The sequence below is a fragment of the Clostridium sp. AF29-8BH genome, from assembly GCF_003478145.1.
In the GTDB taxonomy this organism is placed as follows: domain Bacteria; phylum Bacillota; class Clostridia; order Lachnospirales; family Lachnospiraceae; genus Otoolea; species Otoolea fessa.
In genome coordinates this window covers 1-57,671 of the sequence record NZ_QUEL01000020.1, presented here as the reverse complement: position 1 = coordinate 57,671, position 57,671 = coordinate 1, and the positions used below count along the sequence as shown (strand labels likewise).

General features: G+C 49.9%; 44 protein-coding genes and 2 pseudogenes. 9 read left to right on the top strand and 37 right to left on the bottom strand.

What is annotated here, in order from left to right:
* Window positions 1-19 precede the first annotated feature (19 nt).
* The 8 genes from tuf to DWZ16_RS11795 form a co-directional block, all read right to left on the bottom strand.
* Window positions 20-1,213 (bottom strand): elongation factor Tu, encoded by a 1,194-nt coding sequence (tuf, locus tag DWZ16_RS11830; protein ID WP_107000672.1) that lies wholly within the window; start codon window positions 1,211-1,213, stop codon window positions 20-22.
* A gap of 155 nt (window positions 1,214-1,368) precedes the next feature.
* Window positions 1,369-3,489 (bottom strand): elongation factor G, encoded by a 2,121-nt coding sequence (gene fusA, locus DWZ16_RS11825; RefSeq protein WP_118471396.1) that lies wholly within the window; start codon window positions 3,487-3,489, stop codon window positions 1,369-1,371.
* 15 nt (window positions 3,490-3,504) lie between these two features.
* Complete coding sequence (gene rpsG / locus DWZ16_RS11820; RefSeq protein WP_022358473.1) at window positions 3,505-3,975, bottom strand: 30S ribosomal protein S7; 471 nt, start codon at window positions 3,973-3,975, stop codon at window positions 3,505-3,507.
* Between the two features lie 305 nt (window positions 3,976-4,280).
* Window positions 4,281-4,700 (bottom strand): 30S ribosomal protein S12, encoded by a 420-nt coding sequence (gene rpsL, locus DWZ16_RS11815; protein ID WP_022358472.1) that lies wholly within the window; start codon window positions 4,698-4,700, stop codon window positions 4,281-4,283.
* A 392-nt stretch (window positions 4,701-5,092) separates the two neighbouring features.
* Complete coding sequence (locus DWZ16_RS11810; protein WP_022358471.1) at window positions 5,093-5,509, bottom strand: DUF5684 domain-containing protein; 417 nt, start codon at window positions 5,507-5,509, stop codon at window positions 5,093-5,095.
* 21 nt (window positions 5,510-5,530) lie between these two features.
* A complete protein-coding gene (locus DWZ16_RS11805; protein ID WP_107000675.1) occupies window positions 5,531-6,628 on the bottom strand; it encodes an N-acetylmuramoyl-L-alanine amidase in 1,098 nt (365 codons plus the stop codon).
* Window positions 6,629-6,988: 360 nt separating this feature from the next.
* Window positions 6,989-10,639 carry a DNA-directed RNA polymerase subunit beta' gene (gene rpoC / locus DWZ16_RS11800; RefSeq protein WP_118522912.1) on the bottom strand — a complete coding sequence of 1,217 codons (3,651 nt, stop codon included), beginning with the start codon at window positions 10,637-10,639 and terminating at the stop codon, window positions 6,989-6,991.
* A 22-nt stretch (window positions 10,640-10,661) separates the two neighbouring features.
* On the bottom strand, window positions 10,662-14,525 hold the full coding sequence (locus tag DWZ16_RS11795) for a DNA-directed RNA polymerase subunit beta (protein ID WP_022360093.1): 3,864 nt from the start codon (window positions 14,523-14,525) through the stop codon (window positions 10,662-10,664).
* 573 nt (window positions 14,526-15,098) lie between these two features.
* On the opposite strand from DWZ16_RS11795, the gene DWZ16_RS11790 reads away from it, so the two are divergent.
* Window positions 15,099-15,584 (top strand): hypothetical protein, encoded by a 486-nt coding sequence (locus DWZ16_RS11790; protein ID WP_022360091.1) that lies wholly within the window; start codon window positions 15,099-15,101, stop codon window positions 15,582-15,584.
* Window positions 15,585-15,677: 93 nt separating this feature from the next.
* On the opposite strand, the gene DWZ16_RS11785 is transcribed toward DWZ16_RS11790, so the two are convergent.
* The 3 genes from DWZ16_RS11785 to DWZ16_RS11775 all read right to left on the bottom strand — a co-directional run bounded on the left by DWZ16_RS11785 (window position 15,678) and on the right by DWZ16_RS11775 (window position 18,193).
* Window positions 15,678-16,127, bottom strand: a complete 450-nt coding sequence (locus DWZ16_RS11785; RefSeq protein WP_022360090.1) for a DUF1934 domain-containing protein — start codon at window positions 16,125-16,127, stop codon at window positions 15,678-15,680.
* 3 nt (window positions 16,128-16,130) lie between these two features.
* Window positions 16,131-16,994: a glutamate racemase gene (gene murI, locus DWZ16_RS11780; protein WP_118469160.1), complete on the bottom strand. Its 864-nt coding sequence runs from the start codon at window positions 16,992-16,994 to the stop codon at window positions 16,131-16,133.
* Window positions 16,995-17,131: 137 nt separating this feature from the next.
* Window positions 17,132-18,193, bottom strand: coding sequence for a D-alanine--D-alanine ligase family protein (locus DWZ16_RS11775; protein ID WP_022360088.1), 1,062 nt, complete (start codon window positions 18,191-18,193; stop codon window positions 17,132-17,134).
* 138 nt (window positions 18,194-18,331) lie between these two features.
* Between DWZ16_RS11775 and DWZ16_RS11770 the strand changes: the two genes are divergently transcribed.
* Window positions 18,332-19,027, top strand: a complete 696-nt coding sequence (locus DWZ16_RS11770; protein WP_118522911.1) for a hypothetical protein — start codon at window positions 18,332-18,334, stop codon at window positions 19,025-19,027.
* On the opposite strand, the gene DWZ16_RS11765 is transcribed toward DWZ16_RS11770, so the two are convergent.
* The 6 genes and pseudogenes from DWZ16_RS11765 to DWZ16_RS11740 form a co-directional block, all read right to left on the bottom strand.
* A complete protein-coding gene (locus DWZ16_RS11765) occupies window positions 18,972-19,598 on the bottom strand; it encodes an HD domain-containing protein (RefSeq protein WP_107000681.1) in 627 nt (208 codons plus the stop codon). The genes DWZ16_RS11770 and DWZ16_RS11765 overlap by 56 nt on opposite strands.
* Window positions 19,599-19,695: 97 nt before the next feature.
* Complete coding sequence (locus DWZ16_RS11760) at window positions 19,696-20,916, bottom strand: aldo/keto reductase (protein WP_118522910.1); 1,221 nt, start codon at window positions 20,914-20,916, stop codon at window positions 19,696-19,698.
* Complete coding sequence (locus tag DWZ16_RS11755; protein ID WP_118522914.1) at window positions 20,913-21,593, bottom strand: GntR family transcriptional regulator; 681 nt, start codon at window positions 21,591-21,593, stop codon at window positions 20,913-20,915. The genes DWZ16_RS11760 and DWZ16_RS11755 overlap by 4 nt, the downstream gene beginning before the upstream one ends.
* Window positions 21,594-21,614: 21 nt before the next feature.
* Window positions 21,615-22,487 (bottom strand): annotated as a pseudogene (gene ispE, locus DWZ16_RS11750) (4-(cytidine 5'-diphospho)-2-C-methyl-D-erythritol kinase); the annotation flags it as partial.
* A 55-nt stretch (window positions 22,488-22,542) separates the two neighbouring features.
* Complete coding sequence (locus DWZ16_RS11745) at window positions 22,543-23,244, bottom strand: GNAT family N-acetyltransferase (RefSeq protein ID WP_118522909.1); 702 nt, start codon at window positions 23,242-23,244, stop codon at window positions 22,543-22,545.
* Between the two features lie 3 nt (window positions 23,245-23,247).
* Window positions 23,248-23,774: pseudogene (locus tag DWZ16_RS11740) on the bottom strand (peptidylprolyl isomerase).
* Window positions 23,775-24,138: 364 nt separating this feature from the next.
* Here DWZ16_RS11740 and DWZ16_RS11735 point away from each other — a divergent pair.
* Window positions 24,139-24,579, top strand: a complete 441-nt coding sequence (locus DWZ16_RS11735) for a hypothetical protein (protein ID WP_107000687.1) — start codon at window positions 24,139-24,141, stop codon at window positions 24,577-24,579.
* A gap of 367 nt (window positions 24,580-24,946) precedes the next feature.
* Here the strand turns inward: DWZ16_RS11735 and DWZ16_RS16955 are convergent, their stop codons facing one another.
* Window positions 24,947-25,747 carry an alanine:cation symporter family protein gene (locus DWZ16_RS16955; protein ID WP_412694341.1) on the bottom strand — a complete coding sequence of 267 codons (801 nt, stop codon included), beginning with the start codon at window positions 25,745-25,747 and terminating at the stop codon, window positions 24,947-24,949.
* Between the two features lie 43 nt (window positions 25,748-25,790).
* The gene (locus tag DWZ16_RS16950) at window positions 25,791-26,303 is read right to left on the bottom strand and encodes an alanine:cation symporter family protein (protein ID WP_412694340.1); all 513 of its coding nucleotides are present in this window, start codon (window positions 26,301-26,303) and stop codon (window positions 25,791-25,793) included.
* Window positions 26,304-26,582: 279 nt separating this feature from the next.
* On the opposite strand from DWZ16_RS16950, the gene DWZ16_RS11725 reads away from it, so the two are divergent.
* On the top strand, window positions 26,583-27,560 hold the full coding sequence (locus DWZ16_RS11725; RefSeq protein ID WP_117796288.1) for a zinc dependent phospholipase C family protein: 978 nt from the start codon (window positions 26,583-26,585) through the stop codon (window positions 27,558-27,560).
* A gap of 136 nt (window positions 27,561-27,696) precedes the next feature.
* Here the strand turns inward: DWZ16_RS11725 and DWZ16_RS11720 are convergent, their stop codons facing one another.
* From DWZ16_RS11720 to DWZ16_RS11675, 10 genes are all read right to left on the bottom strand, one after another.
* Entirely contained in the window at window positions 27,697-28,290 is a 594-nt protein-coding gene (locus DWZ16_RS11720; protein ID WP_181357194.1) for a hypothetical protein, read from the bottom strand.
* A gap of 188 nt (window positions 28,291-28,478) precedes the next feature.
* Entirely contained in the window at window positions 28,479-30,224 is a 1,746-nt protein-coding gene (locus tag DWZ16_RS11715; RefSeq protein WP_118522908.1) for a D-alanyl-D-alanine carboxypeptidase family protein, read from the bottom strand.
* Between the two features lie 14 nt (window positions 30,225-30,238).
* Window positions 30,239-31,195, bottom strand: coding sequence for a glycosyltransferase family 2 protein (locus DWZ16_RS11710; RefSeq protein ID WP_117796321.1), 957 nt, complete (start codon window positions 31,193-31,195; stop codon window positions 30,239-30,241).
* Window positions 31,196-31,305: 110 nt separating this feature from the next.
* Window positions 31,306-32,199, bottom strand: coding sequence for a LicD family protein (locus DWZ16_RS11705; protein ID WP_118522907.1), 894 nt, complete (start codon window positions 32,197-32,199; stop codon window positions 31,306-31,308).
* A 121-nt stretch (window positions 32,200-32,320) separates the two neighbouring features.
* Window positions 32,321-33,676 (bottom strand): lipopolysaccharide biosynthesis protein RfbH, encoded by a 1,356-nt coding sequence (gene rfbH, locus DWZ16_RS11700; protein WP_118522913.1) that lies wholly within the window; start codon window positions 33,674-33,676, stop codon window positions 32,321-32,323.
* Between the two features lie 94 nt (window positions 33,677-33,770).
* Window positions 33,771-34,835: a CDP-glucose 4,6-dehydratase gene (gene rfbG, locus DWZ16_RS11695; RefSeq protein ID WP_118471414.1), complete on the bottom strand. Its 1,065-nt coding sequence runs from the start codon at window positions 34,833-34,835 to the stop codon at window positions 33,771-33,773.
* 314 nt (window positions 34,836-35,149) lie between these two features.
* Window positions 35,150-36,643 carry a YDG domain-containing protein gene (locus DWZ16_RS11690; RefSeq protein ID WP_118522906.1) on the bottom strand — a complete coding sequence of 498 codons (1,494 nt, stop codon included), beginning with the start codon at window positions 36,641-36,643 and terminating at the stop codon, window positions 35,150-35,152.
* Entirely contained in the window at window positions 36,640-40,710 is a 4,071-nt protein-coding gene (locus DWZ16_RS11685; protein ID WP_118522905.1) for a hypothetical protein, read from the bottom strand. The genes DWZ16_RS11690 and DWZ16_RS11685 overlap by 4 nt, the downstream gene beginning before the upstream one ends.
* 5 nt (window positions 40,711-40,715) lie before the next feature.
* Window positions 40,716-41,834, bottom strand: coding sequence for a hypothetical protein (locus tag DWZ16_RS11680; protein WP_118522904.1), 1,119 nt, complete (start codon window positions 41,832-41,834; stop codon window positions 40,716-40,718).
* A 39-nt stretch (window positions 41,835-41,873) separates the two neighbouring features.
* A complete protein-coding gene (locus tag DWZ16_RS11675; RefSeq protein ID WP_118522903.1) occupies window positions 41,874-42,284 on the bottom strand; it encodes a hypothetical protein in 411 nt (136 codons plus the stop codon).
* Between the two features lie 205 nt (window positions 42,285-42,489).
* Between DWZ16_RS11675 and DWZ16_RS11670 the strand changes: the two genes are divergently transcribed.
* The 4 genes from DWZ16_RS11670 (at window position 42,490) to DWZ16_RS11655 (ending at window position 45,925) form a co-directional block, all read left to right on the top strand.
* Window positions 42,490-43,239 carry a LytR/AlgR family response regulator transcription factor gene (locus tag DWZ16_RS11670; protein WP_118522902.1) on the top strand — a complete coding sequence of 250 codons (750 nt, stop codon included), beginning with the start codon at window positions 42,490-42,492 and terminating at the stop codon, window positions 43,237-43,239.
* Window positions 43,236-44,576, top strand: coding sequence for a sensor histidine kinase (locus DWZ16_RS11665; RefSeq protein ID WP_118522901.1), 1,341 nt, complete (start codon window positions 43,236-43,238; stop codon window positions 44,574-44,576). Before DWZ16_RS11670 ends, DWZ16_RS11665 begins: the two co-directional genes overlap by 4 nt.
* Window positions 44,577-44,777: 201 nt before the next feature.
* Complete coding sequence (locus tag DWZ16_RS11660; RefSeq protein WP_118522900.1) at window positions 44,778-45,173, top strand: transcriptional repressor; 396 nt, start codon at window positions 44,778-44,780, stop codon at window positions 45,171-45,173.
* A 209-nt stretch (window positions 45,174-45,382) separates the two neighbouring features.
* Entirely contained in the window at window positions 45,383-45,925 is a 543-nt protein-coding gene (locus DWZ16_RS11655) for an NADH peroxidase (protein ID WP_107000650.1), read from the top strand.
* 131 nt (window positions 45,926-46,056) lie between these two features.
* Here DWZ16_RS11655 and DWZ16_RS11650 read toward each other — a convergent pair whose 3' ends face one another.
* From DWZ16_RS11650 to DWZ16_RS11625, 6 genes are all read right to left on the bottom strand, one after another.
* A complete protein-coding gene (locus tag DWZ16_RS11650) occupies window positions 46,057-46,641 on the bottom strand; it encodes a GNAT family N-acetyltransferase (protein WP_118522899.1) in 585 nt (194 codons plus the stop codon).
* Between the two features lie 114 nt (window positions 46,642-46,755).
* The gene (locus DWZ16_RS11645; protein ID WP_118522898.1) at window positions 46,756-47,745 is read right to left on the bottom strand and encodes a guanosine polyphosphate pyrophosphohydrolase; all 990 of its coding nucleotides are present in this window, start codon (window positions 47,743-47,745) and stop codon (window positions 46,756-46,758) included.
* Between the two features lie 94 nt (window positions 47,746-47,839).
* Window positions 47,840-49,024 carry an LL-diaminopimelate aminotransferase gene (locus tag DWZ16_RS11640; protein WP_107000653.1) on the bottom strand — a complete coding sequence of 395 codons (1,185 nt, stop codon included), beginning with the start codon at window positions 49,022-49,024 and terminating at the stop codon, window positions 47,840-47,842.
* Between the two features lie 19 nt (window positions 49,025-49,043).
* Window positions 49,044-50,663, bottom strand: a complete 1,620-nt coding sequence (locus tag DWZ16_RS11635; protein ID WP_107000654.1) for a CTP synthase — start codon at window positions 50,661-50,663, stop codon at window positions 49,044-49,046.
* Window positions 50,664-50,810: 147 nt separating this feature from the next.
* Window positions 50,811-54,107, bottom strand: coding sequence for a carbamoyl-phosphate synthase large subunit (gene carB, locus DWZ16_RS11630; RefSeq protein WP_118491737.1), 3,297 nt, complete (start codon window positions 54,105-54,107; stop codon window positions 50,811-50,813).
* Window positions 54,098-55,210, bottom strand: a complete 1,113-nt coding sequence (locus DWZ16_RS11625; protein WP_118522897.1) for a carbamoyl phosphate synthase small subunit — start codon at window positions 55,208-55,210, stop codon at window positions 54,098-54,100. Before DWZ16_RS11625 ends, carB begins: the two co-directional genes overlap by 10 nt.
* 405 nt (window positions 55,211-55,615) lie before the next feature.
* Here DWZ16_RS11625 and DWZ16_RS11620 point away from each other — a divergent pair, with 405 nt between their 5' ends.
* A complete protein-coding gene (locus DWZ16_RS11620) occupies window positions 55,616-56,095 on the top strand; it encodes an S-ribosylhomocysteine lyase (protein WP_118522896.1) in 480 nt (159 codons plus the stop codon).
* Between the two features lie 93 nt (window positions 56,096-56,188).
* On the opposite strand, the gene hisD is transcribed toward DWZ16_RS11620, so the two are convergent.
* Window positions 56,189-57,310: a histidinol dehydrogenase gene (hisD, locus tag DWZ16_RS11615; RefSeq protein ID WP_412694339.1), complete on the bottom strand. Its 1,122-nt coding sequence runs from the start codon at window positions 57,308-57,310 to the stop codon at window positions 56,189-56,191.
* Window positions 57,226-57,450, bottom strand: coding sequence for a histidinol dehydrogenase (locus DWZ16_RS16945; RefSeq protein ID WP_412693799.1), 225 nt, complete (start codon window positions 57,448-57,450; stop codon window positions 57,226-57,228). Before DWZ16_RS16945 ends, hisD begins: the two co-directional genes overlap by 85 nt.
* Window positions 57,451-57,671: the final 221 nt, after the last annotated feature.

Here is a 57,671-nt window from a genome sequence, read left to right as displayed (position 1 = left end):
CCTTTGTTTAATTCATTGATTACTCAATGATAGTAGCAACTCTACCAGATCCTACTGTACGGCCGCCCTCACGGATAGCGAAACGAAGACCCTGCTCCATAGCTACCGGATGAATCAGCTCTACAGTCATCTCTACGTTGTCGCCCGGCATACACATCTCGGTACCAGCCGGTAACTCACAAACGCCTGTTACGTCAGTGGTTCTGAAGTAGAACTGCGGACGATAGTTGTTGAAGAACGGAGTATGACGACCACCCTCGTCTTTTGTCAGAACGTAAACCTGAGCAGTAAATTTCTTATGGCATTTTACAGAGCCCGGTTTAACCAGACACTGACCACGCTGGATGTCAGTTCTCTGAACACCACGAAGCAGAGCACCGATGTTATCACCAGCCTCAGCCTGATCAAGCAGCTTACGGAACATCTCGATACCAGTTACAACAGTCTTACGAGTCTCCTCGTGAATACCAACGATCTCAACCTCATCGTTCAGTTTCAGAGTACCACGCTCAACACGGCCGGTAGCAACAGTACCACGACCTGTGATGGTGAATACGTCCTCGATCGGCATCAGGAACGGCTTATCTGTAGCACGTACCGGATCCGGAATGTAGGAATCTACAGCGTCCATGAGCTCCATGATCTTGTCGCCCCACTCGCCGTTCGGATCCTCAAGAGCCTTCAGAGCAGAACCCTGGATGATCGGTGTGTCATCGCCCGGGAACTCGTACTCGTTCAGCAGGTCTCTGATCTCCATCTCAACCAGCTCAAGCAGTTCCGGATCGTCTACCATATCGCACTTGTTCATGAATACTACGATGTACGGTACGCCTACCTGACGGGAAAGCAGGATGTGCTCTCTTGTCTGAGCCATAACACCATCGGTAGCAGCTACAACCAGAATAGCGCCATCCATCTGAGCAGCACCAGTGATCATGTTCTTAACGTAGTCAGCATGTCCTGGGCAGTCAACGTGTGCGTAATGTCTCTTCTCTGTCTGATACTCAACGTGTGCAGTAGAGATAGTAATACCACGCTCTCTCTCTTCCGGAGCTTTATCGATATCCTCGAAGTTCTCAGCTGTGTTACCAGCTACTCTTGCAGCCAGAACTTTTGTGATAGCTGCTGTCAGGGTTGTTTTACCATGGTCTACGTGTCCGATAGTACCAATGTTACAATGCGGTTTAGTTCTTTCAAACTTTGCTTTTGCCATTTTAAGACGTCCTCCTTAATTTACACCCAATACGGGTATCTCAATTTATGTTAGGCTGACTCTAATTATATTCGATTAGAGCCGTTTTTTCAAGCCTAATATTGCTTTTCCGGGCAGCTATCTGCCCGGAAAAGGCAATATAGTTACATTTTTAATTATTTCTCAGCTTTTCCAGCAAGAACTTTCTCCTGAACGCTCTTCGGAACCTGCTCATATTTCTCAAAGAACATGGAGTAGTTACCACGTCCCTGAGTTCTGGAACGAAGGTCGGTAGAATAACCGAACATCTCTGCCAGCGGAACATAAGCCTTAACCAGCTTGCCGCCGCCGATGTCTTCCATACCCTCGATACGACCACGACGAGAGTTGATATCACCGATGATATCACCCATATACTCTTCCGGCATGGTTACCTCAACCTTCATGATCGGCTCAAGCAGTACCGGGTTACCTTTACGCATAGCATCCTTGAATGCCATGGAACCTGCGATATGGAAAGCCATCTCAGAAGAGTCGACCTCATGGTAGGAACCATCGTATACGTCAGCGTGAACGCCGAGTACCGGGAATCCGCCGAGGATACCTGCCTTAGCAGCCTCTTCGATACCTTCGCCTACAGCCGGGATGTACTCTTTCGGGATAGCACCGCCGACAACGCTGGACTCAAACTTGAAGGTCTCTTCGCCGTTCGGATCCATCGGAGTGAAGTGTACCTTACAGTGACCGTACTGACCACGACCACCAGACTGTTTTGCATACTTGCTGTCTACATCTACAGCCTTTGTGAAGGTCTCTTTGTAAGCTACCTGCGGAGCACCTACGTTAGCTTCAACGTGGAACTCACGAAGCAGACGGTCTACGATAATCTCCAGATGGAGCTCGCCCATACCAGCGATGATTGTCTGACCAGTCTCTTTGTTTGTATAAGCACGGAAGGTCGGATCCTCCTCTGCCAGTTTTGCAAGAGCCTCGCCCATCTTGTCCTGACCAGCTTTGGTCTTCGGCTCGATAGCGATGTCGATAACCGGCTCCGGGAACTCCATGGACTCCAGGATTACCGGATGCTGCTCATCACAGATAGTATCACCTGTGGTGGAGAACTTGAATCCGATCGCTGCTGCGATATCACCGGAGTAAACCTTTTCCAGCTCGTGACGCTTGTTGGCATGCATCTGAAGGATACGTCCAACACGCTCTTTTTTGTCCTTTGTTGCATTCAGTACGTATGAACCGGAGTTCATAACACCTGAGTACACACGGAAGTAAGCCAGCTTACCTACGAACGGGTCGGTCATGATCTTGAATACAAGAGCAGAGAACGGCTCTTCGTCGGAAGAATGTCTTACAGTCTCGTTGCCATCCAGGTCAACACCCTTGATCGGCGGGATGTCAAGCGGAGACGGCATGAACTCAATGATAGCATCCAGGAGCTTCTGAATACCCTTATTTCTGTATGCGGTACCACAGCATACCGGGATAGCCTGACACTCACAGGTTGCTTTTCTTAATACTTTCTTTAATTCATCTACAGACGGCTCTTCACCCTCAAGGTATGCCATCATCAGATCATCATCCAGCTCGCAGATCTTCTCTACCAGCTCGGTGTGGTAAAGCTCAGCGTCATCCTTCATATCCTCCGGGATATCAAGGATGCTGATGTCCTCACCCTTATCATCATTGTAGATGTATGCTTTCATCTCGAACAGGTCGATAATTCCCTTGAAATCATCTTCCTTGCCGATCGGAAGCTGTAAACAGATAGCATTCTTACCAAGTCTGGTCTTGATCTGCTCTACACAGCCATAGAAGTTTGCACCCAGGATATCCATCTTGTTGATGAATGCCATACGCGGTACATTGTAGGTATCAGCCTGACGCCATACGTTCTCAGACTGCGGCTCTACACCACCCTTAGCACAGAATACACCTACAGCGCCGTCCAGTACACGCAGGGAACGCTCAACCTCAACCGTGAAGTCAACGTGTCCTGGGGTATCGATGATGTTGATACGATGCTCCAGAGCGCCTGGTTTCGGTTTGCAGTTTTCCTGCAAAGTCCAGTGACAGGTTGTCGCTGCAGAAGTGATGGTAATACCTCTCTCCTGCTCCTGAGCCATCCAGTCCATGGTAGCAGTACCTTCATGAGTATCACCGATCTTATAGTTAACACCAGTATAATACAGAATACGCTCAGTAGTGGTAGTCTTACCAGCATCGATATGAGCCATAATACCAATATTTCTGGTTCTCTCTAACGGATATTCTCTTCCAGCCAAAGCTTTTTCCTCCTATTAGAATCTGTAATGAGCAAATGCCTTGTTAGCCTCTGCCATCTTATGCATATCTTCTTTCTTCTTCACAGATGCACCAGTGTTGTTAGCTGCATCCAGAATCTCTTTTGCCAGTCTCTCTTCCTGAGTCTTCTCGCCTCTCTTACGGGAGTACAGAGTGATCCAGCGAAGTGCAAGAGCCTGTCTTCTTTCCGGCTTAACCTCGATCGGTACCTGATAGGTAGCACCACCGATACGTTTTGCCTTAACTTCCAGAACCGGCATGATGTTGTTCATTGCCTCTTCGAAAACCTCTACAGCTTCCTTACCGGATTCTGCAGCGACACGATCAAACGCGCCGTATACGATCTTCTGAGCAACGCCCTTTTTGCCGTCCAGCATGATGTTGTTGATTAATTTAGTAACAACCTTGTTGTTGTACAGCGGATCCGCTAATACGTCTCTTTTCTGAGTATGTCCTTTACGTGGCACGTTACTTCCCTCCTTAATATCTGCTCCGGCGGGGAGCCGCGGGAGCCATTCATTAGATCTTAGGTACTCGCATTGAACACTTAGCGAGGTTCCTCACGAGCTTAGTGTGAAAGCGCACCTGCGAAACGAGCGCGTCTTTCAGCGCGACATTGAGCATGGTGCTTCCTCTCTTCCTACTCGGCAGGTTCTCTCTAAGTTCAACCTGCGTCTCGTGCGCGGTTCTATGATTCCCTGCAACCTACAGGATCAATATCAAAGTCCGGCACATTCATTCTAAATCTAATAGAACTTCTACCTAATTAAAATTATTTCTTGTCTTTCGGTCTCTTAGCGCCGTATTTGGAACGCGCCTGTTTTCTGTTGGCTACGCCTGCAGTATCAAGAGTACCTCTGATGATGTGGTATCTGGTACCTGGTAAGTCTTTTACACGACCACCACGAATCAGAACAACGCTGTGCTCCTGTAAGTTGTGTCCCTCACCCGGGATGTAGCTTGTTACTTCGATACCGTTGGAAAGACGAACTCTGGCGATTTTTCTAAGAGCAGAGTTAGGCTTTTTAGGTGTTGCAGTCTTAACGGCTGTACACACGCCTCTCTTCTGCGGTGCAGAAACGTTGATAGCTTTCTTCTGTAAAGAGTTGTATCCCTTCTGCAGAGCCGGAGCTGTTGATTTCTTTTCAGATGTCTGTCTTCCCTTTCTTACTAACTGGTTAAATGTAGGCATCCTTTTCACCTCCTGTGATATTGTCTGTGGTTGCTTTTTTAAGCTTGTATTTCCGCGCAGAAATTCCTTGAATTTTGCACGCTTACTTATTATAGCTAGTTTGAGTTGCACTGTCAAGGTATAAAATGCAAATTTTTCCCGTAAAATAAAGGGTTTGTTACTGTTCACGCATACGTGCCCAGTAACGGAATTTGCCGTGGCTTCGCATTTAAATACGGCAAATTCCTGCTGCCACCACGTTTTCTTACGGCACTTTCGGTTCCAAAAGTGCCTACCTGTGAGCAGTAACAAGGGTTTTGCGCTGTAGACAGGTACAGTGCAAAACCCTCTATTGTCTCATCTGACTCTTTTTTTCTGGAAAATATCTTAAATATCCCGGAACTTCATTTCCGCTACTCCTGCGGTCCCATGTACTCCGAATCACCAAAACCAAGAATCAGCATAAAAAGCGGATTCAGGAAAAATAAACCAATAGTAAATCCTATCCCGTGACCATAGGCACACGCCAGCTTATAGAGTGCCACCACATTCATGAGTGCTGTTCCCAGAAGCGCAAGCGAACCGATAACTCCCACGATTCCGCCGAAGGAATTTAAAATACCTCCGCCGACCGCCAGTCCCAGTGCCACCCAGAAATACTGCACATCCCAGGTCAGCCGGTACTGTACATAGCCATTGTAAATCGGAATGATGGATTTCCATCCTTCTTCCCCGGCTTTTGTAAAGATCTTCCAGTATGCAATTACCTGCAGAATATAAAAGATAAACGCAAATAATGCATATGCCATAATAAACGCCACCAATCCCATACGCTTTCCTCCTTTCAGTTTTTACTGTCCGAAGAATATATTCACGCCAGCCAGCAGTCCGTTCGCCAGAGTCTCAAGCGTCGCACCCGAATGATCGGACGCCTTATCTCCCAGCTCAATATCCACACTCGGAATCGTTGAATAGGAAGTCTGGGTCAAATCCATCTCCATGCTGCCTTTAGAATAAATCTTCACACCCGCGCTCTTTAAGCCGCTGATCAGCGACTCGCCCAGTTGGTTGTGCTGCTTCCAATGAGAGGCAACCGGCTCCATCGCACGGTAGGTTGCATTGCTTGGAACGCTCATGAAAAAGGCACCCTTGTTGCTGCTGGTTGAATCCCAGTGCAAGGCTATATGACAGTCCGCGTTGTTATTCGCAATGACCGTACGAGCTATATTATCCAGCTGTACATCATCTGATTCACGGATCATCAGTACATCATAGCCTGCATTCAGAAGTTTTGTCTTAAGCACCTTTGCCATAGCAAGTGTTACCTTGCTCTCTGCTGTTCCATCTGCAAAGGTCATACCGCTGGAAACTGCCACTGCTGAGGTAGCACCGGCTCCGGTTGTGCCGCCGGTTACTTTCGCACTTCCATCCGGATGACACTGGGTCTTGACGCTTCCGCCACCGTTTGTTCCATGTCCGGCATTGACACAGACCACTTTATTTTTCTTGTTGGAAGCAGTCGAGCGGTACAGGGTCGCAGTTCCGCTGTTGATCTTTGAATAATTTGCGTATTTATAATTAGAAGAAAGTGCGATCGCCGTGCCGCCGGATGTCTGCGCTCCCGCTGCTGTCTGGCTGGTTGTCTGGACAGCACCTGCAGATGCCGGTTTTTTGCTTGTCACATAGGCGGATGAAACGTAATACTTCTTTCCATTCAAAAGAATCATCGTCCACTGCCCGCTGGTTCCCACGCGCTCCAGCTTCTGACCGTAGGACAGATTGCCCGCGATATTATTGTCCTTGATCTGCGCCGATGTCCGGTAGCGCAGGGAAGACGTATTGACATACACCGAGTCACCTGCCAGCGCGATCTGCGACATACCGGCTGTCATCAGCAGAGCCGCCGCCAGTCCCAGTGTGTGTTTTTTGAGCCAATTGTGTCTCTTCATCTATATAATCTCCTTCCAATGTCTCTATTTTTAAAATAATTGTTTCTGTTTTGAAAGTCTAAAATCGTTAAATTTGTTTTTTAAATTCATACAATTCAATCACATTACTTTGGATTTTAAACATTTCCTTTATAAGTATAACGGATTTTCCCCTTCGATTCAACCAATCCCGCGCTTCTATTTCTTACGGTTTTCTGTCTATGATATGGCAGGAACGAATGTGCCTTGGCACATTCGGGCGTCTCGCGCGGTCGCTTGCGACAACCTACAGCTTCGCGCGAGTGCGCATCATTGGCACAAAAAAAGACCGCCGCATCTCTGCGGCGATCTCCAAAAAACGATTCCGTTTTTCATTTTTAATTATTCTTCACTCAGCTCATCCTCGTTGAGTACAATCTTGTCTGCCTCGTCCAGTTCAGCCGGCTCGTTGAAGTCGTCCTCTGCCAGATCGATATCATCCTCTTCCTCAACATCAGTGTTCAGCTTGATGGAGCGGTAACGCTTCATACCGGTACCAGCCGGAATCAGCTTACCAATCAGAACGTTCTCCTTCAGACCAATCAGCTTATCTACCTTTCCGTTGATGGCAGCCTCGGTCAGAACCTTGGTTGTCTCCTGGAAGGATGCAGCGGATAAGAAGGAGTCGGTTGCCAGAGATGCCTTGGTGATACCCAGCATAACCTGACGTCCGATCGCCGGCTCTTTGCCCTCGGCTTCCAGCGCCTCGTTCATCTCGTTGAAATCGAGTACATCCATGGATACGCCCGGCAGTACGTCGGAATCTCCACTTTCCTCAATCTTAATCTTCTTTAACATCTGGTGTACGATCATCTCAATATGCTTATCGTTGATTTCTACACCCTGTAAACGGTATACACGCTGTACTTCCTGGATCATGTAATCCTGTACGGCGCGGACGCCCTTGATCTTCAGAATATCGTGCGGGTTCACGCTACCTTCGGTCAGCTCGTCACCAGCCTCCAGAACCGCGCCGTCCTGAATCTTGATACGGGAGCCGTAAGGAATCAGGTATGTCTTGGAATTGCCCGTCTCATTATCTGTGATAATGATCTCACGTTTCTTCTTGGTATCTTTGATGGTTGCTACACCGCCGAACTCAGCGATGATAGCAAGTCCCTTCGGCTTACGTGCCTCGAAAAGCTCCTCGACACGCGGAAGACCCTGTGTGATATCGCCACCGGCAACGCCGCCCGAGTGGAACGTACGCATGGTCAGCTGTGTACCAGGCTCACCGATGGACTGTGCCGCGATGATGCCGACTGCCTCACCGACCTGAACCGGCTGACCGGTTGCCATGTTGGCACCGTAGCACTTCGCACACACACCGATATGGGATTTACAGGTCAGAACGGTACGGATCTTGATGGAATCTCTGCCCTGTTTCTTCAATGCTGCCATAACAGCCGCTGCACGCTTCGGTGTACACATATGGTTCTTCTCAATCACCACTTCACCTGTATCCGGGTCTGTGATTGTCTCAGCGATGAAACGTCCTGTGATACGCTCCTGCAATGTCTCGATGGTCTCCTGACCATCCATGAATGCCTTGATCTCCATATACGGAATCTCCGGCTTATCCCAGCAGCAGTCCTCCTCGCGGACGATCAGATCCTGGGATACGTCTACCAGACGTCTGGTCAGGTAACCAGAGTCGGCAGTACGCAGAGCCGTATCGGACATACCTTTTCGAGCTCCGTGTGCGGAGATGAAGTACTCCAGTACGTCCAGACCCTCACGGAAGTTGGACTTGATAGGAAGTTCAATCGTATGACCGGTCGTATCTGCCATCAGTCCTCGCATACCAGCAAGCTGTTTGATCTGCTTATCCGATCCTCGCGCACCGGAGTCAGCCATCATGAAGATGTTGTTATATTTGTCAAGTCCTGTCAGCAGGTCATGAGTCAGCTGATCATCGGTTGCCTTCCAGGTCTCGATAACTTCTTTGTAACGCTCTTCCTCTGTGATAAGACCACGGCGGAAGTTCTTTGCGATATGGTCAACCGTTGCCTGCGCATCAGCAATCAGCTTCGGCTTGCTTGCCGGTACGGTCATATCGGAAATCGATACGGTCATGGCTGCACGTGTAGAGAACTTGTAGCCAATCGCCTTGATGTCATCCAGGGTAATCGCTGTCTGGGTTGCACCATGAACATTGATAACCTTCTCCAGAATCTGCTTTAACTGCTTCTTGCCTACGTGGAAGTCAACTTCCAGTTTCAGCTCATTCTCCGGCTGGGAACGATCTACGAAGCCCAGATCCTGCGGGATGATCTCGTTAAAGATGAAACGACCTACAGTAGACTCGATCACACCTGTCTTCGTTGTGCCATCCGGCATCGTGCGGGTTACTCTTACTTTGACACGGGAATGCAGGGTAACAACCTTGTTCTCGTATGCAAGAATCGCCTCGTTGATGCTCTTGAATGCCATACCCTCGCCCTTGGCGCCCGGACGCTCCTGGGTCAGATAGTAGATACCAAGTACCATATCCTGAGAAGGAACGGCTACCGGACCACCATCGGACGGTTTTAACAGGTTGTTCGGGGAAAGCAGCAGGAAACGGCACTCTGCCTGTGCTTCCACGGAAAGCGGAAGATGTACCGCCATCTGGTCACCATCGAAATCGGCGTTGAATGCGGTACACACAAGCGGATGCAGCTTGATTGCCTTACCTTCTACCAGAATCGGCTCGAATGCCTGGATACCCAGACGATGCAGTGTAGGAGCACGGTTTAACATAACCGGATGCTCTTTGATTACATCCTCGAGAACGTCCCAAACCTCCGGCTGAAGGCGCTCTACCATCTTCTTTGCATTTTTAATGTTATGAGCGGTTCCGTTAGAAACCAGCTCTTTCATAACGAAAGGCTTAAACAGCTCGATCGCCATTTCTTTCGGAAGACCACACTGATAAATCTTAAGTTCCGGTCCTACAACAATAACAGAACGTCCGGAATAGTCAACTCGTTTACCCAGAAGGTTCTGACGGAAACGTCCCTGTTTACCCTTTAACATATCAGAAAGGGACTTGAGGGCACGGTTGCCAGGACCGGTAACCGGACGGCCGCGGCGGCCATTATCAATTAATGCGTCAACTGCCTCCTGAAGCATACGTTTCTCGTTGCGCACGATGATATCCGGTGCGCCGAGCTCCAGAAGTCTTGCAAGACGGTTGTTACGGTTGATAATACGACGATACAGATCGTTTAAGTCGGAAGTTGCGAAACGTCCGCCATCCAGCTGTACCATCGGACGGATATCCGGCGGGATAACCGGGACAACGGTCATGATCATCCACTCCGGTTTGTTGCCGGAATTTCTGAATGCCTCTACGACTTCCAGACGCTTGATGATGCGGGCACGCTTCTGTCCGGTTGCATCCTGTAACTGGTTTCTCAGATCCTCAGAATCCTTCTCCAGGTCGATCGCCTTTAAAAGCTCCTGAATCGCCTCGGCACCCATGCCGACACGGAAAGAACCGTAACCGTATTTCTCGATCTCGTCACGGTACTCCTTCTCAGACAGAACCTGCTTCATCTGCAGTCCGGTCTGTCCCGGATCCAGCACGATATAGGAAGCGAAGTACAGAACCTTCTCCAGAGTTCTCGGAGAAATGTCCAGAATCAGACCCATGCGGCTCGGAATTCCCTTGAAATACCAGATGTGGGAAACCGGAGCTGCAAGCTCGATATGACCCATGCGCTCACGGCGGACGCTGGCTTTTGTAACCTCAACGCCGCAGCGGTCACAGATAACACCTTTATATCTGATTTTTTTATATTTACCACAGTGGCACTCCCAGTCCTTGCTCGGTCCAAAGATTCTCTCACAGAACAGGCCGTCTTTCTCCGGCTTTAATGTTCTGTAGTTGATGGTCTCCGGCTTTTTAACCTCGCCGTGAGACCACTCCAGAATCTTTTCAGGGGATGCCAAACCGATCTTGATTGCGTCAAATGTCAATGGTTGATATGTTTCATTTGTCTCTGGCATGAGCGGTACTCCCTCCTATCGATTATTCTTCGTCGTCAGATCCATTATCATCGGAAACGTCTGCATAGTCATCGTCCGTATAGCCGTCTGCCTCTGCTGTATACTCATCGTGCTCTACATCGGTCAGCTCACCATCTTTAAATTCCTGCTCCTGGTAACCGTAGTTGCCGAAGGACTCATTCTGAGAGTAACGCTTGCTGTCACCCTCGATGACGGAACGAAGATCGGTATCGCCTTCGTCGATGTTCTCCTTGAGCTCGATCTCGGAACCGTCTTCTGCCAGAACTCTGACATCCAGACCCAGGGACTGAAGCTCTTTTAAGAGTACCTTGAAGGACTCCGGAATACCCGGCTCCGGAATATTCTCGCCCTTGATGATTGCCTCGTATGTCTTCACACGACCTACCACATCATCGGACTTCACGGTCAGGATCTCCTGCAGCGTGTAGGATGCGCCATACGCCTCCAGAGCCCAAACCTCCATCTCTCCGAAACGCTGGCCACCGAACTGAGCTTTACCACCCAGCGGCTGCTGTGTAACGAGGGAGTAAGGACCTGTGGAACGTGCATGAATCTTATCATCAACCAGATGATGCAGTTTCAGGTAATGCATGTGTCCGATTGTAACCGGGCTGTCGAAGTACTCGCCGGTACGTCCATCTCTCAGGCGGACTTTACCGTCGCGTCCGATCGGAACGCCCTTCCAGAGTTTTCTGTGCTCCAGATGGGTACCCAGATACTCCATAACTTCCGGATCTACAATATCTTTATATTTTGCTTCGAACTCTTCCCAGGAGGTGTTGACATAGTCATTTGCCATCTCCAGAGTGTTCTGAATATCTTTCTCGTCTGCACCGTCGAAAATCGGGGTGGATACATCAAAACCAAGTGCTTTGGCAGCAAGGCTTAAATGAATCTCCAGGACCTGTCCGATATTCATACGGGACGGTACGCCCAGTGGGTTCAGTACGATGTCGAGCGGACGGCCATTCGGAAGGAACGGCATATCCTCAACCGGAAGTACACGGGAAACGACACCCTTGTTACCATGACGGCCAGCCATCTTATCGCCGACGGAAATCTTTCTCTTCTGTGCAATGTAGATACGAACGGTCTTATTTACACCCGGAGCCAGCTCGTCGCCGTTCTCTCTTGTAAATACCTTCGCATCAATGATGATACCGTATGCACCATGCGGTACTTTCAGGGAGGTATCACGAACCTCTCTTGCCTTCTCACCGAAGATCGCACGTAACAGGCGCTCTTCTGCGGTCAGCTCGGTCTCTCCCTTCGGAGTAACCTTACCTACCAGGATATCACCGGCACGAACCTCTGCACCGATGCGGATGATACCGCGCTCGTCCAGATCTTTCAGTGCATCCTCGCCGACACCCGGAACATCTCTTGTGATCTCTTCCGGTCCCAGCTTGGTATCACGTGCTTCTGCCTCGTATTCCTCGATATGGACGGAGGTATATACATCCTCCTGAACCAGACGCTCAGACAGAAGAACGGCATCCTCGTAGTTGTAGCCTTCCCAGGTCATGAAGCCGATCAGCGGGTTTTTGCCCAGACCGATCTCACCGTTGCAGGTGGACGGGCCATCTGCGATAACCTCGCCAGCTTCGACATGGTCATTCTTGTATACAATCGGTTTCTGATTGTAGCAGTTGGACTGGTTGCTTCTCTTGAATTTTGTCAGATGGTATACATCGCGGTTTCCATCGGAATCTCTCTTGATGATGATCTCGTTGGAAGCGGAGCGCTCAACCACACCGGCATTCTTTGCAACGACACACACACCGGAGTCAACAGCTGCCTTCGCGGAAATACCGGTATCGACAACGGCTCTCTCGGTGGTCAGAAGTGGTACCGCCTGACGCTGCATGTTCGATCCCATCAGAGCACGGTTCGCATCGTCGTTCTGCAGGAACGGAATCATGGAAGTAGCTACGGAGAATACCATCTTCGGGGATACGTCCATCAGGTCGATTTTCTTCTTCTGGAACTCGGAGGTCTCCTCACGGAAACGACCAGATACGTTATTGTGGACGAAGTGTCCTTCTTCGTCTAACTGCTCGTTTGCCTGTGCAACAACGAAGTTATCTTCCTCGTCTGCTGTCAGGTATACAACCTCATCCGTAACAACCGGGTTGGACGGATCGGTTTTATCTACTACACGGTACGGAGCTTCGATGAAACCGTACTCATTGACACGTGCGTAAGATGCCAGGGAGTTGATCAGACCGATGTTCGGTCCCTCAGGTGTCTCGATCGGGCACATACGGCCATAGTGTGTGTAGTGTACATCTCGTACCTCGAATCCGGCACGGTCCCTTGACAGACCGCCAGGACCCAGGGCGGAAAGACGTCTCTTATGGGTCAGCTCGGACAGCGGGTTGTTCTGATCCATGAACTGGGACAGCTGGGAACTTCCGAAGAACTCCTTGACTGCTGCTGTAACCGGCTTGATATTGATCAGGGACTGGGCAGAAACACCTTCCATGTCCTGTGTTGTCATACGCTCACGTACCACACGCTCCATACGGGACAGACCGATACGGTACTGGTTCTGAAGCAGCTCGCCGACCGCACGGATACGACGGTTGCCCAGATGGTCGATATCATCTGGATTGCCGATGCCGCCTTCCAGATGCATGTTGTAGTTGATGGAAGCGATGATATCTTCCTTCGTAATATGCTTCGGAATCAGGTCATGGATATCTCTGCGGATAATCTCTTTTAACTCCTCATCAGAAGCGCCGGCATTTTCTTCCAGAATACCCTGGAGAACCGGATAGAATACTAACTCTGTGACGCCTACTTCTTCCGGATCGAAATTCACATAAGCGCCCAGATCTACCATCATGTTAGAAAGAACCTTGTGATTCTTCTTCTCACCCTGAATCCATACAAACGGAACGCCTGCGTTCTGGATGTCAGTAGCAAGTTCCTTGGTAACCTTTGTTCCCTGCTCCGCCAGAATCTCTCCGGTAGTTGTATCAACCACATCCTCAGCCAGAACGTGACCTACGATACGGTTCTTAAAGTGAAGCTTTTTATTGAATTTATAACGACCTACCTTTGCCAGATCGTAGCGGCGCGGATCGAAGAACATGCTGTTTAACAGGCTCTCTGCGCTGTCTACGGAAAGCGGCTCACCCGGACGAATCTTCTTATATAATTCCAGAAGACCATCCTGGTAGTTGTTGGACGGATCCTTCTCGAAGCTCTTCTCCAGTTTCAGCTCATCGCCGAACAGGTCAATGATCTCGGCGTTAGTACCGTAACCAAGAGCACGGATCAGAACAGTAACAGGAACTTTTCTGGTCCGGTCTACACGCACGTAGAAAATGTCGTTGGAATCTGTCTCATACTCCAGCCAGGCACCCCGGTTCGGGATAACGGTGCAGCTGTATAACTCTGTACCGATCTTATCGTGCGCGATTCCATAATAAATACCAGGGGAACGAACAAGCTGGCTGACGATAACTCGCTCCGCTCCGTTGATAACGAAGGAGCCGGTGTCGGTCATAAGTGGAAGATCACCCATGAAAATCTCATGTTCATTGATCTCATCTTTATCTTTATTGCAAAGTCTTACCTTTACCTTCAGAGGAGCTGCATAGGTCGCATCGCGCTCTTTGCACTCTTCGATCGTATATTTGATATCGTTTTTACACAGTGTAAAATCCACAAATTCCAGACTCAAGTGACCTGCGAAATCCGTGATCGGGGAGATATCAGCAAACACTTCTTTCAGTCCCTCATCCAGGAACCACTGATACGAGTTTTTCTGAATCTCAATCAAATTCGGCATTTCCAGAACTTCTTTTTGTCTTGAGAAGGTCATCCTTACACCTTTACCGGTTTTTACCGGACGCATCCTGCTTTTCTCCATTCGATGTTTCACCCCTGTTTTCTTTCTATCTCTATGGTTTGCATTTTTCCATCTCCGAACCAGCCTTGTTTCATGCCGCCGGAGCTGCACTGTCATTTGGGCATACGAATACCCGGAAAACACAGTTTTCCACAATAGTGCATTCTCCATCTTAGCATGGGATTTGATGGGTGTCAAGTGGTTTTTTGATGAATTTGGAAAATATAGCCTTCCCTCTTCTCATTTCATTCTATCATGCGGCAAATCATGGTATAATTTAAGAATATTCACTACAACATATGGAGGAAACCGATGCCAGAGTTAAGTGGATTTGAAAGAATCGCTTATGCGGACCAATGCACCAACACATCCGAAATCATCTCAGTAAAAGCGCTCGATAACATGATTTTGGTTTTTTCTATTTTTTTAAGTCCCCATCGCCATAGTTACCCGTCTATTTTTCTTGCCATTTCCCCACTCCAATGCTATAATACATAGTAATTGCGCGGTTATTTTCGTGTTCCATGCGAAATGGGATTGGATTTTCGTCCCGCCGCTATCTACAACGGAGGTATATATATGTCATTTTGGAATGTACTGCTAGTTATTATCGTCATTCTGGCTATCCTTCTTGTCGTACTGTATATTCTGGGTTCCCGGATGCAGAAACGTCAGGCAGAGCAGCAGACTATGATCGACGCTTCGAAACAGACTGTTTCGATTCTGGCGATTGACAAAAAGAAACTGAAAATCGGAGATTCCGGTCTCCCGAAGATGGTTATTGACCAGACTCCATGGTATATGAAGTGGGCGAAGCTCCCGATCGTAAAGGCTAAGATCGGACCGAAGGTTGTGACCATGATCGCGGATGAGAAGGTATTCCTTCAGTTACCGCTCCGCACCGAGGCAAAGGTTGTCATCAGCGGTCTTTATATCACAGAGATCAAGAGCGTGCGCGGAGGCATCCCGCCGCTGCCGAAGAAGAAAAAATTCTTTGACCGTTTCAAAAAAAATACAGAAGAGGCAGCAAAGAAAGAAGCTTCCAAGTCCAAGAAAAATAAATAATGGATCTTAAAATCCCGGAAATGTAACTGATTGCACGTTTCCGGGATTTTTGATTCGTCGATTTTATTTCTTTGTTTCTATATTCTTTTATATTTACTGCTCTTTCAGGTTCAATTTCGCCGTCGCCTTCGATTTCACATCAATTTCAATATGGCTCTGGCTGGTCTGCTCATAGTTGAGTTCCAGCGTATAATCAATCTGGATTTTCAGATGATCCGGACCTTCATTGATCTTGATGCGGTCGGTCGTGACGCCCACGATCATCTGACCGTATGGAGTCACATAACAGCTGACATTCGGACGGTTCTCCTGAAAAATCATATGCGCCCGCGCATCGCCTCCCTTGATCATATCGACGCTGTCCGCATTGGCTTTGATGGTATTGCGGATGCTTCCTTCCTCGCCCTCCAGTATCTCATCATAGATGATATAATGCTTGCCATTTTTGAAATAATAGCTGCCTGCCGTGATAACCTCCAGGTTATTCGTCTCCCCGTCCGCAATATGGGCACCGCGCACGGATACAAGCACATCTTTCGTCATATTTTAATACTCCTCAATGTTAATCTGTTTCGTGTCTTTTACCTCTTTTGGCAGAATCGCCTTGGCAAAACGCGTAAAATTCTCCGCCCGGTCGCTGACAAAGAACTGATACTGGTCAAGAATCGGCTCCCCGGCAGCAGCGCGGCGGCTGTTTTCCTCCGAAAAACGTTCCAGATCCTCCGAACTGCGTGTCAGATCCATGTCCCGCAGCAGAGTTTTAAGTTCAACCGCCGTCTCATATGCCGGATTTACCAAAGTCACCTCGTCACCCATCAGCCGATGCAGCGTCGAACGCAGTAGCGGATAATGCGTACATCCCATAACCAGCGTATCAATGTATTTTTCTTTCAGCGAAGAAAGATACCGGGAGGCAATCTCATCTGTTACCGAATCATGGAAGAGTCCTTCCTCCACCAGCGGCACAAAGAGCGGACACGGTTTTCCAATGACCTCAATATCCGGGCGCAGCTTCTGCATTTCTCTGGTATAAATACCGCTCCGGATGGTCGCCTCGGTTCCAATCACGCCAATCTTTCCATTATGGGTTGCCTCGGCAGCCGTGCGCGCGCCCGCGTAGATAACCCCGATGATCGGGATATCCAATTCCTGTCTGACCGTCTCCAGTGCACACGCCGAGGCCGTGTTGCAGGCAATCACGATCGCCTTGACTCCCTGTGTTTTCAGAAAACGGATGATCTGGCGGGAATAGCGCAGCACCGTCTCCTGCGATTTGCTTCCATATGGAACGCGCGCCGTATCTCCAAAGTATACGATGCGCTCCTGCGGCATCTGACGCATGATCTCACGGGCTACCGTCAGACCGCCGATGCCTGAATCAAAAACTCCGATCGGGGCATTTCTATCCATGTTTACCTTCCTTTCGGCAAAATTCTTATGGTCATGTTTCCATTCTTTCCCGAACTTCTGTGTATATCGAATCATATAACGTCCAAAAGTAGATTCTCTCACACTGTTTCAGGATTCTGAAACATTTTTATTTATTTCTAGGCTTCGTAGCGTTTCAGTCCGTGTTCAATCAGCTTTGTCACCATCTCCGGCTTCGGGATTCCGGCCGCCTCAAAGAGCATCGGGTACATACTAATCGCGGTAAAGCCCGGCATGGTATTGATCTCATTGAAGATAACCTCGCCGTCCTTCGTCACAAAGAAATCGACACGCGACAGACCATAGCCATCTACCGCCTTGAAAATACGTCTCGCCGCCTGACGCACACGCTCGGTCGCATCGCCCGGAAGCTCTGGATTTACCACGGTTCTGGACTCTGCGTTGTAATATTTCGCATCGAAATCATAGAAATCGGCTGCTGCCAGAATCTCGCCAACACCGGAAGCGATGACCGGTTCTGTGCCATTTCCAAAGACCGCACATTCGATCTCACGGCCGACGATCGTCTCCTCAACCAGAATCTTGCGGTCATGGTGCGCCGCCTCCTTTAAGCCTGCAATCAGCTCTTCGCGATCCGACGCCTTGCTGACACCTCTGGAAGAACCTGCATTGGACGGCTTGATAAATACCGGATATGCGAACCGGTTCTCGATGCGTGCCACAACCTCATCCATCTTTTCAAGTTCTTTGCGGATGACCAGCTCATATGCCGCCTGGCGCACGCCTGTGTGGTCAACAATCTGTTTTGTATACACTTTATCCATCGAAACGCTGGACGCCAGCACACCGCATCCGACATACGGGATTTTTGCCAGCTCAAAGATGCCCTGAATGGTGCCGTCCTCGCCCCAGAGTCCATGCAGAACCGGGAATACCACATCAATGCGGATCATTTCCGCCTTACCATCTTTCAGGACGATCACGGATTTCTCCGTTGCATCCGGGGAAAGGATCGCGGTCGTCGTGTTCTTTCTCCAACTCTCATCCTCGATCTGCTCGACCGAGTCAACCAGCAGCCATTTTCCCTCTTCGGTAATGCCGATCAGGGTTACATCATAGCGCTCTGTATCTATATTTTTAATGACATTGATTGCCGACATACATGAAACAATATGTTCCGAAGACTGTCCGCCAAATACCACAAGTACACTCTTTTTCATAATATCCGCCTTTCTGCCGGGTGTGGGAAGCTTCACCACACGCCGGAATGCTATTCCAAAATATAGTTTAGATTATACCATAACTGTCAATACTTGCGACAAGAAGATTCGATTTCTTTCAGTAAAAGGAGAGCCATTATGTTAAATCAAGTGATTTCGTTCCAGTCTGAAAATTCTCTGTCATCCGCATCCAGGATTCATCCACCTGTTACCAATAAATGCCGCCATTTTTCCACCGGTTCGTGCAAGTTTTCCCATATCTACGATGGAATACTCCCGCTTCTCGCATTATGTTCCATGCTCTTATTTCTGCTTTTCTGCCTGCCTCTTCTTACTTTTACCAGAAACCAGATTCAGCAGAAAGTCCTGGCGTACGCGATCGCCCCGCCGATCCTGCAGACTCATGTGATCGACAACTGGTGGGGTGTTCTCTATCCGCCGCCCGCCCTGTCCGGAGGTGTCATGCCGGAAGAAAACTCAAAAAATCAGAGCGCCGATTCCGTCTCTGACGCTCTGATTTTTGATAACGATATGAACTGGCTGTCGCAAAAGAAGCATATCATTTTTGATGTAAACAAGAAAGATACTGCTCTGATTTCCTCTAAAGCTGACCCGATGACTTGCTCCAATCACTCGAAACGTTCTGGAACAGCTTCAGCTTCCAAAATTACCACCGAACCGACAGAATCTTCTTCGAACTCAAAAATAACAGCCACGCACGCCGTTTCCGCTGACAGCAGTCTGCCGGATAAAGCTCATGCTTCCTCCGACAATTCGATTACTCTTCGGGTAACGTGTCGTTTTTTATCTTTCCTTCCCGGAGGCTCGGAGTAATGAAATTCTCATAGGAATAGTTCCACAGCGTCTCCGAGCCCTTGGCGGTATTCTTATTTCTTCCAAGAATCTGGCTCAGGTGCACGCCGCGCGTCGCCCACGCCTTTCCCTTGGAAGCATCATTGAGCATCGTCGGCTGGATGTTGTCCATCGTATGTGCAAACCGTGCTTCCGGCGTCTCCCCGGCTTCAAATTCATCCCAGAGAGCGCGCAGTTTTTCGCCCTGATCCGGCGGCAGCATTCCGAAAATGCGCTCTGCACCCTTTAATTCTCTCTCCCGCTGGGTTTTCTTCGCCTCCTCATCATAGGCATATGTGTCGCCGGCGTCGATCTCGACCAGATCGTGAATCAGAAGCATGGTAACCGTTTTCAGCACATCGATCGGCTCATTGGAATACTCCGCCAGAAGCACCGTCATGATCGCCATATGCCATGCGTGCTCCGCGTCATTTTCCTTCCGCTCGCCGTCTGTCAGATACGTCTGGCGACCGATAAATTTCTCCTTATCTATCTCCCGGATAAATGCAAACTGCTGCTCCAGACGTTCTTTCTGTTTCTGATTTATATCCATTGTTTCCGCCTCCCTGGTCTATTTCACTACATTTCTAGTTACTGTTCACGCATACGTGCCCAGTAACGGAAAAATGCCTCTTGCATTTATCCTCTCTTTACAGTCTCTTCCCTGCAAGAACCTCTTTATAATCCTTATAATTCTCCTCCAAAAGCTTCGGCGTATCCAGACCATACGGGCACATCGACTTGCAGTGTCCGCAGTGCAGGCAGTCCTCTATCTTCTTCATCTTCGCCTGTCCCTCCGGGGAGAGGTATCTCACTGACGGAGAACGGCGCAGAAGCAGGGACATACGCGCACAGTTGTTGATCTCGATTCCTGCCGGACACGGCATACAGTAGCCGCAGCCCCGGCAGAATTCACCTGCCAGCTCTTTCTGGTCTTTTTCAATAACAGCTTTCAGCTCGTCCGTCAGTTCCGGTGGATTGCCGATGTAGCTTAAAAATTCGTCCAGCTCGCTTTCCTTCTGTACACCCCAGATCGGCAGTACATTCTCAAACTGTGCCATATAGGCATAGCTCGCAGCCGAATTGGTCAGCAGACCGCCCGACAGACCCTTCATTGCGATAAATCCCATTTCGTGCTCCGCACAGGCCTTCGCCAACGCGATCTCCCGCTCGGTGGAAAGATAATTAAATGGGAACTGCAGGGTATCGTAAAGCCCCGACTCGATCGCCTCCTCCGCAATGCTCATGCGGTGGTTCGTGATGCCGATGAAACGGATTTTCCCCTGCTCTTTTGCCTCGAGCATCGCCTCATAAAGACCGCTTCCGTCTCCCGGCTTCGGACAGACTGCCGGATTGTGGAACTGGTAAATGTCCACGTAGTCTGTTTTTAAATTATGTAAACTCGTCTCCAGATCCTTCCAGAAGCCTTCCGCCGTCGTTGCCGCTGTCTTGGTCGCAATATAGATATGCTCGCGCACGTCGCTCAGCGCATAGCCGATCTTCTCCTCACTGTCCGTATAAAAGCGCGCCGTATCAAAGAAACGGACACCCGCATCATACGCCTTGCGAAGCAGTACCTTCGCATCATCAAAAGAAATACGCTGGATTGGCAGCGCGCCAAATCCATTTTTATTGACGATAATATCCGTCTTTCCAAGGGTAACCGGCGTACCGGCTACCCTTTCTCTTGCGTCCAGCATCTCTTTCAGCGCCTCGTCGCTGTCATCGATCCAGACATCCTCCTCATCGGCGTTGAGACCGAGATATTTTGCCAGTGTCCGCTCATCATCCGACCGGTTCCAACGGGAAATATAGCGATCGATTTCCTCAAATGGAATCTGTCCGGACAGGTACAATTCTTTAAATGTCATACTTCCTTCCGCTCCTTTAAATTCTTAAGTACCGTGATTTCCTGGTTATCTATGTGCCCCCTGGCTACCGCCTTTGCCTCCGCCATATGGCGCAGACGCAGTGCCGCCAATATTTTTTCATGCTCTAACTGCAGAATCTGCCGTTTATCCTCGTCCTTGATGTATTCCAGACGGAACCGGTACATCTGCTCACGCAGGTTGTTCAAAATCTGCACCAGACGCTTGTTGCGGGTCGAATGGTAGATCACGTCATGGTATGCCTCATCCGTCTCCGCGATCTTCATCGCATCGCCCTGATCAATCGCCGCTTTAAATGCTTTCTGTGTTTCTTCCAATGCCTGCATATCTTCTTCCGTCATGCGCTGGCACGCCAGCTCAATCGCCAGTTCCTCCAGCGAACGGCGCACTTCCAGCACATCTTTCAGGCTTTTTTCCGAAATTCGCGCCACCTCCGCGCCGCGCCGCGGAATCATCAGAACGAGTCCTTCCAGCTCCAGCTTGCGGATCGCCTCACGGATCGGGGTGCGGCTGACGCCCAGCTTCTGTGCCAGCTGAATCTCCATCAGGCGCTCGCCCGGTGCCAGCTCTCCCTTTAAGATCGCCTGCCGGAGTGTGTTGAATACCACATCCCTGAGTGGGAGATATTCATTCATTTTAACCTCAAAATTGTTCCCCATCTGCGTGCCCCTTCCTGTTGTAAAACTAGTCAGGTATACCTGTTTCGCTAGATCCTGGCTGCTTCCATAGCGGAGTTCCTCATACGCCGCCTGCGCCGCCGTCTGGTTCGTAAACAAGCCAAATACGGTTGGACCGCTTCCGCTCATCAAAGAGCCGTCCGCGCCCATCTCCATCATCTTATCTTTGAGTGTCTGAATCACCGGATTTTCCGGGATCGTCACCGTTTCCAGCACGTTTCCAAGCTGTGAAACGACACCGGAGAGGTCTTTTTTCTCGATCGCCGCCCGCATCGCATCAATATCCGGATGCGCCTCTGCACCCAGAGACGGCAGGTTTAAGCTCTCGTACACATGCTTCGTTGAAACGCTGACCGCCGGTTTGGCAATCAGCACGCGGCACTGCGGCATCGGCGGAAGCGGTGTCAGGATCTCCCCGATTCCCTCCGAAAGAGCCGTTCCCCGCATGATACAGTACGGCACATCCGCCCCCAGACGGACGCCGCGCTCCATCAGCTCCTGTTTCGAAAGCCCCAGTCCGAACATCTTGTTGACACCAAACAGGACTGCGGCCGCATCGCTGCTGCCGCCTGCCATCCCGGCTGCCACCGGGATAAATTTCTTCATCTTGATCTCCACACCGTCACGGATTCCAAACTCATCCATCAGAAGCTTCGCCGCGCGGTAACCTAAGTTATTTTCATTGTCCGGCAGATAATAAAGGTTCGTTGAAAGACGGATTCCCTCTTCCTCCGTCCGGTTCAGTTCGATCGCGTCGTACACGCGCACCGTCTGCATGATCATCCGCACTTCGTGGTAGCCGTCTTCTCTCCGGCGGACTACATCCAGACCGAGATTGATCTTTCCATATGCTTTCAGCTCCAGATGCCTGATCATCGGTCATTCCTCCCATCGTTCCCTTAGTGTAATCACACTAGATTGTATTTTTTCATTATTTTGTATACAAGCTATTATATCCTTTTTGCATACAAAATACAATAGAATCCTTGCAGGATGAAGGTACCTGAACGAATTCCATTTTTTCCGCCAATATCCGTGAAGCCGTGTTGGAACGCTTCGTGCAAATCCGGATCTTATCCAGCTCCAGCGTTTCAAACCCATATTTCACAATCGCCCGGCAGGCTTCCAGCGCATATCCCTGACGGCGGAACGGTTCATAAATATGATATCCCAGCTCTCCGTCCGTCAGCCCCGCCTTTCCAACCAGCACACCGTCCGCGCGGCGTTCCAGCGCCCACAAACCGCACTCGGCAAAGCGGTACTGGTGTTTCCGGTATTCCTCGCGCTTGTTCCAATCAGAAAAAGTTCCGTCGGCATCCTCAGCGGATGCCGGTTCCAACGGATCGTCCCGGGAAAATTCACGAATGATGAGGCGGTCGGTTTCCGCGATGAACCACGGGAGAGCCAGATGGCGGCGGACGACGCGTTCCAGGAATGTTTCATCGGCGTCTTCAGGGTCTGTAATAAGGTAAAGGCAAGATGAATAGTCGGCCGGCTGTTTTTCCTCGTTTTCCCTCCATAAGCCAACAATAGCTCTCCCGGCTGCTTTCGCAGCCTGAAGAGCTTCGTTTTCATCGGAGAGAATCACCGGGTATGTCTGTCCCGCAATGGTTACTTCTCGTTCGATTGTCATAGATTATCTTTCTTTTCCTTTTTCCGGCTCCGGGTACTCCTCGCCGAAGGTGTCAACGGTCATCTTTTTGATCTTCTGCTCTTTCAGCGGACGATCGCCCCAGTCGGTGCGGACGCCGGCAATCTTGTCCACGATATCCAGACCTTCAACTATCTTCCCGAGGATGCATACTGACCATCCAGATGCGGGGAAGTCTCATGCATGATGAAGAACTGGGAACCTGCGGAGTTCGGGTCCATCGCACGCGCCATAGAGAGAACGCCCTTGGTGTGCTTGAAATTGTTCGTAAAACCATTCTGGCTGAACTCACCCTTGATGGTATACCCTGGACCGCCCATACCGTTTCCATTCGGGCATCCGCCCTGAATCATAAAGCCCTTGATGACACGGTGGAAGATCAGACCATCATAAAAGCCCTTCTTGATCAGGCTGATAAAGTTGTTGACTGTGTTCGGCGCAATCTCTGGGTAGAGCTCTGCCTTCATGATATCGCCATTTTCCATCTCAATGGTAACAACTGGATTTTTCATGTATGTTTCCTCCTGAATTTTAAAAAATATCTCATTAAGTGTTCACATTATATCATACAACCATTCCTGGAACAAGCCTCGTTACAATTTACATGGAGCGCACACTGTCACTAAATTTTTCCGATGCTTCACATTCTAAAAACGTTCGAAAATCGACTGTTTTTCGTTCCATATTTGTCCATTTTCTTTACATTTCGTAAGTTTCTCCTCACAATTCGTTCACATTTATGGCTTAAGATGTATAGCACAATGTCGAAATGGACATTCTATGCGAAAAGATGAATGTTGCGCTCAGGAATCATCATCTGTCCTGCATCATACATCTGTGAGCAAACTAAGTCAAAAGAAAGGTTGGTAATGTACTATGAAAAAAACATATTTTGCTATCCTGGGCGCGGCTGCGATCCTCTCGCTCGCAACCGCCTGCTCTTCCAAAAACGTGAATGAACCGACTGCTAATGAATCGTCCCAGTCCGCCTCCTCCGAGTCCAGCTCGAATGGCATGGACGAAAGCAGCCCGATGGATGATTTAAAAGAAGACGCCAAAGACGCCGTTCTTCCATCCGAAGGAACTGCCGATGCAAAACAGTCCACAATGACTGGTACGATCAGCGACATCAAAGACTTTATGTTTACGATCACCGCCGACGGAACCGATTATGAATTCAGCTTCGAGCAGGATCAGAAACCGGACGGGCTTTCTGATGTAAAAGATGGGGATAAAGTTACCGTAACGTATACGGGAACCGTCAGTGAAGTGGATGCATTCAGCGGAACCGTTTTATCAGTTAAAAAAGCGGAATAAGGATTGTTGACACACTTTATACCCGTATTTTTTATGGCAGTCTTGACAGACGAAGCACGCAAAATATCTGCGCTTCCTGCCCAGGCTGCCATTTTCGATCCTCTGAACATAAAATCTATTTATCGTAATCATGGAATCCATGTTCCGCGTTCATATTTCGTTCACACTTCATTAAAAAACCTTTTACACAATTAACATGGTTTCTTCACGATTTTTCCCTATACTATAACCATAGCAACAAGCAATGCTTACAAATTTTTTTCATAATACCGAGCTGAGTTTATATCAGCTCTCCTCCCTTTTTCAATACCAAAAGACCTCTCACTGCTGGAGAGGTCTTTTGTTGTATCTGAATCCCTCAACGCTCTCACCGTTCTGGTCTTCGTACCTTCCTGCCAAGCAGCACCAGCGCTGCAAGGTTTGGCAGCGCCATCAGCCCATTGAAAATATCAGATACCGCCCAGACGGCTTCCATCCGGCTGACGCAGCCGAGAAAGACTGAGGCAAGATAACCTCCGTGATACAAAATACATATTTTGTCGGCACGCTTCTGTGGGACACCCCGCATCAGCCATCCAAGTGCCTGATCGCCGATGTAAAACCAGGCAAGGATCGTGGCAAAGGCAAACAGCACTATACACGCCGCCGTCACTATGCCGCCTGCATTTCCAAAACGGGCTGCCAGAGCCGCCGCCACCGCGCCGCTGCCGCCCAGGGAATCGATCTTCTCGGTCAGATTGTGTGGAAATACACAGAGCAGTAAAAAAGCGGTCAGACTGCACCCTATGATTGTATCGAAAAACACCTCGAAAATCGCCCACATTCCCTGTTTCTGCGCTTCCTGCCTCTGTCTTAGCCTCCCCTTTCCCTCACTCATCCCATGCAGCACCGCCAGACTCCCCAGGCCCGCCTCATTGGAAAACACACCGCGCGATACCCCGCTCCGGATCGCCGCTGCCATTCCGTACCCGGTCATCCCGCCCGAAATTCCTGAAAAATTCAAAATACTGCTTCCATCCGTCTGTCCTGCATTATCTGCCAGTCCAAATGCCCCGCCCACAATTTTCATCAATACTTCCGGTATCTGATCATAAAAACTGAACACGGCGATTCCACCTGCCAGCAGATACAGCCCCGCCGATACCGGTACCAGAACCGAGCCGTCCATCCGATGCGTTTTGCCCCGCCAAAGAGCACCACGGCAGTCAAAACTACCAGTATGATACCGGTTCCAAGCGGCGGCAGGGACGCTGCATAGCGCAGACTATCCGCCAGAGCCCCCGCCTGTACCATACATCCCATTCCAAGCGACGCCAGCACGCAAAACAGGGCATAGCATTTTCCAGCGAAACAGCTCCAACCCCATTTTCCAGATAGACATAAGGTCCGCCCCCATACAAAATTCCCAGATAAACCTCCGTATATGCCAGCGCCATCCCCAGAAATGCCGCCGCCCACATCCAGAACACAGCACCTGGACCACCGATCGCCAACGCGACTGCCACGCCCGTGATATTTCCCGTTCCGACCGTCGCCGCCAGCGCGGTGCAGGTCGTCAAAAGCTGTCCTTTCCCGCCGCTCCCAACCGTCTCTTCCCACCAGACTCTGATATGACGGATCGGAAATCCCCGCAGACGCACCATGCAGAGGACTCCAACCGCCAGAAACAGTCCCAGAAGCCACGGTCCCCACACCATTTTCTGTACGATTCTGAGTGCTTCCATCCGAGCACCTTTCTATATCTATTTTCACTCTATCAAACCAATCTTATGATTTACTATGATATTTCATTCTCCAAGCCATGATATTGCCTTCCGAGAACTCTCTTTCCATCCACGTTTTGTTACTGTACACGCATACGTGTCCAGTAACCACGTTTTCTTACACTTTCTGTAAACATCCGCAAACCCCATGACAAACCAGACCGGCAGTGCTACAATAAGCATATCGGACAGGCGGACAAATTTCCAAATCTCTGTCCTTCTGGAAAGGATGAAAACAATATGCCAGGTTTTACCACGCACTATATATTCGGCATGAAAGCATACAACGATATGCCGTTCACACCCTTAAAACACACGATCGCCAAATACCGCTGGCTCTACCAGCTCGGTCTGCAGGGACCGGATATGTTTTTCTATAATATCCCGATCCTGCGCCACCGCGATTACCGCAACGTCGGTTCCTATATGCACGAACACAAGGTAAACGCCTTTTTTGAGTGCTGTCTGCGCCGTATTGGAACCATCCGCTCGCGCCAGCAGCAGGAGGAAGCCATCTCCTATCTGGCCGGATTTATAAACCATTACATTGCCGATTCGATCTGTCATCCTTACGTGTACGGGCGCATCGGCTATCCAGTGGATGCCCCGACCTCCATGCATCACGGGATGCACGCACATCTGGAAAACGAGCTCGACGCGATCCTGCTCTGGAAATATAAAAAAAAGAAGCCGTCCGAATTTAACCAGACCGCCACGATCTGTCTAAATGGACAGGAAATCCAGTTTATTTCCCATTTCCTGGCTTCCTGCATCAACGAAACCTATTATCCGATCACCTACCGCAACAACTTCCAGGTTACTCCGGCGATGGTGCACCGCTCCATCTGGGCGCTGCGCTTCGGCTGCCGGACACTCTCGGACAAGAACGGCAAGAAAAAATTCGGCATTGCACAGGTCGAATCCATCTTCGTCAACCACCCAGTTGCTTCCGCGAAAATGGTAACGGACTCCGTAACCGACTACCGGAGCAGCTGTAACCTAAACCACGAAGCATGGGGCAACCCGTGGGATCCGACCCGCGTCTCAACCGCCTCGTTTGTTGATCTCTTCCATGAAACATTGGACAAATGCAGCCGTGTCTATGCGCTTTTAAACAGCGCCGTCACAGACAACATGCCGTTAGATAAACAGGATTTATCGCCGCTTCTGGCTGAACTGGGGAATGAGTCTTATCACAGCGGACTACCTGTTGAGTGAAAACACGTACTTCGGTTCCTGGTAAATAAAAGCTGTCATATGAAGAACACTCATCTGTTTCTCATATGACAGCTTTTTTGATCACTTTTCTCTTAATTATACACAGAAAATATCCCGTGTCTGTGCAGACAACCTCTTATTCTGCGTTCTCTGTCTCTTCCTCCGCCTCAGTCGTATCGTACTCGCCTGCTGCTTCTTTCTCTTTCACCTTGGAAATCAGCTCTTTGGTATCCGGAAGTTTGAAATCTGCGCCAGCCTCATAGGAACCACTGATAAACCATGCGTCCTCGTTATCCTGGTCGCTCTCCGGAACGATGCTGTAGGACAGTGCATACTGTTTCCACAGTCCGCCGTAGGAATCTTCACCGGACATCTCAATCGAGAAGTCCTGGGTGTGGACAATGTCGTTGAATCCCTTGATTAAATCTTCCGCATAGGTTCCTATCTGATCATCCGGCAGATCATCTGCCACTACCCAGATCAGCATGATCTGTTTCTTGTTCGGCTCCATATAGAAATGGAAATCGCGGCCGTACTCGTAGGTACTTGTATCCTTGAACATGTCTTCCGCGTCCGTGCTGACCTGTGTCCAGTCGATCTCAACATTTTCCTGGGTCTCAAAATTCGGATCTCCGACTACCGTCTCAGAAGTCGGTTTTACAATCGTACTCTCCGTGCATCCGCTGAGCAGCGCCATACACGCAACCATCATTATCAGAAGTTTTTTCATCGTGTTCTTCTATCCCTTCATTCACTCATTCACAGCCGGAACCAGCCCGAACCGCATGGCTATTATATAATATCGCCTTTTGTTTTTGTAGTCATTTTAGAAAAATTCAAAAAATCTTCATACTTTCCAAAATTTCCCGTAAACAATCCATCTGGACCATTTTACCGCCATTTAGCGCATCCAGGTTGTCAATCCAAATCCTCAACCGTAAGCTCTGTGTCATCCTCCTGCACACCCTGCTGTGTTTTGGCATCCTCTGCCTCTTTCTGTGCAGGTTTTTCTTTCAGCGGCTTCTTTTCCGTGGAACCAGTTCTTACTTTTCCACTCTCTGCCAGCCGGGACGCGGCTGCATCTGCCGCCGGAACCTGTCCTGAACCAGATCGCACATCCATGTCAGACTCCGCCTGCTCTGTGCTCTCATCTGCCTCCGCTGTGCCAGGCGCCCTGTAGGACGCGCCCATCCGCTTTTCAAGCAGTTTTTCAAACTCTTCCCGCGAACAGCCGATCTCCTGCAGACGCTGTCTTCTCCGTTTTCTCCGCTCCTCCTGGCGTCTCTTTTCTTCCTGATGACGCTGGTAGAACAACCATACAAGCGCCGCACACGCCGCTGCCAGAAGCACACTGACGACCACAATCAGCACCGTTCTCACCGATACTTTCGGAAGTTTCGGCAGGGTCAGGTGGAACGAAGATTTCGCCTGCTTCGGTTTTCCGGACGCGCCTGTATTGGATGCTGCCGGATCCGATGCCGTATTTCCGTCATCCGGAGCCGTCTCCCCGTTTGCTGCCGCTTCTGCCGCCGATGCGCTGATCAGATACACCTGTCCGATCTTGCGGTCGTTGTATTTGTAAGAAAGCAGTGCCACCGCGCCCAGCGGTGCATCCTCCGGCAGATCCGTTACCACCGTCTTCTCCGCATCCGCAAACGAAGCATCCTTCGGGATCGTGATGACTGCCGACGTATCCATCGATAAATCGGACGGCTGATAGCTATTGTCTCCGATCTGCACCGGCTGATCGCCGCTTGTGTATGCCGTCTCATTTTCCGAAATATTTACATTTTCAAACCGTAGAAAGCCGAAATCCAGCAATGCAATCGTATCCTGATAATGGGTCGCCTGCGTACTCTTCATCGTGACCGCAATCTGGCGTCTGTCATCCTTGATCGCATAGGTAACAAGCGTCTGCCCCGCAACGGATGTGTAACCGGTCTTTCCGGCCACCGCATATGGATAATAGTTCGGACTCTCTGTGTCAGTCGTGATAAGAAGCTTATGCTCCGGCTGAATGGTCACACCGTCCGGATTGTTCTTCGTCGCCGGTAATCGGTAGCTCTTATCCTTACTGATCGTTAAAAGCGTGTCATTTTTATACGCCGCCGATGCGATCAGCGCCATATCATACACCGAAGTGAGCTGTGTGTCGTCATTCAGACCGGACGGATTCGCAAAATGGCTGTTCTCACAGCCAAGCTCCGCCGTCTTCTCGTTCATCATCTTCACAAAACCGTCGCGGCTTCCGCCCACATGCTCCGCCAGCGCATTCGCCGCCTGGTTGGAAGAACGCATCAGCAGCAGGTAGAGACAATCGCGCACCGAAAGCGTGTCGCCCTCCTCGATGGCGTTCTTGTTTCCGCTGCCATCTTCCACGTTGTAAACGGCATCGTGGGAAAATGTGATCGTATCATCCAGACTGCTGTTCTCAATGACTACGAGCGCCGTCAATATTTTCGTGATACTTGCCGGCGCCTTCTGCACATGGATGTTCTGCCCAAATAAAACCGCCCCGGAGTCCGCATCCATGACAATGCCTGCCTCCGACTCGATCCCCGTATCCGAGGGCCAGTCCGGCTTTGCAAATGCCGTCATCGGCATTCCAGCAGCCATCAGTGCCGTAATCATCAAACTTATCAGTAAACGTCTTAATCTCTTCATACGATTCCTTCCTGTCAGCTTTCCTTTTCCGGAAATCCTTTTGTATCATGAACGATATAAATTGGACGATCCTTCAATTCTGTAAACAGGATCGCGATATACTCCCCGATAATTCCCACAATCACAAACAGCATCGCGAACATAAAGCATAAAAGCACTACGATCGTCGCGTAACCATTGGGCGTTCCTTTGACCGCCCACTCATAAATCGTTTCCAGCATCACGAGCAGCCCCAGAAAGCCCACGATAATTCCCGAGTAAATGCCGAGCTTTAGCGGCAGATCCGAAAAGCAGAGAATCGTATTGATCGAAAATTTAAATAATTTCCGGATGCTGTACTTGCTCTCGCCCGCCACCCTGGCTCTCGCCTCATACTCGATGGTCGTCCGGTTAAATCCGATATTCTGCACATAGCCGCGCAGGAAACGCACTTTTTCCCGGTAATTGGTCTTTAACACCTGCGCCGCATTGGCAGTCAGCGCAAAGAAATCGGATGCGTTATTTTCCAGCTTCACATCTGAAATCTTGTTCAAAAATTTATAAAAAGCAGAAGACGTCAGGTTTTTTATGAATCCAGCCGATTTATTTTTCGTCCGGACCATGTTGATAACCTCATAGCCCTCTTCGAATTTTTCGATTATCTGCGCCACACATTCCGGCGGATGCTGCAGATCGGCATCCATACACACGATGCCCTCCCCGCTGCTGTGGTCCAGCCCCGCAAGCATCGCCGCCTCATGGCCAAAGTTGCGGGAAAAGTTGATCACACGTACCCGCGGATCCGCTGCCGCCAGTTCTGCCAGAATCTGCCCCGAGGCGTCCGCACTTCCGTCGTTGACAAAAATCAGTTCGTAATTCCATGGCAGCGCCTCAAAAACCGGAGTTGCCTCCCGATAGAACTCATGCAGCGCCTTTTCCTCGTTGTAAACAGAAATCACGATCGAGATCGTCTTTGGTTTCTGTCCGTTCATATTTTCCATCCTGTTCTGCATGGTCGACTGTCTGGTTTCATTTTTCTTCTTATCTTCCATGCTGTCTGTCCGTTTTTTCTTATCTTTCTTACTCATATTTCATCTTTCAATTAAGCATCCGGGGCATCCAAAATTTCGATCGCTATCGAAGAATGTGCCGGAACCCGTTTTTCCACCGGCGGCAGCGTCATATAGTCGCCGTAAATCCACTCCAGCACATGCTCATAGCCCACCGGCACCATCAGCTTTGTGTCCTCAAACGGCAGATCCACCGCGCGCTCGCACCATGCGCCCTCCAGCGTTACATAGAGATAATCCGGCTGGTAATTGCTGTAATACCAGTGTTTCGTCTTCTTTTTGCGATCCTTCGCCGCTGCAAGTCTCTGCAGCTTAAATAAAACCGGCATCGGGACAAGATGCCCCACACCTGCCAGCACACCAACCCGCAGCTTATCCATCAGGCTGTATTTGCTGAAATCAATCTGATCACGGTGTGCGATCGCCATTCCATAAATAACCTTCTGAAGAAATTTTGCGCTCCACGCGCCCACCTTACTATCCGGCAGGCGGTCAAGGACGAACAGATCCACCCAGAGATGGTTTAATTTTCCCTCATAAAACTGCATCTGCTCATTATCCTCATGGACGCGGCTGTTGTCATAGATGACGCGCGTTGTAAAATCATAAAACACCTTGCCGCCCCGGATCTCCTCCGGGCGCAGCAGGGACATTCCCTCCGGCAGCTCCCGCGGCGCTACCTTCAAAAACATCTCATAATTGGCACGTGTAAATGCCAGATCGACATCATCATCCCACGGGATAAATCCCTCATGACGCACTGCGCCCAAAAGTGTCCCGGAATCCAGCATATAGGAAATCTTGTATTTCCGGCAGATCCGGTCTATCTCCTTCAAAAGGCGCAGATTCGCCCGGTGAACCTTCTCAAGCCCCGGATACGGCGGCAGTTTGACCGCCCTGCGGCTCTCTGATTTTTCCTCATTCATGATGGTTGTCCCCTCATTTTCTCCTGCAACTGCTCATTCTCTGTCACAGCTGCTCATTTTCACAGGCATTTTCTTACAGGCAGAGCATCTCCCCGCCTGTGAATTGCCGCGGTCTCCGTTCTTACTGACGGCATGCCTCACGAAGTGTCTTTGCCATATAATCAATCATTTCATCTGTCATGCCCGGATAAACGCCGACCCAGAAGGTATCGCGCATGATACGGTCGGTATTTTCCAGAGTTCCGGCTACGCGGTAGCCGCAGTTTTCTTTCCGCATCTCATCAAAGCACGGATGCTTGATCAGGTTTCCGGCAAAGAGCATACGCGTCTGCACGCCCTTTTCCTCGACATATTTGACCACCTTGTTCCGATCCACGCCCTCTTGGCAGGTCAGAAGGAAACCAAACCAGCTCGGATCGGAATGCTCACAGGCAACCGGCAGGATATATGCGTCCTCGGTTCCGGCAAGTCCCGCTTTCAGGCGGGCGAAATTGTGTTTTCTGCGCTCCACGAAGGATGGAAACTTTTCAAGCTGCGCGCAGCCGATCGACGCCTGCAGGTCGGTCGCCTTTAAATTATATCCAAAATGGGAGTATACATATTTATGGTCGTAGCCAAGCGGCAGCTCACCATACTGGCGGTCAAATCGGTGACCGCAGAGGTTATCGCAGCCGGACGGGCAGACACAGTCGCGTCCCCAGTCGCGGAAGGAACGGATAACCTTGTTTAAAAGCGGATTGTCCGTGTACACGGCGCCGCCCTCGCCCATCGTCATGTGGTGCGGCGGATAAAAGCTGGACGTTCCGATATCTCCGATCGTACCGGTAAAATGCCACTCGCCATTCAGCTCATAGCGGCTTCCGAGGGCATCACAGTTGTCCTCCACCAGCCACAGGTTATGACGGTCACAGAATTCTTTTACCTTCTGTAAATCAAACGGATTTCCCAGTGTGTGGGCGATCATAACCGCTTTCGTCTTCTCTGAAAGCGCCGCCTCCAGCTTATCGGCGTCGATGTTGTATTGTGGAATCGTCACATCCACAAACACTGGAACTGCGCCATACTGGATCGCCGGGGTTACCGTCGTCGGGAAACCTGCCGCAACCGTGATAATCTCATCGCCGCGGCGCACCCGGCGCTCTCCCAGCAATGGGGAAGTCAGCGCCATAAATGCGATCAGGTTCGCGGAGGAACCGGAGTTTACAAGGGAACAGTATTTGACGCCCAGGTAGTTCGCAAGCCCCGCCTCAAACTGATCGGTGTAACGTCCGGAGGTCAGCCAGAACTCCAGCGCACTGTCTACCAGATTGACCATCTCATGGTTATCGTAAACGCGGGACGCATACGGAATCCGCTGTCCCTCAGTAAATTCTTTTTTCTGATTATGATATTTATCACAATACTCTGCCACCAGATCGAGAATCTGCTGACGCGCAGCCTCTTTTCCGTCCGACAGGGTTACTTTTTCTTCTGACATGTTTCTCCTCCTGCTTTTGCTACCGTTCTCTGCCGCAGCCGTATCAGCTCTGCCTGCTGCCAGACACACCTTTCGTGCAGCCGCCTGCATCTATCTATTTTTCTTCAAACCGAGCCGCATACGCCCGGATCTGCTCATCCGTCACCTCGCGCATATCCGCTCCGGCAAGCCACTTCTTCGACCATTCCACCGTCGCAGCCATCGCCTCTTCTACATGGAAGTGCGGCTTCCAGCCAAATACCTTTTTCACTTTGGAACAATCCAGTTTCAGAAAATTCGCCTCATGCGGACCTCCGTCATAGCGGTTGATCCAATGCATCCCGCCGCCCCATGTTTCACAGAACAGATCCGCCAGACGTCCTGTATTGACGCAGTCACAGTCATCCGGTCCGACGTTGTAGCAGCCCGCCAGCTCCGCATTTTCCCACTGCGCCTTTGCCACCGTCAGATACAAAAACAGCGGCTCTAACACATGCTGGAACGGGCGCGTCGAATGCGGATTCCGCACGATAATCGGCTCTTTCTTTTCCGCTGCACGCACGCAATCCGGCACGATCCGGTCCGCCGCAAAATCACCGCCGCCGATCACATTGCCAGCACGGCAGGTTGAGACGGCGCAGCGGCCGTCCGTGAAGAACGACTGCTTATAGCTGTGTGTCACCAGCTCCGAACAGGATTTACTATTGGAATACGGATCATAGCCGTCCAGCGGGTCATTTTCGCGGTAACCGTACTCCCATTCCTTATTTTCATAAACCTTGTCCGTCGTCACATTGACGAGAGAGCGGACGGATTCACACTGTCTGGCGCATTCCAGCACATGAACCGTACCCATGACATTCGCCGCATACGTGCCGACCGGATCCCGGTACGACTCGCGCACGATCGGCTGCGCTGCCAGGTGGAGTACAATCTCTGGCTTCGTCTCATCAAACACCTGTTTTAGATGGGCAAAATCGCGCACATCCCCATCCACATGGTGAATCGTCTCCCCCAGATGCAGGATCTCAAACATCGACGGCTCGGTCGGCGCTTTCAGCGCATAGCCGGTCACCTCCGCCCCCGCCAGATGGAGAATGCGGACCAGCCAGCTTCCCTTAAAGCCTGTGTCACCGGTCACAAGGACCCGTTTTCCTTTATAAAAATCAAGAAGTTCCATGGTTTTCCTCTTTTTAATTAATTTCGTGATTTCATCACTCCATTATCTTTGCTGAGTGCTCTTATTATATTTCTCACCCGTCCACTCACGAACCCGCGCTATCGCGCTCTACCGCCCTGCTTCGCATGGCTGTTCGTTCGTTAATGGCGCAAGAAAAGAATATGTCTGCTTCGCAGCCGCATTCTTTTCTCCTGCGCTCATTATATTTTTTCATGAATACAGCTGTAAACACATTGGAATTTCATTTTGACTCGGCTTCATAAGGTATTTAGATAGAAGCCGCAATCAATCAAACTTCGACCTAAATGTTCTTTTTACTGTCTGTCTTTCCCATCCCACACACCATTTTCATCTACATAGTAGCCGTCCGGTGTCAGACGTCCGACATACAGGATGCCTTTTCTTCCGTCTGAGGTCGGGTGGAAATAGTGCCATTTTCCGTCAATCAGGACCCAGCCGGTCTGCATGCCGTGTTCCGGATCGAGGTAGAACCAGCCGCCATAGTCTTCGTCGCGCATCCAGCCGGTCTTGATATAGCCGCTTTCATCGAACGCCCACCAGTTGCCGTTTACCTGCTCCCATGCATATGCAATGCCATTTGTACCGCGTTTTTCTGCCTTCGGGTAGCTGCTGTCTGCGAAGCGGAGCCACCAGCCGTGTTCATCCTGCATCCAGTGACTCTTTCCGTCATTGACAGTGCTGTTGGCAGTTCCTGTGAGAATACCTGTGATGCTGTTGGTTCTTCCCCTCACCGGATCCTGCCTGGTCGCTCCGCTGCCGGAAGACTTGTCACGTCCGGAGGAAGAGCTCTGGCTGCCTGATTGGTCTGGCTTGTCGGAGTTATCTGGCTTGTCGGAGTCTTCTGGCTTATCCTCTGCCGGTGGAGCTACCTTACTGATTTCAAATGCAACGGATGCCGGAGCTGTTGTGTTGTATCTGGATTCCCACGTATCAAATTCACCAAAATCAAACTCGGCTTTGATTGCGTGGGTGCCTACAAATGATTCTCCCGGCTTCGTCCACTTAAGTACAGCGGTTCCATCTTCCCCTACCGAAACTATATCTGCATCCGGATTTTCATTATCATAGAAATGAACATAACCCTGCAGCTTGTCCTGGTAAACTCCCTGTACTCTGGCAATGATGTCGAAATCTTCTTTCTCTGTTCCGAGAATTCCTTTCGCAAGCTGTACTCCGGTCGTCCGGTTCACAGCTGTTAAGGTAAGAGTGGGGGTTCCTTTTTCAATGGTTATGGTTCCCTCTGCCGGTGTGCTTGTACCGAGATAATTCGTTCCCTTTGCCATGGTGATGCTTACCTTTGCAGAACCGGTTCCTTTGATGGTCACCTGTCCCTGTGCATCCACGGTGAGAACCTTTTCATCGGAGCTTTCATATTTCAGAGCTCCATCTCCCTCTACATTCACACCTGTCAAGGAAAAGCTGTCGTCTCCATAGGTTTTTTCTCCGGTCCATGCTTGCGAATCGATTGAAACCGAACCCTGTATCTGATGGATGGTTCCGGTCTGGGCTGGATATATGATACGGTAATTCTGCAGATTCACTGCACTCTCGCCTGTCTCAACCTTTGCCTCTGAGGAATCAATGGTTACCGTCTTATCGATTCCGGCATTGGCATCTTCAAAGCGTCCTTTGAGACCGCTTATGGTATAGTTCTGACCCGGAGTTCCTATCGCTACCGTCGCCGCTAATGCGATGTCGGTATTTTCGTCATAAGGCTTTTCAATAGGTGTCGTAACAACTGCGGTTAACTCTTTCGGAGATATCTCCGGAATCACACTTCTTTTCAAACTATTTCCATACTGCCCTTCCGATGCTCCTCCGGGCTAAATTCTACCTGATATGCAGTGGTTCCCTTTACCTCCGGATAAATGGAGGAAGCTTGCGTTCCTTTCTGCTCCTTACTGAAGCTCCATTCTCCAGAAACCTCCGTTCCTCTAGAATTAACAACCCGAAATCCCTCTGCCAGCTGTACCGGAATCTCTGAAAGTGTCTGTCCATAGGTTCCATTCGCTTCAAAGGATACGTCGCCAGCGGGACCTTGGAACCGTAAGATATCCGGCGTTGTCACAGATAAGCGATCAGCCGACTTCGATGCAAAACTGTTGTCTGTTGCTTTCACACGAAGGGTTATATAATAGGTGTTAGCCGGCTTCCGATTCTTAAACCAAGTCCCTGACTGCCACTGAAGCTCGCCATCCACGGATTCTGAAATTCCGTACTCACAACCGGAAACGGCCGTCCCAGCCTTAATAAGGTAGCTGTCTTTCGTTACATTTGTTATCTGTATCGGATCCGGTTTTGCCGGTCTTACCGGAATCGTTATTGCGGCTGCTTCGCCTGCTGTGGAACCTGCGGCTGCCTTTCGCACATACAGGGTAATCTCTCTCGCATTCTCCGGCTGATTGTCCAGAATTTTCGTCAGAGAAGCTTCGCCTCCTGCCGGGATCTTTGTCCAAGTTGCAGAATTCTCGGATTCCGCATATTCGAGCTCATACAGAGCCGTATTTTTCAGGACTTCCCTTTGATAATCAATAGAAGTCTGTTCACGCTCCAATACATTCTCATCTTTACCTGCCTCAACCTTTCCGGTAAATTCCACACCGCCAAAGGAGGCTTTCACTGCCTCCGAAGCCGGAAGGTACATATAGAGCTTTCCGCTGGAATCTGTCCGGACATCCTGAAAGCCGTAGGAGCTTTCTTCAATACTTGCATCTCCAACCAGTGTATTATTATCATAGATACCGGTCAGATCCGCTGTGGTGTAATAAACCGGGGTACCGTTCCCATCTTTTATTGTATTATTCTTCTGCCACGTTTTGCCTACCTGCTCCCAGCCATAAATGATCGGTCGCGGTATATATCCATCCGCCTCCTTCAAACAGATCGTTCCACCCGTAATCGTCACATCAGTTTGTACCTGTGTATTACTACTTTCTCCCATCCCAATATGTGCTACTTTCCTATACCCTGTCGTTTTTTTATCCAGACATATGGTACCACCGTCAATCAGCACCTTCGACGAACTATCCAAACCACTTCCGATGCAGGCTCCCCGTTCAGAATAAGCTGTAATCATTCCGCCATGAATCTCAATCTCTGCAGTTATCGCCGGTTTACTACGGGCATATCCAATACCACTTCCAATTCCGGCACCGTTCTCCGAGCTTGCATTCACCGTTCCGCCTTCTATCACGATTTTACCGGTTCTTTCCTGGCTATCAGCACTTCCTGTTCCGATTCCGGCACCCCAACTACCTTTTGCAGTTACAACTCCTCCGCTAATCCGTATTTCTTCTACACTTTTTCCTGCCGAAGCACCGATGGCAGCTCCCCTAGGATTGTAATCCGTCATTTTTGCAATTACAGTTCCCCCCTTGATGTGAATGATTCCTGTATCCTGTCCTACATTTCCTCCAATTGCTGCACCCGTCTTGCTTACCTTTGTGTTATTGAGCACCTCTATGGAGCCCTGCTGTTCCGGTTCACTGTCAATCGTAAGCTTCGCACCTTTTGCCACGCTGATGCCGGCAGGTGAAGATGAAGATTTCCCTGATTTATTAATCAAAATCTTGTTTTCCCCTTCCAGATAGGTAGTCACATGGGACGCTCCGTTTATCTGAATCGGTGCGATAGCCTCTGCCGGTGTAATCGTAAGGTTCCTTAATACGAGCTTTAATTCCTCGGAAGCTGGGGTATTCACAGAGAGATGATAATTCTCTACTTTCCCAGATGAAGTGATCCGATAGCATTTATCATAGGACTGGTCTATTAGCCTTGCTGTAACCACCTTGCCGGAATCATCTGTTTTAGAATATGAAATTGCCAACTGACCATTTTCCTCGGAAAAAGATATATTTCCAAGGGACAGATCCAGCTCTCCCTCCAACGCCTCTGCATCATTTAATATGATGATATCCGTTCCTGCATCCTCTGCCTTTACCGTTCCGCTGTCTATAGTAAATCTTCCACCGGAGCTGCCTAATTCTCTGATGCCTGTATTTATCAAAAACCGGTAATTTCCGGCCGGAAGATATGCCAGAGCATATGCATGATTGCCTGCTGCTTCATCAATTGTCAGCTTCCCGTCAAAGGCAAACTGGCCTTTGTCCTGCTTTAAATCCACCGAAGCTTCTGAAGCAGCTCCAGCCAGCCGTTCGGCTGTCAGGGATACATTCTCTGCCGCCTGCACCTTTGATGAGTAGAAGTGGAACCGGACAGGATACAGGGATTCTCCGATGGTAAGGGAAAGATTCGTTTCCTTCTCTGACTTCATCGAGAGGGATCCGGTTACTGTAAAGCTATTCGTATTTTCTCCTTCTTCCTGTACCTGAACCGATACCGGAATCTCTCCGGACAGAGGCGTATACCAGCTGACTTTACCAGTCTTTATCTGATAACCGGAAGCTTTTTGAGATAAATAGGTTACTACATCCGGTGCAGCGCCGCCTTCACTTGCTTCTTCCCCGATTTGAACCGTCAGTGTATAATTCTTATCGTCCCTCAAACGGCCATCATGGATGGTCAGATCCATTGCCTTCTGGTAAGCGGCTTTTCCCAGCGTGACGGAGATGGTTTCATCCTTTCCTTTGTTTAGAACAACGCTTCCCTCCATCGTCTTAACTGTCCCGCCACCGGAAGGCTCCAGCGCTACAACCATCTGCATATTTCCGGAATAGCCCATCCACTGGGTTATATCCGGTATCGTTCCCCTGAATCCTGAGACGGTCATCTGAGTGCTTTTTTCATAAACCGGATTTTTTCTCTCTGTATCATTTTTCCAATACAGGGCTATGTCAGCCTGATAGGTTTCATTTTGTAGCTGGTTATCATAAGCGGTGATCTGGAATGTTTTTTTCCCGTAGGTACATTCTTCTCCTCGGGGCGCAATCTTGCTTTCAAGCGGCAGCTCCAGCTGCACCTCCTCGGAAATAGTGACACTGCCGCCTTCCATTCCATTTCCATCAAGAGGCCATAACTCTCCATAACCAATATTTCCACCCGTTACCTTCACAGATCCACTTAATATCTGGATATCGCCACAGGATAATTTTAAATCAGTCACTCCATTCCATCCGCTGCCGATGGCAGCTCCCAGATATTCTGATTTTTCATTCTTATAAAAAGATACGGCTATATTGGGAGCTTCGTCTTTCCTCCCGTCGATCACGATCGTGTCTACACTTCCACCCATTCCGCCTCCGATTCCAGCTCCTGTCTGCCTTCCTCCTTTTGCGGTTATCGTTCCACCCAGTATTTTAATGGTTCCGCCGATTCCATAGCGACCGGTTCCGATTCCGGCTCCTCCATGATAATCCCTCGAATAGGAAACCCAATAAGCTCCACCTTCAGCTTCGATAGTTCCGCCCTTGATTATAATCGTTCCTGTCCTACAGTTATTATCTGCACCTTCGTCACTTGCTGTTCCTTTTCCTCCGATACCGGCGGCCCCATAGGCACCTCCCACTGCCTTCAGGCTTCCGGTACTATTCTCCGTAATAACCAGTGTTGCTCCTTTTCCCACCTCAATTCCGGCTCCCTCATCCAGTCCCACAAGTGTATTGGTTCCTTCTAAGGTCAGATTCAGCTGGGCATTGCCTTTCAAGTAAATACCGGCCAGATTCCATCCTCTGGCTCCACCAGATTGGATCGTTACATTTTTAATCGTCAGATCGACCGTAACATTATCAATTATGATGCCGCCCTTGATGTCTGTATAAGTGGCCTCCGGTCGATTGGTAGGGCAATATCTGCCGGTTATGGTTTTTCCGTTAAACTCATTTTTGTTAGCACTATTAATGAGTAGCGGCTCATTATTCAGATCATACTCCTCGCCTGCCAGAGTCATCAGCTGCATCTCTCCTACGAGAACGCAGATTTCCGGAGCTCTGCTTCCTCTCCCATCGGATATTCCTCCGGCAGAACCGGTGTGTAGACATAGGCACAGCCGTTGTAGTCCTGATTTGCCTCCTCATAGCCCGCCCAGGTCTTCGTCGAAGTCTCGACCGGCTCTCCGTCCTCGTCAAATTCTTCGAAATAGTCTTTTTCGGAAATGCCGCCGTGAAACTCCGGAAGATCACTCTGCTCTTCGTCCAGTTTCCAGGTTATGCCTGAAATCTGCCAGACTGCCGTTTCCGCATCTGTATCTTTCTCTGTGCCCTTATCCACTGCTTTCACCAGATGCACATTCTGGCTGTCTTCCGCCAGCGTTTCATCCGCCTCTTCCACCTCAACCTCCAGTATATCCGGCAGGATGATATCGCTTTCTTTGGCACCCAGAGGAAGCTTCTGCACCGCAACTGTCTCATCTAACTCCGAAAATCCGATGATTGCCGGACCTTTTTCTTCTGGCAGCACCGTCACCTCGATGCTTGGCAAAAAGCCGGTATCCAGTTCATAGCGGCTGCTTTTCAATTCCGCATCAAACACATAGGTACCCGGTGTTTCTCCGTCGTATGTATCTTTCTCACTGAAGGTCTCATCCAGAACCCAGCGGACCTTTACTTCCTTCCAGTTTTTATCGGTTTTCGTCCCGTCCGCATCGGATGGGGATGCTTTCTGCTCAGTGTCATCCACCCCCCCTATTTCCGATTTTTCTGTAGCATCTGCCTCAGATGGGGATGCTTTCCGAACTGTACCATCTGTTTCAGATGAAGAAAGCGTCTGAGACTTTTTTTCTGTTTCCACTTTACCGTCTCCGCTTTGAAGCTCCGACGGCGTAGCAATCTTTTCTGCACCGTCTTCTTCATCCGATGCTTCTTCTGCCAAAACCCGCACCTTCAGCTTGTCCGGCAGCTCCAGATCCTTATATTTCGTTCCATACAAAACCTCCTGATGCAGGATTTCATCCGAAAGCTCCTTCACTTCCTCGATATACTGCACCGAACTGCCTGCCAGCACCTGCGGGTGCCAGTCACAGGTATTCCATATCATCACCGCCGCCAGCGCCGCTGCCAGGGCACGCTTATATTTCTTTTTCATGCTGTTTTCCTCCATTTATTCTGAGCGAATTTTTCTATTTCAGTCTGTTTCCCACTTGAACAAAATACTTTTTCTTCCGATCCAGCAGCTTTCGCTGCACGCCGCCAGAAGTTCTTCTAATTCTTCTTTTTTCGTCGGAAATACCCCGAATGCAGTCACATGGATCCGCCAGGATTCAAGGGCATTGTCCCGGTCGGAAAGCCAGATCAAGGACGCCGCCGGGTTGTTTTCCCGGATTTTTTCTACGATTTCCGCTCCCTGTCTGCCCTGGACGGACGCCAGCATAATGAGGTAGGGATTCCCCTTTACAAAGTGCAGATATGCGTCCAGATCGCTGATATACGTGTGAATCATCGGCCATCTGCGGTTTTCAGTCAATATTTCACGCAGCATTTTTTCCAGTCCTTCAATGTCGGTCGGTTTTTCTCCATATATCACTACCCGTACCATATCCCACCTGCCTTTTTTGATTTGTTACATTTCACACACAGCTACTTTGATTTTTCTGTAACGATATTTCATTTACATTTCGGGTCATAACTTTTATACTATAAACATACCAAATGAGCGATTTACTGAAAACCACATCGACGCAAACGGTCAAACCTCGACCTAAATGGTCACGGTTTTGAATAAAGGAGGCGGTTGAGCTTTGATGCATTTTGCGATTGTTGAAGATTTGAAGATAGATCAGAATCATCTGATTCATTTGATACAGGAGAACTTGGAGAAGCATGGGGAAACGGCGCACTTTGACTGCTACGAGAGCGGCGAGGCGTTTCTGGAAGCGTTCCGCCCGGGACTTTTTAATGCGGTTTTTATGGATATTATGCTGGACCGGAACGGGCGCAATGGCATTGACACGGCGCTGGAGCTTCGCAAGAGCGCGCAACGTCTCCCGATCGTTTTCACCACATCGGAACGCGATTATTCGCTGCAGGGCTACCGTGCCCATCCGCTTGATTATCTCTTAAAACCGGTTGAGGAAAAGGCGCTTGCCTGGTGTCTCGATGAGATCCGGACATTTCTCGCCGCGCCTGCCTACATCGAAATTCAGGCGGCGCTCGGACGGGGACAGGCATCCACGCAACGGATTCTGCTTGATGATTTTCTGTATGCGGAGACGCAGAACCACCGGCTGATCATCCACACCAGTTCCGGTGACACCGCCACACGGATTTCTTTTTCGGAGCTAATGTCGCTGCTCCCGAAGGGCAGACGTTTTTACATGAGCGGACGCGGGCTGCTTATCAATTTTTCACAGGTTGCCTCGGTGGACGAGGACGGTTCTGTCCATCTGAAAAACGGCAGCTGCTTTTTCTGCAGCCGCCGGAAGAAAAAAGAGACAAAAGAAGCATTTGCAACCTACTTATTTGACACATTGCGGAAGGGAGGTACTCTATGAACTGGTCTGTGTTTGGCAAGGCATTTCTCTGTGAAACAGTCTATTCCATTCCTTTTTTTATTTTATCGATTCTGCCATTTAAAAAGCAGCTGCGATTTCCGATCAAAATCCTGATTCTGTTCATTTTTATCGGTCAGCTGCTCCAGTCCTCCCTGTATACCTACCTGATCAGCCACGGTAAACCGACCCGCGTCACCGACACGGTATTTGCCCTCGTTTCCCTGGCGATCTATTTTTTATGTGTGAAGGCTAATTTCTGGAAACTTCTGTTTCTGGGAGACTTCATCCTGAATTATTTTGTCACGGTCCGCGGCATCTGTTTCTTTCTGGAAAGCCGTCTATTTTACGATCCCAGCATTACCTATTATTCACTCCGTGATGAAAGCCTGCTGCTCATCTCGATTCTTCTGCTTCTGACGCTCCCGCTCGGGCTCAAATTTATGAAAAATGCCACGGAACGCGTTTTTCAGGTAGACAGCTCCGCATTCTGGCAGAAAGTCTGGTTTATTCCATTTTCATGTACCCTGATTATCTGCGCTTATAACTTTGATCTAAACATTGATACTGTCCGCAAGTTCCGTTTTATCCTCACGCGGCTCTGGCTTTTTGCTATGACGATTCTTATCTACTATGTCCTTTTGGAAGCGCTCAATGCTGTCCGACAGCAGGCGCAGCTGGAAGAACGCGCGGCGCAGCAGGACACGCTCCTGGCGATGCAGTACACACAGTATCAGCAGCTTTCCCGCCACATCGAAGAGGTGCGGGAGGCGCGCCACGACCTGCGCCAGCACTTAAATCTCATCGAACATTACCTGCAAAGCGGGAAAACGGAGGATCTGAAGACCTACATCGAACAATACCGTATGACGCTTCCGCCGGACACCGCGCGGACCTGGTGTGAAAATTATGCGGTCAACACGATTATCAGCTATTACGGCGAGGAGGCGCGCAAGGCGTCGGTCGATTTTTCGGTCCGCATCCAGCTTCCGCCATCTCTCCCGCTGCGTGAGCCGGAGCTCTGCTCGATCTTCGGCAATCTTCTGGAAAATGCCCTCGACGCCTGTCGGGAATGTACGGACAGCGCGCCGTTTATCCGTATCTGCGCTCAGGAGGATGCCAGTCACATCGTGATCGCCGTTGACAACACCTGCTGCCATCCGCCGATCGAGGAAAATGGGCGGTTCCGCTCGACCAAACATGACGGGTTCGGCACGGGAACCGCCTCCATCCGTTCGATCGCTGAGCGGTACCAGGGCCTGGTGGATTTCCGGTATGAGGACGGGATCTTTTATGCATCGGTAATGTTAAACTTTGATGCTAAACCTTCATGCGCCTAGCAGTCAGGTGTGCCCCACAATGAAAGCTCTGGCAGGCGCATTTGGCATCCCTGAATCCATGCCGCCTAATCGGCGGCAGAATTTTCATAGTAAAATTTCTCACGGAAATCTTTGAAAAAAGATTGACTTTCATCGTGTCAGGACGCATAATATAAATAATAATCATTATCAATATTATTTATAAGGATTGGAGTGTCGCTTATGAAAACCTTAAAATACAGCCGTCAGCGCGAATCGATCAAAGCCTGCCTGATGAGCCGGAAGGATCATCCGACCGCCGACGCCCTTTACACCAGCATCCGGGAACAGTTTCCGAATATCAGCCTTGGAACCGTTTACCGCAATTTAAACCTGTTAGTTGAGCTGGGCGAGATCCGGAAGCTGTCCTGCGGCGACGGCACGGATCATTTCGATTATGATACATCCCCACATTACCACTACGTCTGCCGCCAGTGCGGACGGGTCATGGATATTCCGATGGAAGCAACCAAGGAGCTGGAGACAGCCGCCAAAGAATTTGTGCCGGGAACGATCGACGACCATACCGTGTTTTTCTATGGGATATGCGATGAGTGTCTGAAAGGGAAAAAACACTAATAAGAATTATTTCTATTTTTCCATTGACAAACACAGGGATCTATGATATCTTAATATCAGTAATCATTACTGATTTCATTCAAGCTAAATAAACGATTTCGTTTTAAAAGCTCCTATGAAACAGAATGGTTGCAAGCAACTTTACTATCTATTTATTGTTTCTATAAAACACGAAATTAAAAATTTATTTTAGAAAAGGAGAATTGACTATGAAGAAATTTGTCTGTACAGTATGTGGTTACGTATACGAGGGTGAGGCTGCTCCGGAGAAATGTCCAGTATGCGGCGCTCCGGCTTCCAAGTTCAAAGAGCAGTCCGGCGAGATGACATGGGCAGCTGAGCACGTAGTTGGTGTGGCACAGGGTGTCAGCGAGGATATTCTCGAAGATTTAAGAGCTAACTATGAAGGCGAGTGCAGAGAAGTTGGTATGTACCTGGCGATGGCACGTGTAGCTCACAGAGAGGGCTATCCGGAGATCGGTCTGTACTGGGAGAAGGCAGCTTACGAAGAGGCTGAGCACGCTGCTAAGTTTGCAGAGCTTCTCGGCGAGGTTGTAACTGATTCCACCAAGAAGAACCTGGAGATGCGTGTAGAGGCTGAGCACGGCGCAACCGAAGGCAAATTTGACCTTGCAAAACGTGCGAAAGCTGCTAACCTGGATGCAATCCATGACACCGTTCATGAGATGGCTCGTGACGAGGCTAGACATGGCAAGGCATTTGAGGGTCTGTTAAAGAGATACTTCAACTAATCTGAGTGAATGAATGGACAGCGCATTACGGCGCTGGTGAATAAAAGAGAACGGATGAGGGCGTATGAAAATGGAAAATTCCTTTTTCACACGCCCTGTTTATTTTATGCAGATTTGTTTTATGTCTCTGTTCAAAAAGACGCCAAAATCTTATCTACCGTCTCCTTCTCCATCTCCCCAATCGGAATCATCTCCGCCGGCACGTCCTCATATGGCAGCAGCGCTTTCTCATACCAGGTAACATCGTGCCATTTTCCGCTCTTATAACCGGTATTTTTGCACACTCCCATCGTCCGGAATCCGCATCCGTTATGCATCGCATCGCTCTTCACATTCGGACTTGTCACCAGACTGTAGACTGTGTGGACGCCCTGTGCCTTTAAAAGCTCTAAAAGCACCAGAAGCATCCGTTTGCCGATGCCCTTCGACGTCACCCGACTGTCCAGATATTCAGAAAGTTCCACATTCCAACGGTACGCCGCGCGCTCAAGCTGCTTATGCCCATATGCATAGCCAATGATTCTGCCCGTTTCATCCTCGCAGACAATCCACGGATATTCTGCCGTGATCGCCCGGATGCGCCCCTCAAATTCCTCCAGGGACGGCAGCTCCGTCTCAAACGTGATCGGCGTGTCCATATATTGTGCATAAATTTCCAGTATCGCAGGTGCATCGGCGATAGCAGCCAGACGCAGGCGGCAGGATGTATGGTCCATAAACTGGTTCCTCCCTATCATTTTCGGTCATTTTTCCTTTACAGGCAACTATATATGATTCTTCCCGTTTCGTCAACTATTCGCAACCGGATTCATGCCTGCCCGTGAACTCCCTCAATCCACCAGCTCATTCTGATGCCTCGACAAATGCTCATACGGCAGAATCAGCCGCCCCCGGTACAGCCCGCAGCCGTCATTGACTAGGTCATTGTTGATCGCCGAAAACATATTGACATCCACTTCAGCTAAATTGAGAGATACCAGGCGCTGGCAGCGTTCATATGCCTCATCAAAATAAATACATGCACCTTCCGGTATCTCATCCCGCCTGGCCCGCTCGCCCTCCTGGCGCTTTTCATAGCTTAAATGATTGGCCACGCCGATCTCCGCGATATCGTCCATGTGCTTTGTGCGAAGCTGTACCTCCACATAACTTCTGGAACAATTATCGTAAAACGTAATATGCAGAGACTGGTAATCATCCGAACTATTTCCGCAGACATAATCACGGTAGTACGGCCTTACCTCCTCATCCATCAACGGGGAGGTACTCTCCTTCACCCCGTAAGCCGGTTCCGCCGTAAACCCGCGTTCCTCCAGAAATCCCGGAAGTTCATTCGCAATCTGGTAGAGGTACCGGATATCTGCCTCCTGCTGCGATTCCCCCGGTTTCAGGTAACACTTCGGCAGTGAAATCACGATCCGGTACGCAATCAGGTCGCGGAAACAGCTCAATCTCTGCTTCAAATCGGAGATCGACGGAAATGCCTTATGTTCTGTATAACAGTCATAAATATATTCGACGATATATCCATTAAATTTCGCCTCCGAGCGGATCAGCGACTTGATTCTTCCCTTAAAGTTAAATGCCAGAAGCGGATATTCCTTTGCCATATGAATATAAAATTCCCGGATCTTCTGTGACTGGGTCGTCAGGAAATCATTGTGTTCCAAAAGCTCCCGGATCTGAATCAGAAAATTTGCATGTATCAGGTCTATCTCATTGTTTGTCTGTTTTGCCTCCGCTTTCAAATCCCGGCTGTAATTCTTTAAAATCTTAAACATCGTATCGCCGGAATACAGATAATCGTTTAAGGTCACCATGGTCCTCACCTCCCTGCTTCAGCAAAAAAGGGACGGTGCATAGGATAACAATGCCCCAGATGCACCAGCCCCCTCATTTATAAAATAGAGCTATTTATTTTCCGTAAACCTTCTTGATCCGCTCCATTGCCTCTTTTGTATTCGCAGTCGTACCAAATGCAGTCAGACGGAAGAATCCTTCTCCATTCTTACCAAATCCGCTGCCCGGTGTGCCGACCACATTTGCCTTGGCAAGCAGATCGTCGAAAAACTCCCAGGATTTCATGCCGTTCGGGCACTGCATCCAGATATATGGTGAATTTTCGCCGCCGATGTGCCAGATGCCAAGCTCTTTTAAGGTCTCGGTCATGATCTTCGCATTGGTGCGGTATACATCCAGGTGCTCGCGGCACTGTGCCATGCCCTCCGGTGAAAGAGCTGCCTCCGCGGCGCGCTGTACCGGGTAGGAAACGCCGTTAAACTTGGTGGTCTGGCGGCGCAGCCACATCTTGCGGATGGAAGAGCCACCGCGCTCTAATTCAGACGGAACCACGGTATAGCCACAGCGTGTTCCGGTAAAGCTTGCCAGCTTCGAAAGGGAGCAGAACTCGATCGCGCAGGTCTTGGCGCCCTCAATCTCAAAAATACTTCTCGGAAGCGCCGGATCTGCTACGAAGGACTCATACGCCGCATCAAATAAAAGAATCGCATCCTGCTCGTTCGCATAGTCAACCCACTCTTTTAACTGCTCACGGTTGTACACACCGCCAGTCGGGTTGTTCGGGGAGCAGAGATAAATAATATCCGCTTTCTGCCCCTTCGGAGGCATCGGAAGAAAGCCATTTTCCACATTGGCATCCATAAATACGATCTTTCTGCCTGCCATCACGTTCGTATCCATGTAAACCGGGTATACCGGATCCGGGATCAGGACCGTGTTGTCCGCATCAAAGAGATCGAGGATATTTCCGACATCACTCTTCGCGCCGTCGCTGATGAATATATCCTCCGCCGCCACCTCAACCTGGAAGGACGCATAATACTTCTGAACTGCTACGCGCAGAAAATCATATCCCTGCTCCGGACCATATCCATGGAACGTAGCCGCCTTGCCCTGCTCCATAGCTGCTTTTGCAAATGCGTCAGCTGCTTTCTGGCAGATCGGAAGGGTTACGTCACCGATACCCATTTTGATTACTTTTGCCTCTGGATGGGCTTTGGTGTACTCATCTACTTTTTTAGCGATGGTGGAAAACAGATAGCTTTCTTCCAGATTTTTATAGTTTTCGTTGATCTTCATACTTTATTTTCTCCATATTTTAAGAATTTTTTTCCTTTACCTCCAGAGCCGCTTTCACAAACTCCCGGAAGATCGGATGTGCGCGGTTCGGGCGGCTCTTGAACTCCGGATGGTACTGAACTCCCAGATAGAACGGATGTCCCGGAATCTCCATCGCCTCTACCAGCGTACCATCCGGAGACTGTCCGGAAAAGATAGCGCCATGCTCCATATAAACTTCCCGGAACTTGTTGTTAAATTCATAACGATGGCGATGTCTCTCTTCGATCAGACCTTTTCCATACGCTTTCATCATCAGCGTATCCGGACTGATGCGGCACGGATATGCACCCAGACGCATCGTTCCGCCCATGTCAGCCAGATCCATCTGCTCTTCCATCAGGGCAATGACCGGATGCTTGCTGTCCGGCGCAAATTCGGTTGAGTTCGCATCCTCATAGCCTAACACGCCTCTGGCAAATGCGATCGCCGCGATCTGCATACCAAGGCAAATGCCAAAGTACGGGATATTGTTTCTTCTCGCATAATCAGCTGCCGCAATCATGCCCTCGATGCCTCGGATGCCGAAGCCGCCCGGCACGATGATACCGGTTGAACCGCCCAGGATTTCCGGTGCCGTCTCCGGGGTGATCGTCTCGCTATCTACCCAGTTGATCTCCACCTGCGCGCCATTTTCCCATCCGGCATGGTGCAGGGATTCTACGATCGACAGATAGGAGTCGTGCAGTTTGACGTACTTGCCGACCAGGGAAATCTTGACCGTCTTGCGGCTGTTCTTGATGCGGTCCAGCATATGTTTCCACTCCGTCAGATCGCACTCCTGCGGCGCTTTCTCGATGCCCAGCTCGCGAAGCACGATCTTGGCAAGTCCTGCTTCCTCCAGCATGATCGGTGCCTCGTAGAGAACCGGAAGGGTCAGGTTCTCGATGACGCAGTCCTCTTTGACGTTGCAGAACAGTGCGATCTTGCGGAAAATGGACGGATCGTCCACCGGACGGTCACAGCGCGCCACGATGATATCCGGCATGATGCCGAAGGACTGCAGCTGTTTGACTGAATGCTGGGTCGGTTTAGATTTATGCTCGCCGGAAGATTCCAGATACGGAATCAGGGTTACATGGATGAAGAGGCAGTTGCTGCGTCCCGCCTCGCAGGACACCTGGCGGATGGCTTCCAGGAACGGCTGTGACTCAATATCGCCGGTCGTTCCGCCGATCTCTGTGATAACGATGTCCGCATCGGTCTTTTCCTGCACGGAATAGATAAATGATTTTATCTCATTTGTGATATGTGGAATCACCTGTACCGTCTCGCCCAGATATTCGCCGCGGCGCTCTTTATTTAGCACATTCCAGTAGACCTTACCGGTCGTCAGATTAGAATAACGGTTTAAATCTTCATCTATAAAACGCTCATAATGTCCCAAATCCAGATCCGTCTCCGCACCGTCGTTTGTTACGAATACTTCGCCGTGCTGATACGGGCTCATGGTTCCCGGATCGACGTTGATATATGGATCCAGCTTCTGCGCTGCTACCTTAAATCCTCGTGCCTTCAGAAGACGTCCCAGAGACGCTGCTGTAATACCTTTCCCCAATCCCGATACAACACCGCCTGTCACAAAAATAAATTTTGCCATCTGCTTTTCCTCCTCTTCCTTTCTTTGAAATTAATCCACTTTTTCCGTCATATATGATTCTGTCAGATTTTGCCTTCACAAAAGATTTCAGCCTGCACGGATTCCGCAACCCTCAAAACGCAGAATCCATGCAGACCATCGTTCTTTTTAGTCGTTCTCATGCTCCTGAAGCACATAACCCGGAATCTGGATTTCTTCCGGTTTTTCCATCTGGCTCAACTCTTTTCTAGCCGCTGCACCATGTGCAATGTGCGCGATATCTACCAGTTCAACGTTGTCCTCGTTGTACTTGCTTTCCAGTGTCAGCGCCAGGACAGCCGCGGTATCAAGCGATGTCAGGCACGGAATACCAAGCTCGACTGCCTTTCTTCTCAGGCGGACACTGTCGCGTCCCGGCTGGCGTCCCGTCTTGGAAGTGGAAATTACATAGCTGATCTTTCCTTCTTCCAGCAGGGAAATGGTCGTCTCCTCTCCCTCTTTGGCTTCCTTCGGCTTCTTGACTAACGTTGAAGAAATGCCGACGCTGTTTAACCGGCTTGCAGTACCGGAGGTCGCGTAGATGTGGAATCCCATCGCCACATACTCTTTAACCAGCTCGCGCAGGTCGCTCTTATCGGTATCGCGGACACTGATTAAGACGCCGCCCTCGCGCTTCATCGTATATCCGGCTGCTACCAGGCCTTTGAACAGCGCTTCCTCCATCGTCCGGGCGATACCCAGTACCTCGCCGGTTGATTTCATTTCCGGTCCGAGCTGTGTGTCTACGTTGGACAGCTTCTCAAAGGAGAAGACCGGAACCTTGACTGCGTAGTACGGAGAGCACGGATACAGGCCTGTCTCGTAGCCCATGTCAGCCAGCTTCTCGCCCATCATGATGCGGGTTGCCAGATCAACCATCGGCACGCCGGTTACCTTGCTGATGTACGGCACGGTACGGGACGAACGCGGGTTGACCTCGATGATATAGATCGTATCCTCATGCAGGACATACTGGATATTGATCAGGCCTTTCGTATTCATGGACAGCGCCAGACGGATGGAATAGTCCACCAGACGGTCTTTCTGGCTCTCGGTCAGCATAAATGCCGGATATACCGCGATGGAGTCACCGGAATGGACACCCGCACGCTCGATGTGCTCCATGATACCCGGAATCAGAACCGTTTCGCCGTCGCAGATCGCGTCGACCTCCAGCTCGGTACCCATCAGGTATTTATCAATCAGGATCGCATTCTCAATCTTGTGTGAGAGAATAATCTTCATATACTCATGAATATCGGCGTCGTTGTACGCGATAATCATGTTTTGTCCGCCTAATACATAGCTCGGACGCATCAGAACCGGATAGCCCAGATGATTTGCCGCCTGGATTGCCTCATCCTCAGTGTAAACGGTCTGACCCGCTGCCTGTTTCATATTTAATTTTTTCAGCAGGGCTGCGAAACGTCCGCGATCCTCCGCCATATCGATGCTGTCTGCCGGAGTGCCGAGAACCGGAATATTGTTCTCTACAAGGCATTTTGTCAGACGGATCGCTGTCTGTCCGCCAAAGGCCACAACTGCGCCGATCGGCTTCTCGATCCGGATAATATCCAGCACATCCTCCGGTGTCAGCGGCTCAAAATACAGACGGTCTGCTACGTTGAAGTCGGTGGAAACGGTCTCCGGGTTGTTATTTACGATGACAACCTCATAACCGGCTCTCTTTAACGACCATACGCAGTGAACAGAGGCGAAATCGAACTCGATACCCTGACCGATACGGATCGGACCGGAACCAAATACCATAACAACCGGTTTTCCGCTTGCATTCTCTTTAATAAATTCTTCTGCCTCATCTTCCTCGCCGAAGGTGCTGTAGAAGTAAGGGGTACTTGCCGTAAACTCAGCGCTGCAGGTATCAACCATGCGGTAGCATGCCGGAACATGCTTGATTTCCGAAAGCCCGGTCATCTCCTTGATGACTGCATCCGGGAATCCGTTCTGTTTGGCTTCCATATAAAGCGCATCGCTCAGCGTCTCAGACTGCATCCGGCGTTCCAGGGACAGGATATGCATCAGTTTATTTAAGAACCACTCGTCGATCTTGGTCAGCTCATGAATCTCGGCAACGGTCACGCCGCGCTTGAAGCTCTCATAGATTGCAAACAGACGTTCGTCATCCTGCGCCAGAATTTTTTCTCTCAGCTCTTCCACACTCATCGGCGCCAGTTTCTTCATGTTCAGGCTGTTCTGGGAGATCTCCGCGCCGCGGACTGCCTTCATGAGCGCCTGCTCAAAGTTGCGGCCGATCGCCATAACCTCGCCGGTTGCCTTCATCTGAGTACCCAGCTTCCGGCGTCCGTAAACGAATTTATCAAATGGCCATTTCGGGAATTTAACCGTTACATAGTCAAGGGCCGGCTCGAAGCATGCCATCGTCTCGCCGGTTACCTCGTTCGGGATCTCGTCCAGATGATAACCGATCGCAATCTTGGTTGCCACGCGGGCAATCGGATATCCGGTTGCTTTCGAAGCAAGGGCGGAAGAACGGGATACACGCGGGTTTACCTCGATAACGGCATATTCAAAGCTCTCCGGATTCAGCGCAAACTGGCAGTTGCAGCCGCCCTCGATGCCCATCGCCTGGATAATATTCAGCGCTGCAGAACGAAGCATCTGGTATTCCTTATCCGCCAGCGTCACAGCCGGTGCGATAACAATGGAGTCGCCGGTGTGGACGCCGACCGGGTCAAAGTTTTCCATCGAGCAGACCGTAATCTCGTTGCCGATGGCATCGCGCATTACCTCAAACTCGATCTCCTTCCATCCGGAAATACATTTCTCAACCAGAATCTGATTGATCGGTGACAGGCGGATACCCGCCTCCGCGATGTTGTAAAGCTCTTCTTTATTTGCCGCAATACCGCCGCCGGTACCGCCCAGGGTAAAGGCCGGACGCACGATAACCGGGTAAGAAATAACCTCGGCAAAATCAAGCGCATCCTCGATGGTGGTGACAACCTTGGACGGAATGACCGGCTCACCGATAGCTTCCATCGTATCTTTAAAGCACTGGCGGTCCTCCGCCTTATCGATGGTCTCCGGGGACGCGCCGAGAAGCGTTACATTGTGGCTCTTTAAGAAACCTTCTTTGGCAAGCTCCATGGACAGTGTCAGTCCGGTCTGTCCGCCCAGGGTGGACAGGATGCTGTCAGGCTTCTCTTTTTCAATGATTCTCTTGACAAATTCCAGGGTCAGCGGCTCGATGTATACGTGATCCGCAATGGCGCTGTCCGTCATGATGGTTGCCGGGTTGGAGTTTACTAAAACGACCTCCAGACCTTCCTCTTTTAAAGCCCGGCACGCCTGCGTTCCTGCATAGTCAAACTCTGCCGCCTGACCGATGACGATAGGGCCGGAACCGATTACCATAACTTTTTTCAGGGATTTATTTAACGGCATGACGCGCCCTCCTTTTTCTTATAATCTCTCATCATCTGAATGAAACGCCCAAACAGCTCTTCCGTATCCTTCGGACCTGCACACGCCTCTGGATGGAACTGGACGGTAAATGCCGGCATATCGTGGTAGGTGATGCCCTCGCAGGTGCCGTCGTTGACATTGATAAATGTCTCCTCCGCGCCCTCCGGCAGCGTATCGCGCAGTACCTCATAGCCGTGGTTCTGGCTGCTGATGTAGACGCGTCCGGTCGTCAGATCCTTGACCGGCTGGTTCGCACCTCTGTGACCGAATTTCATCTTTCCAGTCTTCGCGCCCTTGGCAATCGCCAGCAGCTGGTGTCCCAGGCAGATGCCGAACATCGGTTTTCCAGCCTTCGTAATCTTTCGGATCTCCTCGATGATCTCCGGGTTGTCCTCTGGGTTGCCTGGACCGTTGGAAAGCATGATTCCGTCCGGATTCATCGCCAGAATCTCCTCCGCCGTCGTACCTGCCGGAAGGTCAGCCACGCGGCATCCGCGCCTGGTCAGCTCGCGGATGATATTTTCCTTTGCGCCGAAATCCCAGAGCACAATCTGGAACTCTTCTTTCTCATCCGCCGGTTTGATCTCACATTTCTTTGGTGTAACGGTTTCAACTGCCTTTGTAATGTGGAAGTTTTTCACTTCCTCCAGCTTTTTCGCATCATACGGCGGCTTCACCTCGGTCAGCCAGCCGTTCATCGAACCGGATTCACGAATGGTTTTTGCCAGCTTTCTTGTATCGATTCCATAGACGCCTGGAATGTTTCTTTCTTTAAAAAAGGTGTCAAGATCCCCACTGCATCTGAAGTTGGAAGGTTCCTGACACCACTCTTTTACGATATAGGCTGATAAATATACCTCTTCATTCTCGAAGTCCTGCGGAATCACTCCGTAGTTTCCGATTAACGGAAATGTCTGAACGACAATCTGTCCAAAATAGCTGGGATCTGTGATCGTCTCAAGGTATCCTGTCATACCGGTTGTGAATACGACTTCTCCGGTCACTTCACGTAAAGGAGCGCCAAAGCTTTTTCCCTCAAAATAGTCGCCGTTTTCCAACAGAAGATATACCGGTTTCTCCATCTGGTCACCATTCCTTTCTCTCTCGTACCCCGCCTGTGAATAGCTTCATGCAGGCAGTTTACTTTTTCATTCTCAATAGCCTCACATTTGAGCAAATCTGTTTTTCCTCAGATGCGTTTTTTGCATCATTACAGACGTATTTTATAAATTGTCTGATTCTGCAACAAAGGCGTCCATGAGCAGAGCCCATGAACGCCTTTGTTCATTTTCTGAAAGATTATAGCATAGGTAGGTTCTATGCGTCAAGAGGTTTTTTATTCATTTTCGGATGGTTTATGCATGATTTATGCATTTTTATGCATTTAACATGTAGAATCTTGTCGGTTCTGGGTAAATAAAGCCCTTGTCTGATCCGCGTTATTTCCTTATAATAGGGATGAATGAAACTGACTTGGAGGTATTTTCATGGATAAAATTACAAGCTTCACCATTGACCATCTGAAACTGCTCCCTGGCGTCTATGTGTCCCGCAAGGATCGCGTGGGCGATCAGGTCATCACTACCTTTGATATCCGCATGACACGCCCCAACTATGAGCCAGTCATGAATACGGCGGAGGTTCACACCATCGAGCACCTGGCTGCCACCTGGCTGCGAAATAACGAGGAGTGGAAAGACCGCGTCCTCTACTTCGGACCGATGGGCTGCCGCACCGGCTTTTACCTGCTTCTCGCAGGCAACCTGACATCCGAGGAGATCGTGCCGCTGATGAAAGCGCTCTTTACTTTCATGCGCGACTACAAAGACGAGGTTCCGGGTGCTTGTGCAAAAGATTGCGGCAACTACCTCGATATGAACCTGCCGATGGCAAACTGGCTGGCTGACCGCTTTCTGCGCGAAGTCTTAGATGGAATTGGTCCGGAGAGACTGGTTTATCCGGAATAAAAGACAAGAATAGCAGGCGGTATGTTTTGAAACACAAAACCCCCCAGATGCTGCAGCATCTGAGGGGTTTTATTCTATTATTTTCTATTTTTCCTATTTTCTTGCATCCGCAGCCGCTGCATGTCCAAATAATCCTTCTCCATGCGCCATACGCGATACAAGCGGTGCGATCCGCGCGGATGCCTCCGGGGTCATGCTCTGGTGGGTACAGGTCTTTAAGAATGTACCAACCCAGACGCCGCCGGTATAACGTGCCGCCCGAAGAGTCGGAAGTGTATGGTTGGTTCCGGAAGCATAATCACCAAATACCTCCGCCGTATTCTGGCCGATAAACAGGGAACCGTAATTAACCAGCTTCGGAATCAGTGCATCCGGATCTTCCACGTTGATCTCCAGATGCTCCGGTGCATACTCATTCGCATACTGAACTGCCTCGTCCAGGCTGTCTACCACACCGATCTCTCCAAACGTATCCCAGGACTGTCTCGCAATCTTTGCCGTATCCAGAATCTTCAGCTCTTCCTCTACCGCCTCAATCACGCTCTTTCCAAATGCCTCATCGGTTGTCAGAAGAATGCCTTTCGCATTGACATCATGCTCGGACTGTGCCAGCAGATCTGCCGCTACCACCTTCGCGCTCGCTTTTCCGTCCGCGATTACCAGGACCTCGCTCGGTCCGGCTACAAAGTCGATGCCGACCTGCCCGTAGCACTGACGTTTCGCCTCGGTTACGAAGCGGTTACCCGGCCCTACAATAATATCCACCGGCTTGATGCTCTCAGTTCCATAGGAAAATGCTGCGATCGCCTGTGCACCGCCCAGTGCGTAGATCTCATCCACGCCAGCCAGATCCATCGCTACCAGCGTCTTGGCATTGATATGACCCGTTCCCCGCACTACCGGAGAGCAGGCGGTGATACGTTTTACACCCGCTGCCTTCGCCGGAGTCGCTAACATCAGCGCCGTCGAATACAGCGGATAATTGCCGCCCGGCACATAACAGCAGCAGGACTCCACCGGAATGATGCGGTGTCCTAAAAAGACTCCCGGCTCCGGGCTGAAATTGTCAAGCGGTTTCACGGTCTGTCTCTGCGCGTTCGCAAATGCCTCGATATTGTGATGCGCCGCTTTCAGATCCGCCAGCTCCTGCTCGCCCAGCTCCTTATAAGCCGCATCAATCTCCTCCCGGCTGACCCGCAGCGATTCACGGTACATCCGTCAAACTTCTCATTGTACTCCCTCAGAGCCGCGTCCCCGCGCCCCCGGACCTCACCAATAATCCCCGCCACGGTCTCTCGCAGATTCCGATTATCTTCCTCGCTTCGAACCTGTGCTTCTTTTATAATCTTGATCATACGTTCTGCCTCTCTGTATAAGTTTTATCATTTTTTCCAAGTATACCACAAGTCTTTTTATTTTGCGATACAAAATAAACCTATCCAGCACATCTGAAACCAGAACGTTACCGTACACGGGTAGGCACTTTTGGAACCGAAAGTGCCGTAAGAAAACGTGGTGGCAGCAGGAATTTGCCGTATTTAAATGCGAAGCCACGGCAAATTCCGTTACTGGGCAC

Coding starts and splice junctions, on each gene's coding strand:
- tuf (WP_107000672.1), bottom strand. CDS start 1,213: ATGGCAAAAGCAAAGTTTGAAAGAACTAAACCGCATTGTAACATTGGT.
- rpsL (WP_022358472.1), bottom strand. CDS start 4,700: ATGCCTACATTTAACCAGTTAGTAAGAAAGGGAAGACAGACATCTGAA.
- DWZ16_RS11810 (WP_022358471.1), bottom strand. CDS start 5,509: ATGGGATTGGTGGCGTTTATTATGGCATATGCATTATTTGCGTTTATC.
- DWZ16_RS11805 (WP_107000675.1), bottom strand. CDS start 6,628: ATGAAGAGACACAATTGGCTCAAAAAACACACACTGGGACTGGCGGCG.
- rpoC (WP_118522912.1), bottom strand. CDS start 10,639: ATGCCAGAGACAAATGAAACATATCAACCATTGACATTTGACGCAATC.
- DWZ16_RS11795 (WP_022360093.1), bottom strand. CDS start 14,525: ATGCGTCCGGTAAAAACCGGTAAAGGTGTAAGGATGACCTTCTCAAGA.
- DWZ16_RS11790 (WP_022360091.1), top strand. CDS start 15,099: ATGTCATTTTGGAATGTACTGCTAGTTATTATCGTCATTCTGGCTATC.
- DWZ16_RS11785 (WP_022360090.1), bottom strand. CDS start 16,127: ATGACGAAAGATGTGCTTGTATCCGTGCGCGGTGCCCATATTGCGGAC.
- murI (WP_118469160.1), bottom strand. CDS start 16,994: ATGGATAGAAATGCCCCGATCGGAGTTTTTGATTCAGGCATCGGCGGT.
- DWZ16_RS11775 (WP_022360088.1), bottom strand. CDS start 18,193: ATGAAAAAGAGTGTACTTGTGGTATTTGGCGGACAGTCTTCGGAACAT.
- DWZ16_RS11770 (WP_118522911.1), top strand. CDS start 18,332: ATGTTAAATCAAGTGATTTCGTTCCAGTCTGAAAATTCTCTGTCATCC.
- DWZ16_RS11765 (WP_107000681.1), bottom strand. CDS start 19,598: ATGGATATAAATCAGAAACAGAAAGAACGTCTGGAGCAGCAGTTTGCA.
- DWZ16_RS11760 (WP_118522910.1), bottom strand. CDS start 20,916: ATGACATTTAAAGAATTGTACCTGTCCGGACAGATTCCATTTGAGGAA.
- DWZ16_RS11755 (WP_118522914.1), bottom strand. CDS start 21,593: ATGGGGAACAATTTTGAGGTTAAAATGAATGAATATCTCCCACTCAGG.
- DWZ16_RS11745 (WP_118522909.1), bottom strand. CDS start 23,244: ATGACAATCGAACGAGAAGTAACCATTGCGGGACAGACATACCCGGTG.
- DWZ16_RS11735 (WP_107000687.1), top strand. CDS start 24,139: ATGAAAAAAACATATTTTGCTATCCTGGGCGCGGCTGCGATCCTCTCG.
- DWZ16_RS16955 (WP_412694341.1), bottom strand. CDS start 25,747: ATGGACGGCTCGGTTCTGGTACCGGTATCGGCGGGGCTGTATCTGCTG.
- DWZ16_RS16950 (WP_412694340.1), bottom strand. CDS start 26,303: ATGGAAGCACTCAGAATCGTACAGAAAATGGTGTGGGGACCGTGGCTT.
- DWZ16_RS11725 (WP_117796288.1), top strand. CDS start 26,583: ATGCCAGGTTTTACCACGCACTATATATTCGGCATGAAAGCATACAAC.
- DWZ16_RS11720 (WP_181357194.1), bottom strand. CDS start 28,290: ATGAAAAAACTTCTGATAATGATGGTTGCGTGTATGGCGCTGCTCAGC.
- DWZ16_RS11715 (WP_118522908.1), bottom strand. CDS start 30,224: ATGAAGAGATTAAGACGTTTACTGATAAGTTTGATGATTACGGCACTG.
- DWZ16_RS11710 (WP_117796321.1), bottom strand. CDS start 31,195: ATGAACGGACAGAAACCAAAGACGATCTCGATCGTGATTTCTGTTTAC.
- DWZ16_RS11705 (WP_118522907.1), bottom strand. CDS start 32,199: ATGAATGAGGAAAAATCAGAGAGCCGCAGGGCGGTCAAACTGCCGCCG.
- rfbH (WP_118522913.1), bottom strand. CDS start 33,676: ATGTCAGAAGAAAAAGTAACCCTGTCGGACGGAAAAGAGGCTGCGCGT.
- rfbG (WP_118471414.1), bottom strand. CDS start 34,835: ATGGAACTTCTTGATTTTTATAAAGGAAAACGGGTCCTTGTGACCGGT.
- DWZ16_RS11685 (WP_118522905.1), bottom strand. CDS start 40,710: ATGCAGCTGATGACTCTGGCAGGCGAGGAGTATGATCTGAATAATGAG.
- DWZ16_RS11680 (WP_118522904.1), bottom strand. CDS start 41,834: ATGAAAAAGAAATATAAGCGTGCCCTGGCAGCGGCGCTGGCGGCGGTG.
- DWZ16_RS11675 (WP_118522903.1), bottom strand. CDS start 42,284: ATGGTACGGGTAGTGATATATGGAGAAAAACCGACCGACATTGAAGGA.
- DWZ16_RS11670 (WP_118522902.1), top strand. CDS start 42,490: ATGCATTTTGCGATTGTTGAAGATTTGAAGATAGATCAGAATCATCTG.
- DWZ16_RS11665 (WP_118522901.1), top strand. CDS start 43,236: ATGAACTGGTCTGTGTTTGGCAAGGCATTTCTCTGTGAAACAGTCTAT.
- DWZ16_RS11660 (WP_118522900.1), top strand. CDS start 44,778: ATGAAAACCTTAAAATACAGCCGTCAGCGCGAATCGATCAAAGCCTGC.
- DWZ16_RS11655 (WP_107000650.1), top strand. CDS start 45,383: ATGAAGAAATTTGTCTGTACAGTATGTGGTTACGTATACGAGGGTGAG.
- DWZ16_RS11650 (WP_118522899.1), bottom strand. CDS start 46,641: ATGGACCATACATCCTGCCGCCTGCGTCTGGCTGCTATCGCCGATGCA.
- DWZ16_RS11645 (WP_118522898.1), bottom strand. CDS start 47,745: ATGGTGACCTTAAACGATTATCTGTATTCCGGCGATACGATGTTTAAG.
- DWZ16_RS11640 (WP_107000653.1), bottom strand. CDS start 49,024: ATGAAGATCAACGAAAACTATAAAAATCTGGAAGAAAGCTATCTGTTT.
- DWZ16_RS11635 (WP_107000654.1), bottom strand. CDS start 50,663: ATGGCAAAATTTATTTTTGTGACAGGCGGTGTTGTATCGGGATTGGGG.
- carB (WP_118491737.1), bottom strand. CDS start 54,107: ATGCCGTTAAATAAATCCCTGAAAAAAGTTATGGTAATCGGTTCCGGC.
- DWZ16_RS11625 (WP_118522897.1), bottom strand. CDS start 55,210: ATGGAGAAACCGGTATATCTTCTGTTGGAAAACGGCGACTATTTTGAG.
- DWZ16_RS11620 (WP_118522896.1), top strand. CDS start 55,616: ATGGATAAAATTACAAGCTTCACCATTGACCATCTGAAACTGCTCCCT.
- hisD (WP_412694339.1), bottom strand. CDS start 57,310: ATGTACCGTGAATCGCTGCGGGTCAGCCGGGAGGAGATTGATGCGGCT.
- DWZ16_RS16945 (WP_412693799.1), bottom strand. CDS start 57,450: ATGATCAAGATTATAAAAGAAGCACAGGTTCGAAGCGAGGAAGATAAT.